Below are 50,789 nucleotides of genomic sequence, written 5' to 3'. Positions count from 1 at the left end.
GTTAACGCAGAATGGCCACCCATCTCTGGGTGGCCATTCCGTAAAGGGAGTCCGGCGGTGTCCTACTCTCCCACAGGGTCCCCCCTGCAGTACCATCGGCGCTGTGAGGCTTAGCTTCCGGGTTCGGAATGTGACCGGGCGTTTCCCTCACGCTATGGCCGCCGAAACACTATTGACGTTTCAGTCATACACACAACACAAGATGTTGTGTGGTTCCCGACCATACGTCGAGAACCACAAAGTGGACGCAAGCACCAAGAACGGTGTGTTATCAAGTCATCGGCTTATTAGTACCAGTCAGCTGCACACGTTACCGTGCTTCCACATCTGGCCTATCAACCCAGTAGTCTGGCTGGGAGCCTCTCCACCCGAAGGTGATGGAAGTCTCATCTTGAGGCCGGCTTCCCGCTTAGATGCTTTCAGCGGTTATCCATCCCGAACGTAGCTAACCAGCGGTGCTCCTGGCGGAACAACTGGCACACCAGAGGTTCGTCCAACCCGGTCCTCTCGTACTAGGGTCAGATCCTCTCAAACTTCCTACGCGCGCAGCGGATAGGGACCGAACTGTCTCACGACGTTCTAAACCCAGCTCGCGTACCGCTTTAATGGGCGAACAGCCCAACCCTTGGGACCTACTCCAGCCCCAGGATGCGACGAGCCGACATCGAGGTGCCAAACCATGCCGTCGATATGGACTCTTGGGCAAGATCAGCCTGTTATCCCCGAGGTACCTTTTATCCGTTGAGCGACAGCGCTTCCACAAGCCACTGCCGGATCACTAGTCCCGACTTTCGTCCCTGCTCGACCTGTCAGTCTCACAGTCAAGCTCCCTTGTGCACTTACACTCGACACCTGATTGCCAACCAGGTTGAGGGAACCTTTGGGCGCCTCCGTTACTCTTTGGGAGGCAACCGCCCCAGTTAAACTACCCACCAGGCACTGTCCCTGAACCGGATCACGGTTCGAAGTTAGATATCCAGAGTGACCAGAGTGGTATTTCAACAATGACTCCACATGAACTGGCGTCCACGCTTCAAAGTCTCCCACCTATCCTACACAAGCCACACCGAACACCAATACCAAGCTGTAGTAAAGGTCACGGGGTCTTTCCGTCCTGCTGCGCGTAACGAGCATCTTTACTCGTAATGCAATTTCGCCGAGTTCGCGGTTGAGACAGTTGGGAAGTCGTTACGCCATTCGTGCAGGTCGGAACTTACCCGACAAGGAATTTCGCTACCTTAGGATGGTTATAGTTACCACCGCCGTTTACTGGGGCTTAAATTCTGAGCTTCGCCGAAGCTAACCCGTCCTCTTAACCTTCCAGCACCGGGCAGGCGTCAGTCCGTATACATCGTCTTGCGACTTGGCACGGACCTGTGTTTTTAGTAAACAGTCGCTACCCACTAGTCTCTGCGGCCACCACACCCTTTCGGAGTAAATCCTAATAAGTGGATGGCCCCCCTTCTCCCGAAGTTACGGGGGCATTTTGCCGAGTTCCTTAACCACGATTCTCTCGATCTCCTTGGTATTCTCTACCTGACCACCTGAGTCGGTTTGGGGTACGGGCAGCTAGAACCTCGCGTCGATGCTTTTCTCGGCAGCATAGGATCACCCACTTTTCATCCGCATCGTGTCTCAGCCTGCATGAACGGCGGATTTGCCTACCGTTCGGCCTACGCACTTGCACCAGGACAACCATCGCCTGGCTTGGGCTACCTTCCTGCGTCACACCTGTTAATACGCTAGCCGCACCAGCATGGGGTCGCGCGCTCCCCAGCACGGTGCCACCCGAAGGTGACGATGCACTGGTTTGGGCGCTTAGCACCACTGGATTAGCTTGGGCGGTTCTTCGCCGGTACGGGAATATCAACCCGTTGTCCATCGACTACGCCTGTCGGCCTCGCCTTAGGTCCCGACTTACCCAGGGAAGATTAGCTTGACCCTGGAACCCTTGGTCTTCCGGAGGACGTGTTTCTCACACGTCTTTCGCTACTCATGCCTGCATTCTCACTCGTGTAGCGTCCACGGCTGGTTCACACCGCCGCTTCACTCGCCACACGACGCTCTCCTACCCATCAACACGGCTGGACCACGAAGGCCTACCAATAATGTCAATGCCACAACTTCGGTGGCGTGCTTGAGCCCCGTTACATTGTCGGCGCGGAATCACTTGACCAGTGAGCTATTACGCACTCTTTCAAGGGTGGCTGCTTCTAAGCCAACCTCCTGGTTGTCTGAGCAACTCCACATCCTTTCCCACTTAGCACGCGCTTAGGGACCTTAGTTGGTGGTCTGGGTTGTTTCCCTCTCGACTATGAAGCTTATCCCCCACAGTCTCACTGCTGCGCTCTCACTTACCGGCATTCGGAGTTTGGCTGACGTCAGTAACCTTGTAGGGCCCATCGGCCATCCAGTAGCTCTACCTCCGGCAAGAAACACGCAACGCTGCACCTAAATGCATTTCGGAGAGAACCAGCTATCACGAAGTTTGATTGGCCTTTCACCCCTATCCACAGCTCATCCCCTCAGTTTTCAACCTAAGTGGGTTCGGCCCTCCACGACGTCTTACCGTCGCTTCAGCCTGGCCATGGATAGATCACTTCGCTTCGGGTCTAGGACATGCGACTAAAACGCCCTATTCAGACTCGCTTTCGCTACGGCTACCCCACACGGGTTAACCTCGCCACATATCACTAACTCGCAGGCTCATTCTTCAAAAGGCACGCTGTCACACCTACCAGGGGTGCTCCAACGGTTTGTAAGCAAACGGTTTCAGGTACTATTTCACTCCCCTCCCGGGGTACTTTTCACCTTTCCCTCACGGTACTTGTCCGCTATCGGTCATCTGGGAGTATTTAGGCTTATCAGGTGGTCCTGACAGATTCACACGGGATTTCTCGGGCCCCGTGCTACTTGGGATACACACCACGCCAGAACACGCATTTCGACTACGGGGTTGGCACCCTCTATGACCGGCCTTTCAAGACCGTTCGTCTATACGCTTCTGTCACGTCGATCCTTCGGCAGAAAAATCAGGTATGTCCCACAACCCCGAGCATGCAACGCCTGCCGGCTATCACACACACCCGGTTTAGCCTGATCCGGTTTCGCTCGCCACTACTAACGGAATCGCGGTTGCTTTCTCTTCCTGTGGGTACTGAGATGTTTCACTTCCCCACGTTCCCTCTACCCGCCCTATATATTCAGGCGGGAGTCACTAGGTCGGCACGCCGCCCAGCGGGGTTTCCCCATTCGGACATCCTCGGATCAAAACTCGCTTATCAGTTCCCCGAGGCTTATCGCAGATTGCTACGTCCTTCTTCGGCTCCAGATGCCAAGGCATCCACCGTTTGCTCTTAAAGACTTGAAATCACATGAGTTCATCAAGAATCGAAAAATTCGAAATTGACTAATGATCTTTAAGATCATCAAAACGACACAACCCCAAAGGGCCATGTCGAAGATGCTCGCGTCCACTGTGTAGTTCTCAAAGTACGGGCGGCACCCCTCCCCACCTCCCACAAAGGAAGACAGCAAGAGGCCCAGAGGAACGGACTCACATCCGGTCCCTCAGGACCCAACAGCGTGCAGACACCCCGCTCACCCATCCCCCCTTTCCCACCGCGAACGGCGTACTCAGAGAAACAAACTGCGCTGATGCCATGTCAAACGTTCCACCCATGAGCCCCAGCGAACCACATTCGGATTCGACCTGGGTTCTGGACACCCGAAAGTGTCAGATGCTCCTTAGAAAGGAGGTGATCCAGCCGCACCTTCCGGTACGGCTACCTTGTTACGACTTAGTCCTAATTACCGATCCCACCTTCGACGGCTCCCTCCACAAGGGTTAGGCCACCGGCTTCAGGTGTTACCGACTTTCATGACTTGACGGGCGGTGTGTACAAGACCCGGGAACGTATTCACCGCAGCGTTGCTGATCTGCGATTACTAGCGACTCCGACTTCATGAGGTCGAGTTGCAGACCTCAATCCGAACTGGGACCGGCTTTTTGGGATTCGCTCCACCTCACGGTATTGCAGCCCTTTGTACCGGCCATTGTAGCATGCGTGAAGCCCAAGACATAAGGGGCATGATGATTTGACGTCATCCCCACCTTCCTCCGAGTTGACCCCGGCAGTATCCCATGAGTTCCCACCATAACGTGCTGGCAACATAGAACGAGGGTTGCGCTCGTTGCGGGACTTAACCCAACATCTCACGACACGAGCTGACGACAACCATGCACCACCTGTTCACGAGTGTCCAAAGAGTTGACCATTTCTGGCCCGTTCTCGTGTATGTCAAGCCTTGGTAAGGTTCTTCGCGTTGCATCGAATTAATCCGCATGCTCCGCCGCTTGTGCGGGTCCCCGTCAATTCCTTTGAGTTTTAGCCTTGCGGCCGTACTCCCCAGGCGGGGAACTTAATGCGTTAGCTGCGTCACGGAATCCGTGGAAAGGACCCCACAACTAGTTCCCAACGTTTACGGGGTGGACTACCAGGGTATCTAAGCCTGTTTGCTCCCCACCCTTTCGCTCCTCAGCGTCAGTTACGGCCCAGAGATCTGCCTTCGCCATCGGTGTTCCTCCTGATATCTGCGCATTCCACCGCTACACCAGGAATTCCAATCTCCCCTACCGCACTCTAGTCTGCCCGTACCCACTGCAGGCCCGAGGTTGAGCCTCGGGATTTCACAGCAGACGCGACAGACCGCCTACGAGCTCTTTACGCCCAATAATTCCGGATAACGCTTGCGCCCTACGTATTACCGCGGCTGCTGGCACGTAGTTAGCCGGCGCTTTTTCTGCAGGTACCGTCACTCACGCTTCTTCCCTGCTAAAAGAGGTTTACAACCCGAAGGCCGTCATCCCTCACGCGGCGTTGCTGCATCAGGCTTCCGCCCATTGTGCAATATTCCCCACTGCTGCCTCCCGTAGGAGTCTGGGCCGTGTCTCAGTCCCAGTGTGGCCGGTCACCCTCTCAGGCCGGCTACCCGTCGACGCCTTGGTGAGCCATTACCTCACCAACAAGCTGATAGGCCGCGAGCCCATCCTCCACCAAAAAATCTTTCCAAACACTAACCATGCGGTTGCGTCTCATATCCAGTATTAGACGCCGTTTCCAGCGCTTATCCCAGAGTGAAGGGCAGGTTGCTCACGTGTTACTCACCCGTTCGCCACTAATCCCCCAAAGCAAGCTAAGGGTTCATCGTTCGACTTGCATGTGTTAAGCACGCCGCCAGCGTTCATCCTGAGCCAGGATCAAACTCTCCGTAAAGAAAAAATGCATACAACCCCGGGAAAACGAGGCCGCAGCGAGTTCGAAACTGACCAAAGAGACAAAATCAACTGACTTCATCCAATGCCACCCAAAAAGAGTGGTCTTCGATCCAAAGGAATCTCCCCCAGCCGAAGCCGAGGCGAGGTTACTTGGCATTTGACAAGTGCACGCTGTTGAGTTCTCAAGGAACGGATGCTCCTGCGTTCAGGCCTCTCAGCCTTCCCTTCAGGGCAACTTCTCTATCTTATCCGTCTCGCTCAGGCTGTCAAACCGACGCACCGTGAGGCCAGACCGGAATCACTGCCCCTCGCGGGGCAACTTCTCTAGCATAGCCCTCCCGGCAGGTCTGTCAAATCGACGATCCTAGCGGACGGCTGCCCTTCCAGGACGATTCCTGTCCTCCGAGGAGGTGGGCGGGTGTTCGCTGCTTGAGGGAGCCAGGCCTTCCGGCCTTCCGCTCGACCCTTTGGGGCGAACGGGTAAGAATCTACGCGGATCCGGGAGTCCCCGGCAAATCGGGGCCCTCGACCGGGCGTGTCGCACGCGCTCCGCGCATCGGGTCGTGGGCGGCCCTGTCCGGCCGGGCCACGACGACGCACAGGACCAGGGTGAGCACCGCCCAGACCGCACACGCAGGCGGAAGCACTCGATACGCCAGATGGCGGACGGTGAAGTCGGCATCGGGCGGCCCGTAGATCACGGTCCCGATGACCCAGGCGATCACGAGCAGCGCAGGAAGCGCCAGCATCCACCCCGCACGGATCGGCCGTGTCGCCCGCCGCGACAACGGACGTGGAGGACGGCCACGCAGCCAGAGCACCCCTCCGACCGCGAGGACCGTGAGCCCCAGCGCGCCTGTGCCGTACTGCAGCCACCTGTATCCGGGCAGCGGCCCCCACAGCGCGCCGAGCGCCGGGACGAGCAGCGACCCGAACCGCCCCTCGTGGGTGAACGCGTCCCACACGATATGGCTGACGACGCCCACCGCGAGGGCGAGTGCAAGCCAGCACGCGCTTCCGGCTGTGGGAATCGCGGTACGCAGGACGCTCCGTCCCCGCTCGTCCCATCGGTCCGGCAGACGCGTCGCGAGCCAAGCCGGCGCAAGGGCACGGACCGCGGGACGGAGCAGCAGCCACCAGACGAGCAGCAGCCCGAAAGCGACGATCATCGTCGCCGGCAGCATCAGCAGGTCGTGTGAGGCCCCGTAGAGCGGGCCGTTCAGGCGGAGGAACAGCGGAAGGTCCGGCGTCATCGCGCCGACGGCGACCGCGGCCGGCACGACCCTGGTCCGCGCGAACGGAAGTGCCACCGCCGCATGGCTGACCGTGAACGGCATTGCCTCCTCCGATCCCCGGCCGGCCGGATCAGCTCACCGGCAGGATCCCGGCCAGCGTCTTCTTGCCGCGCCGCAGCACAGAGACACCGCCCGGAAGGCTGAGGGAGATGGTCGTCGCCTCGTCTTCGACACGGACCCCGTCGAGCGACACGCCTCCCTGGCCGATCGCCCGCCGCGCCTCGGACAGGCTCGAGACCAGCCCCGTCTTGACGAGAGCGTCGACCACGAGGCCGCCCGCCGCCAGCCGGGCGTTCGGCAGCTCCTCGAGCGCGCTCCGCAGCGTCTCGGGGTCCAGCACGGACAGATCGCCCTGGCCGAACAGCGCCTCGGAGGCGGCGATCACCGCCGCTGTCGCCTCCGCTCCGTGCACAGTCGTGCAGACCTCCTGCGCGAGTCGCCTCTGCGCCGCCCGCCGGAACGGCTCCGCCTCGACGAGGGCCGCATACTCCTCGATCTCCGCGCGGGTCAGGAAGGTGAACACCTTGAGCCGGTCGATCACGTCCGCGTCCGCCGTGCCGAGCCAGAACTGGTACATCCGGTAGGGGCTGCACATCTCGGGGTCGAGCCAGATGGCGTTGCCCTCGCTCTTGCCGAACTTGGTCCCGTCGCTGTTGGTGATCAGCGGCGTGCCGATCGCATGCACCGAGACACCCTCGACGCGATGGATGAGGTCGGTGCCGCTGGTGAGGTTGCCCCACTGGTCGGACCCGCCGGTCTGAAGCACACAGCCGTACTGCCGGTAGAGCTCGAGGTAGTCGAGGCTCTGCAGGATCTGGTAGCTGAACTCGGTGTAGCTGATCCCCGCGTCGGAGTTCAGGCGCGCCGCGACGGCGTCCTTCTTCAGCATCGTGCCGACACGGAAGTGCTTGCCGACCTCGCGGAGGAAGTCGATCGCGCTCAGCGGCGCCGTCCAGTCGAGGTTGTTCACGATCCGCGCGGCGTTCTCTCCCTCGAAGCTGAGGAAGCGCTCGACCTGCCCGCGGAGGCGACCTACCCATTCGGCGACGGTCTCGGGCGTGTTCAGCGTGCGCTCCGCCGTCGGCCGAGGATCGCCGATGAGGCCGGTCGACCCGCCGACGAGGCCGAGCGGTCGATGCCCGGCCAGCTGCAGCCGGCGCATCGTGAGCAGCTGCACCAGATTGCCGAGGTGCAGGCTGGGGGCGGTGGGGTCGAACCCGCAGTAATACGTGATCGCCGGCCCCGCGAGAAGGGCGCGCAGCGCCTCCTGGTCGGTCGACACGTGGACGAGTCCGCGCCAGACCAGCTCGTCCCACACGTTCTCGAACGTGGGATCGATCGCCGGCTCCGCGGTCGTCAGCTCAGGGTTGGACACGCTTTCCAGGCTATCAGCGGCGAAGGAACGCGCCGTGGCCGGTGGACGACCGCTCAGGGCACCGCCCACCGGAGCAGGAACGCGCCGCCGAGGGCGACGACCCAGCTGACGAGGCTCCCGACCAGGAAGTACTCCGCCCTCGTCCCTCCTGCGCCGTCGCGGGAGATCTCGGGGAAGCGAACGATCCCCTTCGCCGCGAGCATCGCCGCGAGCAGGGCATAGGCGCCGGCCAGAGTCAGGACGAGGACGAGGACGCGCTCGAGCGGGCCGATCAGCCGGCCGCCGCGAAACGGAGCGACAGGCTCGGTGACGACAGGCACGTCGACGGGCTCGTCCCGGTCTGCGCCGGCCGGTGTCGCGCCGGCGGCTGCTCCCTGCCCGACGACCTCGGGCCCCACGACCTCGGACCCTGCCGCCTCGGGACTCGCCTGCGCATCCCGAGGATCCGCCGGAGCGCTCGCCCCCGGGCGCTCCGGCGTCTGCTCGCCGAGAAGGGCGGCGCGCACGACGACGTTGCCGGTCTCGAGCATGACCGCGAAGACACCGAGGGCGAGGATCGTGAGATCGAACGAGACCTGGCCCACGAGGGCGCTCGGACGCCAGCCCGCGCCGAAGACGCCGGCCTCCGCCCGCGCGGGCAGCAGGGCGACCGCGATGAGGGAGAAGACCGTGAGGATCACCGCGGGCCAGAAGGACAGCCGAGGCCTCCCACCCGCCGGCAGCAGCCAGGCCCAGGCGGCGGCGAGGACGATCCCGGTCAGCGCGGGGAGCACGGCGTCGCCGAGGATGCCGACGACGAGCACCGAGATCGCGGCGACAGTCATCCCGATCCCGCGCGCGGCCCCGCGCAGGAACTGCCGCAGGATGTCGACGGCGCCGATGCCGAGGAGGGCGAACGCGGTGACGATCATCGTCCGGCTCCCTCTCGCAACGTCTCGAAGCCGGCGACGATCGCGGCCGCCCCTGCGCCGTGCAGCGCCTGTGAGACCGCGGGCTGGCTGATCCCCTCGGCGGAGGCGAGCACGGACTGCGTTCGTCCCAGGCAGCGTCCGTAGGTGAGCCGGCGCGCACGCTCGGTCATCCCCGCGACGATCTCGTCCCGGGCGAGGACGTAGGCATTGGCGAGGCCGATGGCGGTGCGCATGCCCTCATCCTCCTCCGGGGCACCGACGATCCAGGTGCGTGCGGACGGCACGGCGCGCACCTGGCGGGCCTGGACGGTCTCGATCGCTGTCCGGGCCGCCCACCAGGCCGAACCGTCCAGCAGCGGCGTGTGGCCGGTCTCGATCTCCCTGATCTCTCCGACGCCGATCCCGAAGCGCAGGTCGTGCCCTTCGGGTAGGAGGAGCTGCACGAGCAGGAGAGAGGCCAGGGCGTCGTCGAGACAGGTGTATCGCGCCTGGAACTCGTCTCCCACGGTGGGGCGCAGCCTCTCGAACGCGAGCGGAAGATCCGCCTCCGCCTGTGCGACGGCGCGGTCGAACTCCGCCTGCGCGGCAGCACGGTCCCGCATTCGACGGGAGCCGACGATATCGGCGATCACGGCGATCTGCATGACATAAGCATATCGCTTATAGCTCGAAAAAATAAGGGAAAGGCTTATCTTGCCGAGTTATCAGTGCGAGAGGACGTCACCGGCCTGCGGAACGTGAGGACGGCACGGTCGCGCGCCCGTTCCTCGACGAGTCCGCCCACCTCAAGCACCCGTCGCATCCGCCGGGAGAGCGGAGGAAGATCGGGAGAGCGACCCTGGGGAGGCCGCGCCATCCCGACGATGAGGGAGAGATCCAGCTCAGGAGCCTTCGCCTCGATCCGGGCGAACTCGCTCCCCGATCTCCAGCGCAGCAGCTCCAGGTCTCGCACGGCGATGTCGTGCACGGCTCCGTCGACGTCGAACCGCAGTCGATCCCGGACGAAGCGCACCGCACAGGGGACCGTCCTCCGCCGGAGCACCGCCCCGAACAGGAGATAGGCGGGCAGGACGAACAAGAGGCCGAGGAAGAGGAGCGCCAGGCGGGGGCCGTACAGCAGCACGGTGCCACCGGTCGCCACGAGGAAGATCAGCACGGCCGCCGTCGTCGCCCCGACGATCAGCCCGATCGTCGTCGAATACGTGCGCACGCGGAAGGGGACGGCGGTGAAGCGCACCACGGCGCCCTCCCCGTCGCCCTCCCAGTCCGGTCCCGGTGGCCGTCTGCTCTCGTCCCGCCACCGGATCAGCGACGTGAAGCGCGCGAGGAGCGTGAGCCAGATCCAGCCGGCGGCGGGGACGAGTCCCATCCGCACCTCGTAGAGGAGCGCCCGCACGGCGTCCGACGCGGGCGCCAGGAGGCCGGCGTGCACCTCGCCCGACAGATACAGCAGGAGACCGGCGGCGACGGCGCCGGCGACATGCATGACGGTCGCCGTGGCGAGCGTCGCGATCCGCGTCGTCGCCGAGACGAAGGCGACCCCGACGAGAAAGCCGGAGACGAGGACGAGGAGGAACGGGAGGAAGTCCGACCCCTTTCCCCCGACATACCAGGGGGCCGCGGCGAGCGCGAGCACGCCGGCCCAGAGGAGAGGAGCGCCGATCAGACGACGCCACCGGGACGTGCGCGCCTCCGGCTCCGCGCCGTCGGGGTCGGCGTCGGTCTCCGCGACGGGGTCGGCGGTCATTCCGGTCATCCTAGCCGGAGGACGCCGAAGGGCGGGGCGGACCGGCATCCGGCCCACCCCGCCCCCGCGCTCTCCCGGCCGCCGATCAGGCGTCGACCAGGATCGCCGCCTGCGAGATCTCGTGATCGACGGCGATACTGACTGCCTTCTTACCGGCGGGGAGGACGACGGCGGCGGGGGTCGACAGATAGGTGTCCGCCCCGTTGCCGTCGCTCAGGCCGCCTTCGACCGTGCTGCCCGTGTAGAAGACCTTCCCGGAGGCGGTCAGGAACATGGTCCGAGGGTAGGCGTGGTCCGCCCCGTTCCTGGACGACTGGACGTCCACGATCTCCTCGTCCACGAGCACGCGAGCCCACTGGCTCTTGTCCGCGCTGTCGCCGACGCCGAGCTGGCCACCGGCGTTGCGGCCCGCCGCGTAGACGTTCCCGTCGCTCGCCTTCACGAAGAGGCGCAACGGCCCGGCCCAGATCTTCACAGGGGTCGCGCCGTTCGGAAGGTCCATCAGCGGCGTGACCCACGGCACCGTCGTGGCTCCCGTCCCCGGCAGCTGGCCGTAGAGGTTCTCCCCGGATCCGTAGAGCTTTCCGTCCTGGCCGATGTAGAACGTGTTGCGCTCATCGGCGACCATCTGATCCGCCTTGAAGACCGCACCGTCCGCGGTCTTCGCGACGCCGTAGCCCTCGGTCGAGTTCGCATAGGAGGTCAGGTACACATCGGTCTTGCCGGGGCCGATCCCCGCCGCGTTGAAGGTGTTGCGACCCGCGCTGTAGACGGTGCCGTCCTTCATCAGGTAGACGTACCGCCACCAGTTCGCGGTGTTCACCTCCTTGACCGCACCAGCGCCGCCGGGCAGCGCCTGTCCGACCTGGACATAGGAGTTGTACTGCGACACGGTGGTGCCGTTGTCGTTCGTCCCGAGAGCGAACAGGTCGACCTGCTCCGGGCCCCCGTGCTCGCCGGTCGCCCACCAGGTGCCGTCCGCCGCCTGCGCGAACATCGTGCAGTCGATGCCACGGCTGCCGACCAGACGGGCCATGCCCTGCACCGGTGCGCCCGATCCGTAGTACACGGCCTGCTTCGGGAACACGGCGTTCGCGGCGCTCCCCGTCTGGGGGGTGCCGTTGCCCAGCTGCCCCTCCAGCCCTGCGCCGGTCGACCACAGGGTGCCGTCGGACTTCAGAGCCGTGAACGACCCCCACGCACCGGCGACGGAGGTCGCCCCGGAGAAGAGAGTCGCGGCGTCGGCCTTCCACGGCACCATCGTGGTCGTCGGCGAGACGCCGTTGCCCTGCGCGTGCTCCCCCGACGCGTTGCGACCCCATCCCCAGATGTTGCCGGCGGGCTGGCAGATCGTGAGAGCACCGGCGTTCGAGGTCACCGCACGCCCGTCGGCGGTCTGCACCTGGGCGACGACGTCGACCGTTCCCGCCGTCCCCGCGGTGAAGCCGGTGAACTGCACCTTCCCCGCCGCGTCCGTCGTCCCCTGCACGACGACAGACGAACCCGGATAGCTCTGTCCCCCGTGAACGACCGAACCGCCGTCCGCGCTCGTGAAGACGAGGACCACCGTCGCCCCTGCCACGACGCCTGTCGTGTCGGACACCGTCACCGTCACCGCCGGATCCACCAACGCCGTCCCCGGAGCCACACAGCCGCCCGGGGCCGCCAGGTCGGCACGCAGCGGACCCGACGCCGCCGCAGACGGCACCGCCGCCGCCGTCGCGATCACCGGGATCGACCACGCCGCGCCCTTCACGACGGTCCGGCGCGACATCCCGTCCCGCCGCGGCGTCCGCTCTGTCCCGAGGCCTTCGGTACTCGTTTCCCCCATAAAACTTCCTCCTGTGGTTTCGTTCGGCAAGCCACGACACTCCTCGCGACGCGGGAGGCGGGCTCATCCATTGAGACAGGAGCGAGGCCGCTCACGACGCCCCTCGCGGCCCTTCGCCTACAGAACGACGACTGTGCCCTTACATTCACGTCGTCGCGGTGATGGCACGCGTCCCCGACCGTCTCTCAGGGGTCAGACTCATGCCGCCCCCGATCATCGGGCGGCGTCCCCCACCGCCCGCCTACCACCTGGACAGATGCCCCAGAGAACCGAGACACGTTCCCGCCCCCACGGGAAGCGGTATTCGCTGACCTCGCTCGGATGGGATTCCCGCACGAGGATCGACCGGTCCTCCGTCGAGCTGAGCCGAGGGGCCACCTGGACCGTGGCGCGGGTCTGGTCCACCGCCGGCCACCTCCACGGGACCCGCCTCCGATCCACGACGCATCGGATCCTGCTGGGCGTCGACGGGGAGGCGGAGGTCGTCGTCGACGGCGTCCCGCTCGTCCTCGCCCCGCGAGAGCTGCTCGTGATCCCTCCTCCGGCGACGGTCGAGACGAGGAGCCGGACGCTCTGGGCCCGCTGCGAGTGGCACGTGGACTCCACAGCGCTCGACGGCCTCCACCTCGCACGCCACAGCAGGACGACGCTCGCGCTCCTGCCCAGGGACTACGCCCTGCTCACGACGATGACTAACGTGATCAGCACCGCACCGGCCTTCGGCACGTCACCAGGATCACGGATCCTCCTCGACGCCCTCTCGTCGACCGTTGCCGCCGCGATCCTCGACGCGACGGACACGCCCACCTCCCTCTCGCCGGGCCAGGCGGACCTCGTCGCGCGGGCGATCACGCTCATCGAGCAGCGCCACACCGATCCGACTTTCACGATCACGCGGCTCGCCCAGGAGATGTCCCTCACCAGGGAGCATCTCCACCACCTCTTCGCCCGCACCGAGTCGCCCCCGCGCCAAGTCCTCGAGGCACGACGGACCAGGACCGCCCGGTCGCTGCTGAGCCTCGCGCCGGAGCGGGGGAAGGGCACTCTCGAGGAGATCGCGATCGCGTCGGGGTTCACCACCGTGCGCACCATGAAGGCCGCGCTCGCTCGCCAAGGAGACCCGTACGACCGTTCCCCGTCACGGAGACATCCTTAAGGGAAACCCCGCAAAGACCTCTCTCCCGAATGCCGCTCAGCCCGGGACGGGCTCGCTCATCCGCACGTGCTGGCCCAGCGCCGACGGATAGTCCAGCCCCTCGGGCAGCCCGATCCCGACCTGGGACGGCGCCTGGATGTCGCCGTCCGCACCGACGATCCGCTCCCGTTCGACCATCGAGGTCGTGACCAAGGACTCGTACCAGGTGGTGTTGGGGATCGCCATCGCCAGGTGCTCGTGCGGGATGCCGGGACCGTGGATCTCCGCGTTCACCTGGAAGGAGTCCGCCAGATGGGCCACCCGCATGGCGCCGGTGATCCCGCCCTTGAGCTCGGTGCTGGTCCGCACCGCGGTCGCGCACCCGGCGACGATGAAGTCTGCGATGTTCATGTGGGCGCCGTCCGAGGTCTCCCCGACGAGGAGCGGGACCCGCACGCTCTCACCCAACCGCTGGTACGAGTGGATGCTGAACTCCCGCATCGGCTCCTCGTACCAGAGGTAGCCGGCCTCCTCCAGGGCGCGGCCGACGTAGATCGCGTCGGCGAGGCCGAACCCCGCCGAGCCGTCGAACATCAGGGGGACCTCCGGCCCGACGTGCTCACGGACCGCGAGCGAGAGCTCCGCGTCTCTGCGGGCGTCCCCCCACGCATGCAGCTTGACGGCCCGGTAGCCGAGCGCCAGCGACTGGTCGATCACGTCGAGGTACTCCGAGACGGATCCGAATGTGCTTGTCGACGCATAGGCGGGGAGTCGTGTGCGGTAGCCACCGAGGTATTGCCAGAGCGAAAGCCCGGCCCGCTTCGCCGCCAGATCCCACAGCGCGTTGTCGATCACGCCGAGGGTGTAGATCGGGAACTCCTCCACGCGGTCCAGCTCCCACATCCGATGCCATGCGTACTCGCGGTTCATCGGGTCGACGCCGACGAGATCATCGCGGATGCGGCGGTCGATGAGATCGCGGGTGATGACGCCGTTGCGGGAGAAGGCCACGCCCTCCGAGCCGTCCGACGCGACGACCCGGACGACCGCCGACACCCGGTCGGGGGGCGAGCCCGGAAGCCCGGTCCGCCAGCGGAACGGGATCTCGGGGGCCGGCTGGTCCACGAGGAAGCACTCGACATGCGTGATCTTCATCCTCTGTCCTTCTCGATTCGGTGGGATCGGGGGCCTCGACGGGGCAGCGGCGCTCATCGGCCCTGCTCCGCCGTCCATGACCAGAAGCCGCCGCCGTCGAGGTCCAAGGACACGTCCTCGGCCTCGGGCGGCAGGTGGAGGGCGACGCACGTCGCCTGCTCGGCGGAGACGCGGACGGAGCGGAGCGTGCCGTCCTGCCACGCCACGTCGACCTCCAGCCCGCCGTGGCAGCGGATGCCTCGTGCCTCACCGCTCGCCCAGCGGGCGGGCAGGGCGGGCAGCACCATCACGTGCCCCGGGCGGGACTGGACGACCATCTCCGCAAGCACCGCGGCGATCCCGAGGTTCGCCTCGATCTGGAACACCGCTTCCGGGGCCGGCGCATGGTCGAAGGCGGGGAACACGTGCAGCAGCGACTCCGGCGCGATCCCTGTGCCGATCACCGACTCCAGGCTCGACAGCGCCCGGTCGCCCTCGCCCAGACGCGCCCACAGCGCGGCGGCCCACACCCGCGACCACCCGCCGAACCCGACGGACTCATACTCGACGTGGCAGACCTGATCGGCGAGCGTCCGCGCGGCGGCCTCGACGACCTCGGGCCGCTCGCCCCATTCGCCGTCGCCGGGGTAGAGGGAGTAGAGCGCGGAGAGGTGCCGGTGCCCGAGCTCCAGCGGCTCGCGGGGAGCCTGCCACTCCGCGATCCGCCCGTCCACGATCTCGACCGGGGCCAGCCGGTCCCGCTGTGATCTCCAACGGACCGCCTCGGGACCATCGCCTTCGCCGCGCTGTCCGGCGAGGTCGAGCAGGGCGTCGTAGGTGGCGCGGGCGAGGGAGAGGTCGATCGTCGACGCGGTCCCGATCCAGCCGTGCCGGCGATGGTCTGGGTCGACGGCGCGACGACGCGGCCGTTCAACGCCCGGGAGCAGGTAGGCGTTCTCCGGCGTCGAGGACGGCGACGGACGCAGCATGCCGTCGGAGCCGGGGACGAGCCAGGTGTCCAGGAGGTCGCCGCAGCCGCGGAGGAGCGCGAACAGCCCGTCCCGATCCGCGCGCAGCGGGTATCGGGAGGCGAGCTGATAGGCCTGCACCGTCAGCCACAGGCCCGCGGCGGGGAAGAGGCCGACCTCGAACATCGTCGTCGGCGCGGTGTTGAACCATATGTCGGTGTTGTGGTGCACCACCCAGGCCGAGCCGCCCGCGCCGTAGAGGAGCTGCGCTGTCCGCCGGCCCGCCTGCGCGAGGTGTTCGAGGAGCCGCATCAGGCCGTCGAGCGCCTCCGGGACGTTCAGCGGGCCGGCGGCCCAGAGACTCATCTGAAGGTTGATGTTGGTCGTCCAGTTGCTCGACCACGCCGGCTCGGTGTCCTCGTTCCACACCCCCTGAAGGGTGGGCGGGAACAGGCCCCCCACGGTGCTGGCGATGAGCAGGTATCGACCGTGGTCGGCCATGAGGCGGACGAGGTCGTCGTCCACCCCTCCCGCACGCAGGCCGTGCACCCGCAGATCCGTGGGCTCCGACTTCAGGACCGCGTCGACGACGCGTCCCCGCGGCCTGAGCGCGATCGACGACCGATCGAAGACGGCACGGTGCTCCTCCGCGGCCGTGTCGGCAAGGGCCATGGACGGGTGGGCTCTCATCTCCTGAAGCCGCCGGGAGACCGTCTCCTCCGGGTCCGAGCCGTCGAAGTCGGTCGCGACGGCGATCCCGACCGCCCACTCGGCGCCGCGGACGGAGACGGCACGATCGAGCTCGTCGCGCTCCCCGAGCAGGACGGTCATGCCGACCGCGAACCGGAGACGCCGGCCGTCATAGCCCTCGAGCCGGTAACTGTCGGCGACCGATTGCCGGCTGCGCGGCACCTCCCGCCACTGGCCGGTGGCGATCCAGCCGCCGGTGCCGACGTCGAGGCGATCGAGGAAGGGCGACTCGAAGCCGATCACCGTGTGCTCGGGCAGCGCGGACCGCTGGCGCACGACGAGGCCGGACGGGTGCCGGCTCGCGACCACCGAGCGCGTCGAGGCTCCGCCCTGGTCCCTCGTCCACTCGAAGGACGCGATCCCGGTCCGCAGGTCGAGCGCCCGCGACGAGCCGTCCGCGGCGCCGTCCGAGCGAAGCCGTACGTTCCCCACCGGCTGGAACGCCGCGCCCCTCTCGGGGACGCCCAACAGAAGGGAGGCCGCCTCCTGCGCGCCGAGGACGTCTCCTTCGGCCAGCCGTTCGCGGACCGAAGCCAGCGCCCCTTCTGCGGCGGCGAAGTCGCGCGCCACGGGGCCGGGCGACCAGAAGGTCTCATCGTTGAGCGCGATGACCTGGTCCCAGGGAGCGCCGTGGATCATGGCGCCGGCGGCGCCGTTCCCCACCGGGATCCCGGCGAGCCACGATGCTCCGGCACGCTCGAACCGCAGTACCGTAGGGTTAAGTGTCGTATCCATTGCGCCTTTGCCTTGAAGATGGTGGCCTCACACTACCTCAAGAAGCATACTTATCAACAGCGGTACCGTCGAGCACCCCACGCCGAGCCACCGCAGGAAGGAGAGGGTCGGATGGCCAACGAGAGCGGATACCGGCCGGGCTATGAGATCGCGGCGGAGCGCATCCTGGAGATGATCATCGAGCAGGAGCTGCGCGTCGGCGACCGCCTCCCCACCGAGATGGAGATCGCCGAGCACTTCGGGCTGAGCAGAAGCGTCACCAGAGAGGCGATCAAGATGCTCGTCGCGATGGGCAGGATCTCGGCCCAGCGCGGACGAGGGCTCTTCGTCGGGGCAGGGACGCCCAGCCATCAGCAGAGCATGCTCGCCGGGAACCAGTTCGTCCCCGGCCGTATGGAGCACGTCGATCAGCTGCTCCGCTTCCGCTCCGTCCAGGAGGAGTTCGCCGCCCGAGAGGCGGCGGAGAAGGCCACTCCCCCCGACCTCAAGGCCCTCGAGCAGGCCCTCGGCGACGGGAGGGAGGCCGCCCTCGCCGGCGACATCAAGGCCTGGGACGACTCGGACAGCCGGTTCCACCTGGGCATCGCCAAGGCGAGCGGGAACCTGTTCATCCTTTCGGCTCTGGAGACCGTGCGCCAGTTGCAGGGGCAGGTCGTCGTCCTCGCCCTGCACGGGGGCACCGGCGGCAGCTTGGAGCAGGCGCAGCGCGACCACGAGGAGATCCTCGCCGCGATCAAGAGCGGTGACTCCGAGCTCGCCGCGACACGCGCCAACGCGCACCTCCGGCACACGATCGACGGGTACCGCGGCGAGATCGAGCATCTCCTCGCCACAGCACGCGCGTAAAAAGAAGCCTACTCATTTCGGCCGAGGGCGTGTTAGAGTACTGCTCATTCCGGAGACGCCCTGCTTCGGAAGCCCATTGCACGGACAGAGAGGTCGCATGCACATGTACCCCAGCAGCCCCCGAAAGCTGGGCGCCCACATCGCGGGAGCGGTTCTCGCGGGCGCACTGGCGATCACCGCCCTCGCCGGATGTTCGTCCCCCTCCTCGCCAGGAGCGAGCGGGACGTCGGACGAGCTCCTCGTCTGGGTTGACGCCACGCGTCAGCCCGCCGCCGAGGCCTACGCGAAGAGCCACTCGGACGAGAAGATCACCATCGTCACCGTCGACGGCTCGAAGCTCGAGTCCAAGCTGGCGCTCGCCGCGCGCGACGCGAAGAACGCCCCGGACGTCGTCTTCACGCCGAACGGTCAGGCGATCGAGTTCGCCACCGAGCTCGGCTTCTCGGCCGACCTGACCGACAAGGTCTCCGACACCGTCAAGGACGGCTTCGGCGCCACGCTCTCCGCCTGCTCGCAAGACGGGAAGCTCTACTGCCTGCCGCAGGACGTGTCGACGCAGATGCTCTGGTACAACCAGAAGCTCTTCGCCCAGTTCGGATACGAGATCCCGGCCACCTGGAGCGACTACGCCGCCCTCGCCGCCCGCGTCGCCACGGAGCACCCCGGCTACGTGGTGGGCTCGTGCGGCGACGGGTTCTGCCCGAACGTCTACTATCGAGGCTCGGACTGCGTCGGCTACGACGTGGACGGCAAGGACGTCTCGATCACTCTCGCGACCGACAAGAACTGCACACGCGTCACCGAGATGCTCAACCCGCTCGTCGCGGGCAAGTCCGTGGCCACGCTGAGCCCCTTCGACCCCGACATGGCCACGCTCGGCGCCGAGAGCAAAGTGCTCATGCTCCCCGGGTTCGTCTGGTACGGCTCGGTCCTCTTCAAGGACACCTTCAAGAACCAGGACGGCGAGATCGCCGCGGCCCCGTTGCCCACCTGGCCCGACGGGAAGAAGGGCACCGGAGCCGCGGTCGGCGGTCAGTGGGTCGTCAACTCCAAGACGGCCAGCACCGACCGAGCGGTGAAGCTCATCGAATGGATGACCACCGACGACGCCACCCTGGCCCAGGCCGCCACGTTCCCCGCCTACGAGCCGGCGGCCGCGAGCTGGGTGAAGACAGCGGTGTCGAGCGGCTTCTACGCGTCGGACCCGACCGACACGTTCCTCGCCGCCCGCTCGGACGTGTCGGGAGACCTGTACGCGCCTGCGTTCAACATCCTCGACCCGTTCACGAACGCCGTCGCGCCGAAGCTGAAGGAGGGTGCGAGCCTCGAGTCCCTCATCCCCGCCTGGCAGCCGGCCGTTCAGCAGGCGGCGACCGACGCGGGCTACACGGCGACGATCGCCGAGTAGACCGGCACCCCCGACCGTGGGGCCACCCGACGAGGGTGGCCCCACAAGGAGCATCGATGACGACACTGCGCCCCGCGGTCCCCTCCCCCCGGACCGCCCGCCCTCTCCGCCCCCGGCGACGGACCGGCAGCGGCCTCGCCTGGGGCCTGCTGTCGCCCTATCTCGTGCTTCTCCTCGCCTTCGCGATCGTGCCCACGCTCAGCGCGCTGTGGGCGAGCCTCGGCGGCGGCGCGGACCTGGGCCTTGCGACCATGGCGCGCGCATTCGGCAACATCAGCTTCCTGCCGGCGCTCATCAACGTCGCCAGCTTCATCGCCGTCTTCCTCCCCGCGCTTCTCGTCATCGCGACGGCCGTCGCACTCCTCCTCCACGCCAAGGCCGGCCGTTCGGTCAGCGTCTTCAAGCTCGTGTACTATCTGCCCGGCGTCGTGGTGGGCGCCCCGCTCGTCCTGCTCTGGCTCTTCATGCTCGCCCCGCAGCTGAGCCCCTTCCAAGGCGCGCTCAACGCTCTCGGCTTCGAGACGGCGTCCCAGGTCTTCACCTCCGCGAACATGCCGTTGATCTTCGCCATCATGGCCATCTACTCGAGCGTCGGGGGCTGGATCGTCGTCCTGTGCAGCTCTCTCGACGCGATCGACACCGAGATCCTCGAGGCCGCGCGCATCGACGGCGCGGGCGCCTGGCACACCGCCTGGCACATCAAGCTGCCCCTCGTCTCCCGCTACATCGCCTTCATCGGGATCCTGAGCTTCGCCGGCGCGACCCAGCTCGTCGCCGAGCCCACCCTCGTCGGCACGGCCCTCCCGGGGACGGTCAGCTCCAACTGGTCTCTGAACCAACTCACCTTCTCCTACGCCTTCGCCCAGAACGACGCCGCGGCCGCCAGCGTCTACGCCGTGTTCCTCGTCGCAGTGGGTGTGGGCGCGGCCCTGTTCCTCATCTACGGGCTGCGCAGCTACGCAGAGACGGAGGAGAAGTGATGGTCGCCGTCGCTCAGGGATCCCCCAGGCCCCAGGTCGCGCGCCGGGCGCTCGCCCGACGCGGACGGCCCGCCCCCGTCGGCGGCTGGGTCCGGATCCTCGTCCTCTCCCTCATCGCAGTGCTCTTCGTCGTCCCGCTCCTCTGGCTGCTGCTCGCGCCGTCCAAGACCGAGGCTCAGCTGACGACCATGCCCCCGCTGTCGTTCGGCTCCTTCGAGAACTTCGCGACCGCGTGGAAAAACCTGATGTCCTTCAACGACGCCCAGGTCCTGGTGTGGCTCGCGAACTCGGTCGGCTACGCCGCAGGCGGAGTCGTCCTGGCGGTCGTCGCGGCCATCCCCGCGGGCTACGCTCTGGCGATCTATCGCTTCCGCGGTCGCCACCTCGTGCTGGTGCTCACCCTGGTCGGGATGATCCTGCCCACGGCGGCGACGGTGGTGCCCATCTATCAGGAGCTGGCCCTCGTGGGGCTGACGAACACCGTCTGGGCCGTCATCCTCCCCTCGGCGTTCTTCCCGTTCGGCGTCTACCTCGCCTATCTGCACTTCCAGACGGCGCTCCCGCACGAGCTCATCGAGGCCGCGCGGATGGACGGCGCCCGCGACCTCCGCATCTTCCTGTCTCTGGGAGTCCCGCTCGCCCGGCCGGCGATCGCGCTGGTCGCCTTCTTCGCGTTCGTGGCGAACTGGAACAACTACTTCCTCCCCTACGTGATGCTCGTGGACGACGGCCTCTATCCGTTGCAGCTCGGGATCTCGGCCCTGCTGGACTCCGCCCCGGTGATCAACTCCTCGAACCAGAGCAACCTGCCCATCCACAAGCCCGAGGCCGCGCTGGCAGCGCTCCTCTCGATCGTCCCGATCGCGGTCTTCTTCGCCTCGTTCCAGCGCACGATCGGGGCCGGCATGCTGAGCGGCGCCGTGAAGGGATGACCCCGGCGGAGCGTGAGTAGCATTAACCGGTTCGCGGGAATGACCTCGTCACCCCTCCCAAGCGACAGAAGACGACCTCGACGGTTGAAATCTCGCGCCTCTGAGGGCTTCTGCGTCTACCACGAGCCACCGGCCGGCGGCACAGGGTTCGAAAATAAAACATGTTAATACTAGCGAAGTACCCCATGGATATGCTTCACTGACTCTCGTCGTGATCCTCAAGGGCGAGACGAACGACTCTCCCGCACGACGTTCCGGACGATTCGCCGGCACTGCTGCGGGCGAGCCCCGGGTTCCCGATCTCGAGACTCGATGCGGAGATGAGATGGAAACGATGCGGAAGACCCCCCTCCCCCAGAGAAGACGGCACGTCGCCGGAATCGCGACGATCGCCGTCACGGCGCTCGCGACCGCGCTGCTCACCGCCACACCCGCCACGGCGGCGGTGCAGGCGACGATCTACGTCGCCCCGACCGGCTCGGACAGCGCCGCGGGCACCATCGGCGACCCGCTCGCGACGCTCGCGGGCGCGAAGGCCGCGGTGGCGACCATGAACTCGTCGATGACCGGTGACATCGACGTCGTGTTCCGCGGCGGCACCTACCCCGTCACCTCGACGGTCGCCTTCGGCTCGAGCGACTCCGGCACCAACGGCCACACCGTGAACTACCGGGCGTACTCGGGTGAGATCCCGGTCTTCGACGGCGGCGACCACATCCCCGGCAGCGCCTGGTCGCCGTACAGCGGCAACGTCTGGGTGGCCGACTACAGCCGATCGACGAAGCTTCGCACGCTCTACGTGAACGGCGAACGGGCCACTCTCGCCCGGTCGTCTGGCACTCAGGCCACCGTGGGCGGCTTCGGGACGCACGCGGTCACCGCCAACGGCACCTGGGCGCTGGACAGCGGGTCCACCTTCGCGGGTGTGACTCTGAACGCGAGTGGACTCCCCGGAAGCTACGCCCGCGCGGGAGACATGGAGATCGTCAACCAGTCCGGTTTCTCCTTCCACGTGGTGGGAGTGGACTCGATCGCCGCCTCCGGCGGCAACCAGAACGTCACCCTGCAGCAGCCCATGGGATCTATCGCGCTCACGACGCCGGTGCCCTGGGGCTCGCCGTTCCTGAACACCGCAGACCTGAGCCAGAACCACTTCTACCTCCAGAACGCGTTCGAGCTCCTCGATCAGCCGGGCGAGTTCTACTTCGACCGGACCGCCGGAAAGCTGTACTACCACAAGCCGGCGAGCGTCACGCTGTCCACGGCGGACGTCGTGGCCCCCCGCGCCGAGCAGGTCGTGACGATCGCCGGCACCTCCACCACCGACCGCGCCCACGACATCTCGTTCTCGGGGCTCACCTTCACGAACACGCACTGGTCGCTGATCGACGTGCAGGGAAGCGTCGGGGCCACCACCGTGCAGTCCAACGCGCTGTACTCGAGGTTCTGGTCGTCCGGCGACTGGCACAGCGCCCAGTCCGGAGGCACGAGCGGGTACGCGAACACGACGATGATGCCCTCGGCCGTCCGGGTCGACAACGCCCAGCGCATCGCGTTCAGCGGCAACACCTTCACCCACCTCGGCTCGGGAGCCGTCACGTACGGGAACGACGTCGTCGACTCCTCCGTCACCGGATCCGTCTTCCGCGACATCAGCGGCGCCGCGATCACCGTCGGCGATCCCCGCCACACCTACGTCGGGGACGGCGACATGCCAGCCGGGGTCGAGGGCGTGCCGACCAACGTCCTGATCAAGAACAACTCGATCGACCGCGTCGCGGCGGAGTTCCTCCAGACCGTTCCGATCACGGCGTACTACGCCACCGGGCTCACCATCGACCACAACGAGGTGACCAACGCCCCGTACACCGGCATCAGCGTCGGCTGGGGCTTCAACTCCTACTATGCAAACGCGACGCCCGCCACCCGGAGCACGTCCTCCAGCGACAACACGATCAGCAACAACATCATCGCCGGCACCATGACGAAGCTCCACGACGGCGGCGCGATCTACACGGTGGGGGCGCAGCCGAACTCGACGGTCCTGGACAATCTCATCGAGAACACCGGCGGCGCCTCCTACGGCAACCCGATCTATACCGACCAGTCCTCGTCCGGCTTCACGATCGCCGGCAACGTGGTCGACAAGTACAACGGGACCTGGTGGTACGTGTGGGGGACCTATGCGTACGTCTCAGGGGTGACCGTCGACGCGAACACGGTGAACACCGCGGGTCTGACCGAGGCGACACTGCTGACCGCCGGCCTGACCGCCACCACGAGCACGCTGACCAACAGCTACACCGGCTGGACGAGCAGGGCGCAGTCCACCGTCCAGACCGCCGGGCTCGAGCCCGCCTACCGCCCCCTGCGCGCGGCGAACAGCGGGATCTTCACGCGGGGGACCGTGGAAGGCGAGTCCGGAGTGCGAGGAGGACGGGCGATCATCAGCCCCGACTCCGCGGCCTCGGGCGGTCAGGTGGTCGCCCAGCTCGACCTGGTGGGCGACAACGTCTCCTACCCCAACATCGGCTGGGCCGACACCGTGACCATCCGCTATGCGGCGCCCCACAACGGCACCATCGGCGTCTACGTCAACGGGGTCAGGAAGGCCTCCCTGAGCTTCGGCTCCACCGGCGCGTGGTTCGGCAGCTACGGCACGGCGTCGGTGAAGGTGCCCATCAACGGCGGCGACGTCGTCATGCTGAAGAACGACCCCGGCGACAAGGGGCTGAACCTCGACACGATCACGTTCACGGCCACGCCCACCCCCAACGTCGAGCCCGAGACGGCCGGGTCCTTCGTTGGGCGCGGCTATGCCTGCACGGTCGGGCCGACCATGTTCAACGGGGCCGGCGTCTGCCAGCTCGACCTCGTGGGCGACGGCGTCTCGGTGACGAGCCCGATCGCGGCCAGCTCCTTCTCGCTGCGATACGCCTCGCCCAACGCCGGAGCGCTGTCGGTGTACGTCAACGGCGCCAAGGTCGGACGCGTCTTCTTCTCGAGCACCGGTGGATGGTTCAGCGGCTGGGCGCGCGTGTCCTTCGGCACCCCGATCCCGAGCGGGGCGACCGTCCTGCTCAAGAACGACCCGGGAGACGCCGGCCTCAACCTCGACAGCATCCGCTTCACGCCGTGACGATGATGCTCCCCGCCCTCCCCCGCATCCTCCCCGGCGCACGCGCCGGGGAGGATGTCCCCCTGTCGACGCTCGCCGAGGCGATGAGGGGAGCCCTCTCGACCGAGGTCTGTCTGCTGGGGCTGAGGATCCGCCGGCTTCCGCGGTGGACGGCGGCGCAGTACGGCGACGACCGGCTCCTCGACGTGGTGTCGCGGCACGGCTCCGGGGTGCGGCTGGAGCTCGAGACGGCGGCGTCCTGGATCGAGCTGGACTGCCGGTGGGACGTGCTGCGGGTAGAGAACGCCGCCTTGCCGCATCCGGTCGTCGTCGTCGAGGCCGAGGGCGCTCCCCCCGTCACCGTCCCCCTCGAGCCCGGATTCGGCGTCGACCTCCTCGGTACCCGGGGCGAGATCACCCACGAGCCCGGCGAGGAGACCCGGATGCGGCTCGACCTGCCCGGCGCGCCCGGCAGGCGGGCGGTGACGGTGTGGCTTCCCCCGGCCGCACGGGCGGTGATCGCCCATGCCCGATCCGATGCCCCGCTCGTCGCCCGTGCGCGCACGAGCCGGCGATGGGTCCACTACGGCAGCTCGATCAGCCACTGCCTCGACGCGCACGACCCGCGAGACGTGTGGCCGGTCGCGGTCGCCCGCCGGCTCGGCGTGGATCTGGTCAACCTCGGCCTGGCCGGCGAAGCCCACCTCGACCCGTTCGTCGCCCGCGCGATCCGGGACGCGGCGCCGGATGTGATCACGCTCAAGGTCGGCATCAACATCGTCGGCGACTCCACCATGAAGGCCCGGACCCTGCGCGCCGCGATGCACGGCTTCCTCGACACCCTCCGCGAGGGTCTCCCGGCCACGCCCATCACGGTGATCTCGCCCGTCTTCTGTCCTGACCTGGAGGCCGCCTCCTCTGCGCCGGGCCCGCGCGAGGATGGGATCCCCGCCCGCGATGACCGGCTCACGATACCGGCCGCACGCGCAGTCCTCCGCGAGGTGGTCGCCGTCCGGTCGGCCGACGACGGGCATCTCGCGTACCTCGACGGCACCCGGCTGCTCGACGCCGCCGACGCCGACCTCTTCCCGGACCGCATCCATCCCAGCCCCGCCGGCTACCGGAGGATGGCAGAGCGGTTCCTCCACGCCAACCACCTGCCCGGCTTCGTCGTCCCCCCGCGTCCGAGGTCCCGGCCTCTCGCCCGCGTCGGCTGATCCCCCCGTCAGCGCCGACCGGAGCATCTCGGTGGTAGGGAGCGAAGGCCCCGCGATCCCCTTTTTCCCAGGATCGCGGGGCCTTCGTGATGCGGGAGGCGTGCCGGCTTCATCACCATGTCGCCTGACGAGAAAGGGGTGGGGAGGAACCGGTCCGGTTCCTCCCCACCCCTGGGGTCCGCCTTAGGGAAAAGGCGGGTTAGCTGCAGGCCACGTCGCCGGAGACGATGTAACCCACGCCGTTTCCGTTGCTACCGGCAAGGTCGGTCGCGCCGGAGGGGAGCGTCAGTTTCGTCCAGACGCCGTTCCGTAGCGTCCACACATCGCCATTGCTCAACCGCACCGCGATCTGGTCGTTCCCATTGACGTCGGTCTCCACGATGTCGTCCATCGAGAACCCGGTGGGGGTGACGTCGACCACCCCCGTCACGGTCGGCCTCGTGCTGGTGGCCGACAATTTGACGAACACCATCCGGCCGTCGGTGGCCCGTGCCAGAACCCCGGTGGCGCCGGTGCCATCGATGGTCGTCGTCACACGGCTGATGAACGAGTCGAGCGGGGGGAGACCCGCGACGTTCACCTGTTGCAGACCGATACTAGGATTGGACGAGTCACCGACCCAGAGCGAACCGTCCGCGTCGAGCACCAACGTCGGATAGACACCGTTGATACTGCCGTGGTTGATCACATCCGTGGGGTTCAGCGGACCAGGGGAGTACGGGGTGAACGAGGGCGGAGTGGTGAGGCCACCGGAGGTCTGGCTGTACACCTTTCCATCGGCGATCACCGTAAAGCTGTTACCCTGGATCGCGTCGCTTTCACGACGGCTGAGTTCGGTCACCGTCGGGAACGGCGCTCCCGTATTGGTCGTGACGGGCATGAACGGGTACTCGTGGCTCTTCGTGGCATACAGCTTGCCGTCAGCCGTGACCCCGTAGAGGAATCCGCCCGTAGAGAAGATCTCCGTGAACTTGACGGGGGAAGAGATCTGAGTGGCAGGCTGTCCCTCGTAGGAGCGGTAGACATCACCATCCGCGGTCAGGCCGATCTGCGTGTAACTGCCGCTGGTGAAGTTGGTGGAGATCAAGGAGACGATCGGCGGAGCATCTACCTTGTTCCACGTCGGCGTACCCCCGACCCCGATGGGCGACGAGTGATACCACCCTCCGTCCGCAGTGCGCACGCTGAGGGTGCCACCGTTGTTGGATACGCGCACCTCAACCGGGTTGGGCACCGTACCGTTCGGATCCGAGTTCACGGGGTCGGTGATACCACTGGTATAGCTGTGGAAGATGCGTCCGCCGACAGCGGCGACAGTGGCGACGGCCTGGGCGGGACTGGTCGGGGTCGGAGCGAGGCCCTGCCCGGTGATGGTGAAGGTGCCGCCCTGACCTGTTCCCTTGACGGTCAGCGTCGCGCGTCCGTTGGCGTCGGTGGTGACGACCTTATCCGCTGTGGTGCCGTCGTCCCAGGTGAGCCCCGCGGGCAGAGACACGGTCACGGGCCCGCTCACCGGAGCGCCCTGCGCGTCCTTCAGCAGCAGTTCCAGCGGCGCCGTTCCACACGCGGTCAACGCCGACGTCAACGTCGCCGTCAGCGTGAACGCCACGGACGCCGACGCGAACGGCACCGCCGTAACCGCGGCGATCACCGGGATCGACCACGCCGCACCCTTCACGATTGTCCGACGCCGCACACCTCCCGACACGATCCCGTCCACCCCAGACGACCCCACAGACTCTTCCGACTGATTCACGGTCACTCCCGCCATCTCTTTCTCACCCCGCCACGGGGGTTTGGATACACGACACGACATGACGCCACGCCAGAAGCACAAGCACTGGACGCCCTGCCGTCTCTCTCTCCCATACGGCGACAAACCCACCCCCGTGTTGTCCACGCAGAGCAAACCGGTCCGGTAATCCCGGAGATCGGGGCCCAAATATCGGAGACGAGCGTTATCGCGACGGACATGGCGCTCACGACGGTGAAGAAACGGCGCCTCCATGGATGCACGGCCGCTGATGCGGCGGGGACGGATCTTCGTCGGTTGCAAAATATGTAGACCGGTCTATTATTAGGTCCATGACCTCCAAGGGCGACCGGACCAAGGCACGACTCGCAGAGTCGATGCTCGAGCTCATCCAGACCAGCGGCTACAGCGGCACGGGCCTGAACGGGGTGACCGAGCACGCTGCAGCCCCGAAGGGATCGATCTACTTCCACTTCCCCGACGGGAAGGAGGGTCTGGGCGTCGCGGCCGTGGAGCTCGCGGCGACGCAGTTCACGGCGCTGATCGTCCAGGCCTCGGCCTCGTCGAACGGCGCGGCCGAGGTCGCCAGGACCGCGATCGAGGCCCTGGCGACCGTCGTGAGCGAGAGCGACTACCGGCTGGGCTGCCCGGTCTCGGTCGTGACGCTGGAGATGGGCGCAGAGAGCCAGCGGCTGCGACAGGCGTGCGCCACGGCCTTCGAATCGTGGATCGTCCCGACGGCCGCGCTCCTCGAGGCCGACGGCCTCGCCGCCGAGGAGGCCCGGTCGCTGGCGACCGTCGTCGTGTCGACGATCGAGGGCGCCGTTATCCTCTCTCGCGCCATGAGGAGCACCGAGCCCCTGAGCTCGGCCGCCGACGTCGTGTCGCAGCTCATCGCGCAGCGCCGCCGGATCACGGAGGAGACGCGATGACGCCGCACGCGAGCCCACGCCACGCGCTGGTCTTCGGGGCCTCGGGGCTGATCGGACGCCGCCTCATCCTGGCCCTCGCCGAGGCAGGCGCGGAAGTCACGGCGGCCGTGCGGACCGCCGAGTCCGGAGCGCGCGTGGAGCGATGGCTCCGAGACCACGGCCTGACGCGGAGCATCGACACGACGATCGTCGACTTCGACGCGTCCGAGATCGTCGCGGGCGGCGCCTCGGCGCTCCCCTTCGTCACCGAGATCCACAACTGCGCCGGCACCTACCGATTCGGCATGACCGCCCACGAGGCGCGCCGCGCGAACGTCGGCATCGTCGAGAGGCTGCTCGACCTCGCCGAGGGGCTTCCCCGGCTGCAGCGCGTCGTCCACATCTCGGGCTACCGCGTCGGCGGGCAGGATCCCGCGACCGTTCCGTGGCCGGACGACCGCCGCACCGCGCTCTACCGGGAGCTCGGGGCCTACGAGGCGTCGAAGGTGGAGTCCGACGCCGTCTTCCAGGCCCTGGCCGCCGAGCGCGGGATCCCCTGGACCATCGTCAACCCGGCCAGCGTGATCGGCGACAGCGCCACGGGCGAGTCTGACCAGGGCGTCGGGCTGGCCAGCACGATCGAGCAGATCTGGGACGGCACGGCGGCGGCGCTGCCCAGCGGCGAGGCGACGTTCCTCCCGGTCGTCACCGTCGACCATCTGGCCGCCTTCATGGCGGCGGCGGCGGTCGATCCGGCCGCCGTGGGCCAGGCCTATTGGGTCCTCGACGACGACACCCCGCCGCTCGCGGAACTGCTCGCCCACGTGGGCCGGCACCTCGGCGCACGGGTCCCCCGGGTGCGGGTGCCGGCCGGCGTGATCAAGCGGCTCCCGCCGTGGATCACCCGGGCCGATCCCGAGACCCTCACCTTCATGTCCGCCGACCGCTATCCGACGGCGTCGGCCGTCGAGCTCGCCGGCAGGCACGGGATCCCGATGCCCGACGTGCGGGTGTCGCTCGAACGGTGGGCCGATCACCTGGCGGCGCATCGGTTCGGCGCCACCACGACCGGCGAGCGTCGGTGCGTCGAGGCCGGCGGCCTGCGGACGTTCGAGCTGGGCACACCCGGCTCCCGTCGCGTGATCCTCCCCGGCCTGCCGGTCAACGCCGACACGTGGGCCAACGTGGCCGCGGGCGCCGGCGCGCGCGCCGTCGACCTGCCCGGGCTCGGCCTCAGCGGAGGGACGGGTGTTCAGGACTGGGAGCGGTGGCTGCCCGGGGTGCTCGGCGAGGAGCCCGTCGAACTCGTCGGCCATTCCCTCGGCGCGGCTGCGGCCGTCGTCGCCGCCGACCGGTTCCCCGAGCGGGTGGAGTCCCTCACGCTGGTCGCGCCGTTCTTCCTCCAGCCCCCGGCAGGCGTCGCGACCAGGCTGCGCCCGCTCGTACGCGCCGCCCTGCGACGCGCCGCCCTGCGACGCACCGACCCGGTCCGCCTGTCGCGCCGGCTGACCGGGGCCGAAGCGAGCGCGGCGGCTCTCGAGTCCAGTGTCAGCGATCTCAAGCGAGGTCGCGCCAGGAACGCGGCCGAGCAGCTCGCCCGCGCCGGATCGGCGCCGTGGCGCGCCGAGCTCCGGGACGCGCTCGGGAGGTTCGGCGGCCCGGTCCGCATCATCACGGGAAGCGACGACCCCCTCGCCGCGGACGCGATGGGGCACCTCGAAGCGCTCCCGAACGTCGAGCTGATCACGGTGCCGGGCGCCGGACACCATCCGCAGCTGACCCACGGCGACACCCTCATCGCCCTGCTCACGAAGGACGGGGCCTCTCGCGACGTCGCGGTCGAGGCCGAGTCAGCGCGCTGACATCCGGCGGATGGTGCCGGCATAGTCGTCGAGCACCTCGAAGATCCCTCGATGCTGCCAGACGCGGCCCCGGGCCCTGCCCGTGGTCTCGGTGAGCACCCCCCGTTTGACGAGAGCATCCAGCGCGCGAAGCGTGGCCATCTCGCCGAGGCCGAGACTTCCCACGAGGTATCTCGTGGTCACCGCGGGCTGACCGATGAGCGTCGGGAGGATCTTCCATGCGGCGGCATCCGAGCGCAGATCCTTCATCCTCGCTCGGGACTCTTCGAGCTGCGCGGCGAGGTCGTCAACGAGCTTGGTTCCCGTTATCGCGGCGATCCGGCTCGCTTGGGCGAACTGTCGGACGATCGGTCCCGCATCGCCGTCCCGGAAGGCCCCGAGCGCCGCGAAGTAGCGGTCGACGTCGACAAGGAGCCCCGCCGAGATCGGCACCGCCGTCGATCCGACGACGCCCTTGTTGCGGAGGATCGACTGCGCCAGCGCCCGGCCCGTTCGGCCGTTTCCGTCGGGAAACGGGTGGATGGTCTCGAACTGGGCATGTGCGAGGGCGACCTGGAGGAGCACCGGAAGGTCCTGGCGTTCCATGAAGCGCACGAGGTCCATGACCGCATCGAGGACGCGGTCATGGTGCGGTGCGACGAAGTCCGCTGTCCGCGGACCGGCGTCACCGCCGCCGATCCACACCTGCTCAGCGCGAAAGCGGCCGGCGTCCTCCTCGGCAAATCCAGGCTGATGGATCATGAGCGCCCTGTGCATCGCGAGAATCGAGTCCACGCTGATGTCGTCGGCCAGCCGGAGAGCCGCCTCCATGGCACGGACGTTACCGATGACGGTGAGAGCGTTGGCCTTCGCGCCTTCGTCGATCTCGGCGAGAGCGAGCTGCCTCGCCGAGGTCGTCAGCTGCTCGATCTGAGAGCTCGACGCCGATTCCGTGCGCAGCAGGATCGCCGTCATCGGCCCCAGCGCCGGGTTGTCCGTGCCGAGCGTGCGCTGTGCGTGTGTGTCGAACTCGACGAGCTGGCGAGTCGCGTCCTCGATGTCAGCCGAGTCTTCTCCCGAGATACGGGGAGCCCAGGCGGCGATCTGTGCCGGAACGGCTGCCTCATAAGGTCCGGTCTGCCGCGCGACCTCGGCACGCGAATACCTCTCCGGCGCGCGCGGTCTCCAGTCCAGGGTCTCGGACAAGACCGGCTCGACCGGGATCCGGGCATCGTCACGTGCAGGCACGCCCACATCTTACCAACATTTAATCGATTAAGTGTTGGTAAGAGCGCCTACAATCCACGGCTTCGCGCCGGTGAGAGCCCCCCGCCCGCCCGCGCCTTCCGAGCGCGAGACTGCATCTCCGTCACGAGACCGTAGAGGAAATCCAAGGTCTCGTGACGCAGATGCAGTCTCGCCGTGGGGGCACAGCTTTCCTCGTCGTGAGGGCCCCGGGGAGTGCTCCTGGCCGCTCGCGTCCGCTACCGGCCGGTGTCGTCCGGCGGTGGGAAGGCGGAGTACTCGTCGGCCGACCTCGCGACCGGAGGGGTGCTGACCCGGCCCAGATACAGGTCGTTGACGGGCTCGCCGACACCCTCCAGCTCCTCCCGTTCACGGGACCCTCCGGAGAGGACCGCACGCACCAGGAGACCCAGGGCGATGACCGCCACAGGCTCCCACGTGAGCGCCATACCGATCCCCGTGCCCCGCGCCGTCCAGTCGAAGACCCTGGCGAGCGTGTACGCCAGCAGACCCGCCGCGACCAGGGCGATCGCGACGACGACCAGCGCCCGCCTCCACAGATCTCGCCTCACCGTCCACCCCTCGCCGCATCGGGACAGGTCCGAGACCCACTATCCCGCTGCGGAGACCTCCCCGCACGCGCCTGTCTTCTCATTTCGTGTCGGGCATCGTGCAGGTCGTGAGGAAGTCGATCAGCCAGGTTCCATCGTCGGTGCGGAACAGCTTGTCGAGCGCGACGTTCAACTCAGCGGGCGGGTGGCGTCGCCGGCGAACGGGTCGCGGACGGTCCGGTCACCCTGGTGACGCGCCCGGTTCTCTGATATTCGTCCACCTCGCGCAGCGTCGCGGAGATTCGTTCGGCCACCGCGTCGATGTCCGTCGTCCACGCCACGACTGGACCGGGGTCGGGGGCATGGCCGAAGTAGACCCGCGCGGCGGCGACACCGGACAATGCACCCCGACGGCGCCCGAGGGCGCTGTGAGCGATCTCACCGATCCGCTGCTGAGAGAGCCCGGCTTTCGGTGCGAAGAAGCGGGTGCCCTTGCGATACTGCGGCGCAGAGTAGCGACCGGCCAGCTGCAGCAGTCGCCAGCCGATCGAACCGTGCTCGGTACTCGCCTTCCCTGACTGAGGGCCAGCCGCGTGTAGGCCGAACGGTCCGCTTCTCTTATCCCCCTGCGCACGCGACACCTGAACCGCCCGCCAGAGTGGGGCAGATGTGGGCAGATCGCACGCACCAAAGAAGAAAACCCCTGTTGATCCAGGGGTTTTCTGTGGCGGTGACGGTGGGATTTGAACCCACGGTAGGGGGTTACCCTACACAACTTTTCGAGAGTTGCACCTTCGGCCGCTCGGACACGTCACCGCCGAAGAGTTTACGCGACCACAGCCCCCAGCGCGAATCGGGGCGCGAACCGGGACCGCGTAGACCGACGGCACGGATCGGGGCGGCACGGGCAAGGCACGGACGGCGGCGCGCATCGGGAGCGGCAGCCCGGCCGCCGTCACCACGCGGCGGCGACCTCGGCGTGCGTGCGGAGGATGCCCTCGGTCGTGCCGGCGGGCGCGTGCCCGATCCCGCACTCGGTCGCGACGCCGAAGGCCCGGACGTGCGGGGCCGCCGCACGGATCCGGCGCAGGGCGCCGTCCACGCCGTCCTCGCGGTGCACGAGCCCGAGGTAGAGCTCGGTCTGCGGGTCGATCCGGAGGTCGTCGAGCGGGGCGAAGAAGGCGTCGTCGTCGCGGTCGATCGGCACCGGGAGGTGCAGCCAGGTCAGCCGGCGCGCCGCGGACGCGACGACCGCGTTCGCGTAGCGCACGAGCACGCCCGCGTCGGCCGGCTCGATGAAGTGCCTCTCCCCGGCGTCGCCGTAGCAGAGATGCACGCCGGCCTCCACATCCGCGGGCACGACGTCGATGAGCGCGGCCAGCCGCCGGACGAGGCCGTCGAACGGGTCGCCGGGCCACCACGCCTCCATCACGCGCCCGTAGCCGGCGGCGCGCTCGATGATCCCCAGCTCGCTGGCGACGTCCCACTGGATCGCGAGGTCGTCGTGCGGGATCGCGGCGAGGATCCCGTCGAGCTCGCGACGCATCGCCGCCGTGTAGACGGGGTCGATGGCCTCCCGGTCGTCGCCGGAGAAGTACGACGAGACCACGGCGAGCGGCGTGGGCAGCGAGACCTGGAACCGGACGCCCGGCGCGATCGTCCCCTCCGCGCGCAGCCGGCGGAAGACGGCGTAGGACTCCTCGGCGGCCGCCGCGTAGCCGAGCGCCGGGAGCACGATGCCCGCCGGGTCGACCCCGTCGGCGAGGCGCAGCGGTCGGGCGTCGATCCCCGCGCCGAACGGGATGGGCTCGGCGCCGACCCGCTCGATCCCCTCGGCCTGACCGAGCACGTCCGGCTGGAACATGATCCAGTGGAACCTCTTGCCGACCTCGCCGTCGGGGATGCGGCGCAGCCGCGGGCCGAGGATCTCTGCGGCGGTGCGCATGGCCGTCTCGGCGTCGTCGAAGTTCACGCTGCCCACGAGAAGGACGCCCTGGGGGTGGGTCATGCCCTCAGCGTAGCGATCCGGATTATGCACGGCAGCCACCCCTTCGAACGGCGTCCACCGGTTGTTAGGATGACCTAAGTACATGGACGATCTCCGTACATGGACGTTCTCTGCACCTTGGACGGAGGGAGCCGTCGTGTCCTATATCCGATCGCACGCGCTCGACGAGACCGGCTATGTCGTGCTGGACCGCCACGACCAAGCCGCCGATCCCGCGGAGTGGCTCGACCTCGAGTACATCCCGTGGCGCTCCTCGGGCATCACCCGGTTCGCGCCCCTCACCAGCTATTCCGGCGAGATCGAGTGCAACGGCTTCTGGAACCACACACCCCCGCGCGCCGACAAGGACGGCGTCTGGGTCTCGAGCCAGGCGCGCGTCGCGCCGGCTCTCGTGCGCCGGGCCGAGGAGCCGGGTGCGAACATCGGCCGCTGTCGGGTGATCGAGCTGCAGCCGAACACCTACGCCGACGCGATATACAACCTCCATCAGGACGACAACAACCGCCTCAACGAGGAGGGCACCGGGTGGGTCGTCCGCGGCTTCCTCAACCTCTCCGACGACCCCGACTCGCTGCTGATCCTGCGCTCCGACCGCTTCGACCCCGCCACCGAGGTCCGCCTCCCGCTGCCCGCGGGCTCGCGGATCGTCGTGGACACGCAGCGGTTCTGGCACGCCGTGTGGCACCGGGGCCAGGCGCCCCGCTACGCGCTCATCACATCGTGGACCTCGGGCCCCGAGCTCGACGCCTACATCGCCGCGAACCATGGCGACCCGCAGCCGGCCTCGGTGCCGCTGGACACGGCGCTCGTCGAGGACGCTCAGCGCGAGCTGCACCGCCGCATCGAGGAGCGCCGCAAGATCTTCGAGGCCCAGGGGATCACGATGGAACCGCCGGAGCCGCTCTGGCCCTGACCGCGCACGGTCCGACCGGCGTCGGTTCCGTTTGTCGGGCCAAAGCACTCCTGTCGGATCAGACCTGAGAATCAGGCCGACAGAGTTCAATCGGCCCGACAATGTCTTTCTCCTCCCCGCACGACAGACCCAACCACGGCACCCGCCCAACCGGCTCGGCACGGCTCGGCTCGGCACAATCCGGCTCAGCCTGGCCCGACTCGGCCCGGCACGGCTCAGCCTGACGCAACCCGGCTCGGCTCGGCCGGGGCGTGGACCGACTCTGCACCCGACGGCGCAGAATGTCGGGCCAAAGCGCCTCTGTCGGGCCAGCGGGTTGAATCGGGCCGACAGAATTCCTGCAGGCCGACAAACTTTCGTGAGCGGAGGACGGACACCGCCTCGGGCCGCAGCCTCGACACAGCCCCGCGGCCTCGACACAGCCCCACAGCCTCGGCTCAGAGACCTCAGACCGTGCGGCCGGCCCCCAGCCGCACCTCACGGTCGACGGTGCCCGCGGGCGGCGCGACGTGGGAGATGAGCACGACCGCCTGCCCCTCCGCCGCGCCCAGGAGATCCTGCAGCAGCGCATCGGACGTCGCCGGATCCACACCGGCGGTCGGCTCGTCGAGGACGAGCACCGGGAAGCCGCGCAGGAGCGCGCGGGCGAGCGCGATCCGCTGCGCCTGCCCGCCGGAGACCAGCGCGCCCCGCTCCCCCACGCGCGCGTCGAGACCGCCCCGCTCCCGCGTCCAGGCGCCGAGGCCCACACGATCGAGCACGGCCATCAGCTCCGCGTCAGTCGCGGTCTCCCGCGCGAACAGGAGGTTCTGCCGGATGTCCTCGTCGAACAGCTGCGGCGACTGCTCGCAGAGTCCCACGATCCGTCGGAGCCCCGGTCCGGGGAGCCGGCCAGCGTCCACGCCGCCGAGCCCGTACTCGCCGTCGAAGCGCAGGAAGCCGACGAGCACGGCCGCGAGCGTCGACTTGCCCGCGCCGCTGGCCCCGGTGATCAGCACGCGCTCACCTGGACGCACGTCCAGGTCCACGCCGTCGAGGGCCGAACGGTCCGCGTCCGGCCAGGACGCCCGCAGCCCGCGCAGACGGATGCCGGGGCGCGCCGCGGGGACGAGCGTCGCGTCGCCCTCGTCTCCGCGCACCACGGCCGGCACCTCCGCGGGGAGCACGTCGCGGATGCGCTGCGCGCTCGCCCGGACGCTGCGCCAGGCCGAGGCGGCCTGGGGAACGGCGCCGAAGACGTCGAACACCGCCATCGGCAACAGGACGGCCACGGCGAACCACGGGGCGTCTGCCGCGCCTCCCGGGAGACCGGGCGCGGCGACTGCGAGCGCCGCGATCGACGCCGCCCCCGCGGCGACCGACACGACCGCGGACGAGAGCGACTGCGCGAGCGCGGCCCGGGTGACCGCTCGGCGCAGCGCCGCGTCCGCCGCGCGCACGCGCTCCCTGGCCCGGCCCTCGACGCCGTAGGCGAGCAGCACGTCCATGCTCGCGAGCTGGTCGGTCAGAGCCCCGGCGAGCGTCGCGCGCCGGGTGGAGATCTCCCGCTCGGCACGGTCGCCGAGGATCCCGCCGACCACGACCGCCACGACCACGGCGGCGAGCAGGCAGACGGCCAGGGTCAGCGCCGCGGCCGGCGAGACGATCGCCGTCACCCCGACCGCGGCGACGGCGATCACGACGCCGGTCAGCAGCGGCTGCACGACGCGCAGCGGGAGGTTCTGCAGGTTCTCCACGTCGTCGACCAGGGCCGAGAGCACCGCGCCGCGGTCGGTCCGGCCGAGGCCGGCGGGCGAGAAGGGGATCAGCCGGCGGACGATCCCGGCGCGCAGGTCGGCGAGGCGACGGAGCGCCGCATCGTGCCCGGTGAGCCGTTCCAGATAGCGGAACACCGCGCGGGAGACGGCGAAGAAGCGCACGCCCACGACCGCGACCGAGAGCGGCACGAGGGAGTCGACGAGCGAGGCGCTGACGATGAGCCATGCGCTCACCAGCAGGAGGCAGACCGCCGCGGCGGCGGAGAGGATCCCGGAGAGGAGAGCCGGGGCGAAACGCCCGCCGGCCGGCATCGCGGCGCGCAGGAGGCCCCGCACGGAGGTGTCGAACGACGGAGCCTCGGGCGCGGGTCCGGACGCGGCGGGCGATCCGGGCGCGGCGGGTGGCTCAGACTCCCCTGCGGATCCCGGCGCAGACGCGGACCCGGCGGCCAGCGCGGGATCGACGGACGCGGCGACCCCGGACGCCGGCGGAGAGGAAGTCCCCGCCGCGCCGACCTCTGCCACGGGCACGGCGCCGCCCCGCGACCCGAGGGACTCGGACCCGACCGCTCCGGCTCCGCCCTCTCCCCCTCCGGCGGCCGACGCGACCTCGACGACGACGTCGGCGACGACGTGGGCCGTGCGCCGGTGCGAGACGAGCAGCACGATCGCGCCCGCGTCCGCGCAGGAGCGCAGCGACCTCCACAGCGCCGCCTCGGTCTCGCCGTCGAGCGCGCTCGACGGCTCGTCCAGTGCGAGCACGCGCGCCCCCGCCCCGAGGCGGTACAGCGCCCTCGCCACGGCGACGCGCTGTGCCTGCCCGCCCGAGAGGCCCGCGCCCTGGACGCCGAGCTCCTGGTCCGGATCCAGGTCCGGCGCCCCGGCCGCGGCGAGCGCGGCGCGGACCCGGGCCGGATCGGGCGTCTCGTCCCCGAGCGCGACGTTGCCCGCGATCGTGTCGCGGACGAGGCCGGGCCGCTGGCCGGACCAGGCGAGCCAGGGCGTGGGATCGCCTGACCGCACGTCCGCCCCGTCGAGGCGGATCCGTCCCTCGAACGCCGTCGCTCCGCGCAGGGCCGCGAGGAGACTCGACTTCCCCGCCCCGCTCGGCCCCTCGATCAGCACGACCTGCCCGGGTCGTGCCGTGAAGGAGACGGGAGGAAGGCCACGCGCCGAGACGGCGTCGAAAACGAGTCCTGCTCCGACCTCCGTCGGCCCCGCTCCCCTCTGCTCCGGCCCCGTCCCCGGGGCTCTTGCCTCGGTCGCATCCGCGGCCTCCGCCGCGTCCTCGTCCAGCACCGCGAACACGTCCTCGGTCGCCGCGACCCCCTCGGCGGCGGCGTGGAACTGCACGCCCACCTGCCGCAGCGGGAGGAAGGCCTCGGGCGCCAGGAGAAGGACGAACAGCCCCGGGCCCAGCGCCATGTCGCCGGCGAGCAGCCGAAACCCCACCGCGACCGCGATGATCGCCACCGCGAGCGACGACAGCAGCTCGAGCGCGAACCCGGAGAGGAACGAGTAGCGGAGCACGCGCATCGTCTCGCGCCGGTACTGCTCGGCCGTCTCGTGCATCCGGGCCGCCGCCCGGTGCTCTCGGCCGAACAGGCGCAGCGTCGCGAGCCCCTGGACCGTGTCGGCGAACCGGGCGGCGAGCTGCTGCAGGACCCGGAGCTGCCGCCGCTGAACCGCGCGCGTGGCGATCCCGATGAGGATGAGGAAGAGGGGGATGAGCGGGAGCGTCGCCGTGGCGGTGACCCCGCTCGGCCAGTCCTGCCACCACATCGCGAGCACGATGAGCGGCGTCGCGATCGCCGTGAGGACCAGCTGCGGGACGTACCGGGCGAAGTACGGGTCGAGGGCGTCGAGCCCGTGGCCCGCCGTCACGGCGAGCGCCGCCTGGTTCCGCCGCCCCAGCCATTCCGGCCCCCGCCGCCCGATCGCGTCGAGCAGCGCCGAGCGCAGCTGTGCCCCGGTCTGCGCGGCCGCGCGCGACCCCCAGGCCTCGGCGGCCCACAGCAGCAGCCCGCGGGCGAGCACGATCCCGGCCAGCCCGCCGAGGCTCGCCGGGCTCACCGCGCGTCCCTCGGCGACGGCCGTGACCGTCTCGGCGAGGAGCCAGGCGAACCCGATCGTGACGGCCGTCTGCGCAAGGGCGATGAGCGCGGACGCGCCGAGGTAGAGCCGGGCGGCGGGGGCGTACCGGAGGAGGCGGGGGTCGACGGGCTTCATTCGGCGGCTGTGCTCCTCATCTCCCGACTCCGACGGCCTCCCGGCCGGGGCGACCCGGAGGCACCGCCCGGCCCTCGCAGGTCTCCCGACCCCGGAGGCTCAGCCCCGTCATGCGTGCGCCGGAGCGGCCTCGATCGACGATCTCCTGACCCGCTTGCGAAAGACCCAGTACGTCCACGACTGATAGGCGAGGACGAGCGGCAACGCCACCAGGGCGGTCCAGCTCATGATCTGCAGCGTATACGGCGTGCTGGACGCGTTCGCGACGGTCAGGCTGTACGCCGGATCGATCGACGAGGGAAGCACGTGGGGGAAGAGGGCGCAGAACAGCATCGCCACCGCGGCGAGGACCGTGACCATCCCGCCGAGGAACGCCCACCCCTCGCGCCCTCGGATCGCGAACACGACCGACGCGAGGAGAGCGAACGCCGCGACCGCACCCGCGGCGACCACCGCGACGAAGAGCGAGGGACGTCCCGCGGCGATCGCGATGGTCCAGACCACGGTGCCTGCGGCGACCAGCACGGTCGGGATCGCGACCCGCTGCGCCAGGCGCCGCGCGTCCTCGCGGACCTGCCCGTCTGTCTTGAGGCCGATGAAGTACAGGCCGTGCAGGAAGAAGAGCAGGAGCGTCGTGACGCCCACGAGCAGGCCGTAGGGGTTCAGCAGCGTGAAGAGCGAGCCGCGGAACACGTGGCCCTCGTCCAGCGGAACACCCTGCACGATGTTGCCGAAGGCGACGCCCCAGAGGAACGCTGGCACGGCCGAGCCGATCACGATCATCGCGTCGAAGCGGCCCTTCCATCGGGAGTCCGGCCGCTGGTGCCGGTACTCGAAGGAGACCCCGCGCAGGATCAGCGCGAGCAGGATCAGCAGCAGCGGCAGGTAGAAGCCGCTGAAGAGCGAGGCGTACCACTCCGGGAAGGAGGCGAACAGGCAGGCGCCCGCGACGATCACCCAGGTCTCGTTGAGGTCCCAGACCGGGCCGATCGTGTTGATCACCTGACGCCGCGACACGTCGTCCTTGCCGAGGAAGGGCAGCGACATCCCCACGCCGAAGTCGAAGCCGTCGAGGACGAAATACCCGACGAAGAGGAACGCGACGATCCAGAACCAGAGGACTGCGAGGTCCATGTCTTCCCTCCTTAGTAGACCACCGACGAGACGCCGGTCGTCTTCTCGGCCCCGGACTCGTCGGGCTGCTCACTGGTGTCGGGGCCCTTCTGGGCCGCGCGGATGATGAGGCCGATCTCGACCACGGCCAGCGAGGCGTAGATGACGGTGAAGGCGATCAGCGAGATCAGCACGTCCACCCCGTTCACGCCCGGCGAGACGCCGTCGCGCGTGGTCATGAGGCTGAAGACGATCCACGGCTGCCGGCCCATCTCGGTGAAGACCCAGCCGACGATGTTGGCGCCGAGGGCCAGCGGGTACGACCAGATCGCGATCTTCCACATCCAGGGCGCCGGCTCCGTCTTGGCGCTCTTGCGAGTGACCCACAGGCCCACCAGGGCGATGAACGCGTGGAGCATGCCCAGGCCGATCATCCACCGGAAGGCCCAGTAGGTGATCCAGATGATCGGGGTGAAGTCGGTGAGGCCGGTGTCGGCGAACCTCTGCGCATACTCGGCGTTCAGGTCGTTGATGCCGTGGACGCAGCCGTCGATCGTGTGGTTCGACAGCAGCGAGAGCAGATACGGGACGCGGATCGAGAAGAGGTCGGTCTTGCCGTCAGGGGTGCCAAGGGTGAAGAGGCTGAACGCCGCGTCCTTGCCGCACACCGTGTTATAGGTCGCCTCCGCCGCCGCCATCTTCATCGGCTGCGTGGCGTACATCGCCAGGCCCAGCTGGTCTCCGGAGAGCACGACGCCTGCGGCCGAGACGAGCATGGCCCACAGGCCGAACCGCAGCGAGATCCGCATGGTCGCGGTGTGCTGTCCACGGTAGAGGTGCCAGGCCGAGACCGAGATCACCACTCCCGCGGCGAACATGAACGCGCCGAACAGGGTGTGCGGGAACGCCGTCAGCGCCACGGGGTTGGTGAGCAGCGCCCAGAAGTCCACGAGCTCGGCGCGATCGGTGGCCGGGTTGTACTCGTAGCCGACCGGGTTCTGCATGAACGCGTTCGCGGCGATGATGAAGTACGCCGAGAGGATCGACCCGATCGCGACGCCCCAGATCGTCAGCAGGTGCACCTTCTGCGGGAGCTTGTCCCATCCGAAGATCCACAGACCGATGAAGGTCGCCTCCAGGAAGAACGCGAGCAGCCCCTCGAAGGCGAGCGGGGCGCCGAAGACATCGCCGACGAAGCGGGAGTAGTCCGACCAGTTCATGCCGAACTGGAACTCCTGCACGATCCCGGTCACCACGCCCATCGCGAAGTTGATCAGGAAGATCTTGCTGAAGAACCGGGTCAGGTGCAGGTACTCGACCTTGGCCGTGCGCACCCAGGCGGTCTGGAAGATCGCGGTGACGGTCGCCATGCCGATCGTGAGCGGCACGAACAGGTAGTGGTAGATCGTGGTGAGCCCGAACTGCCATCGAGACAGGACGAGCGGATCAAGCCATTCCATGCGCGACTCCTTCTCCTCGCTCCTTCGTCACGCGGGGCTCGTGACCCCACGACCGCCACCGACGCGGACCATTACGCAGCGGGGACCGCGGCCCGCCCCTCGCACTCTCCGACGCCGTCAGGACGGGCTGGCAGCCCGTCGGGAGACACGATGTCCAGCGGTGCGGTGGCCAGCTGCACCGTGCACTCCTCCGGGCGCGCGGCCTCGCGCACGCCGACCGCCGTCAGAGGTCCTTTGGCCTCCGTGAGCACGCCCTGCATCAGCCCGAGGTGCACCTGGCACAGCACCGGGCGGTGGACGGGCCGGGAGGCGGCGTGAGGACAGGGCGAGAGCTCGATCGTGAGCTCCCGCTCGTCGAGCACCGGCTCGAAGCCGCTCTCCTCCAGGTGCTCCACCAGGGCGTCGAGCTGGTAGGTGGCCTCGCGCCCCAGCGCGGACTCCCCCGTCCGCAGGAGGCGGCGCATGAGGTCGCCGCGGCGGGCGGCGGCCGAGACCTTCTCGCGCGCGACCGGGCTCGACGCGTCCGGCGCTCCTGTCGCGGCCGTGTAGAGCGTGCGCGGACGTCCCCGCGTGGTACGGCGCTCGATCGACGGGATCACATAACCGCCCTCGATCAGACGCTGAAGGTGCTCGCGCACCGTGTTGGCGTGCAGGCCCGTCGCCTCGCAGAGCTCACCGATCGTGCGATGGGATCGCGACTGCACCAGGTGCAGGATGCGCACCCGGGAGAAGCTCGAGAGCGGCCCGCAGACCGCTGCACTGTTGGGCATGTCTTCATTATCTCCGGGCGCCGACACGCCGACGAGGCCCTGAGCCGTGAATAATGCGCCCGACGATAGGGGTTCCGGATCGTCACGATCGCGCTTCCGGATGCACCGCTCCCGGCGCGTCGGCGCCCACCCCCTCTTCAGGTGTCGGCGCACACCGTTACCCTGATCCCCATGGCCACCCGACGCGTCTCCGCTGCATACGTCTGCACCGAATGCGGGTGGACGACGGCGAAGTGGGCGGGTCGCTGCGGCGAGTGCCAGCAGTGGGGCACCGTCGCCGAGCAGAGCGCGCCGACCGGCCTCGTGCGTCAGGTGACGCCGGTCGCCCCTCAGACGGGCCGCGGCGCACGCTCGATCACCTCGCTCACCTCGCAGGAGTCGCCGCGGCGTCCGAGTGGCGTCGCCGAGTTCGACCGCGTGCTCGGCGGGGGGATCGTCCCCGGCGCCGCGATCCTCCTGAGCGGAGAGCCCGGGGTCGGCAAGTCCACGCTGCTGCTGGAGGTCGCCGCCGCAAGCGCGAAGGCCGGCAGGCGCGTGCTGTACGCCAGCGCCGAGGAGTCCGCCGCCCAGGTGCGCCTGCGCGCCGAGCGCACCGGTGCCCTGCACGACGAGCTGTACTTGGCGAGCGAGACCGATCTCGCCACGATCCTCGGCCACGTCGACGAGGTCGGTCCGGAGCTCGTGATCGTGGACTCTGTGCAGACCGTCGCCTCCTCGCTCTCCGAGGGCGCGGCGGGGCAGCCGAGCCAGGTCCGCGAGGTGGCCTCGACGCTCATCCGGATCGCCAAGGAGCGCGGCCTCCCGATCATCGTCGTCGGCCATGTCACCAAGGACGGCCAGGTGGCAGGCCCGCGGGTGCTGGAGCACCTCGTCGACGTCGTCTGTCACTTCGAGGGCGACCGGCAGACCTCGCTCCGGTTCGTCCGTGCGCTGAAGAACCGGTTTGGGCCGACCGACGAGGTGGGCTGCTTCGAGATGACGGGGACGGGCATCGTCGAGGTCCCCGACCCCAGCACGCTGTTCCTGTCCCGCGGTCGCCCGGAGCCCGGAACCTGCGTGGCCATCGCATTGGAAGGCCGTCGCGCCCTCCCCGTCGAGGTGCAGGCGCTCACGATCCCCACCGCGGCGCCGAACCCTCGCCGGGTGGTGAACGGGCTCGACTCGTCGCGCGTGGCGATGGTGCTGGCCGTCCTCGAGCGCAGGGCCGGGGTGAAGACGAGCGATCAGGACGTCTACGTCTCGACCGTCGGCGGCGTGCGGTTCACGGAACCTGCCGCCGACCTCGCGATCGCGATCGCCGTCGCCGGCTCCCTCACGAACGCCGCGGTGCCACGGACTCTCGCCGCCGTCGGCGAGCTGAGTCTCGCGGGCGAGGTGCGCCCGGTGACCCAGGCGGCGCAGAGGCGCGCTGAGGCGAAGCGCCTCGGCTACGCCCACGTGGTGGACGATCGCTCTGGCACGCTGCGCGGCGCGATCGGCGACGTGCGGGCGCATTCCTCCACCCGCCGCCGGGAGGACGAGATCCCCGTCTTCTGAACTCGCGTCCCTCTGCCCCGCGCCGACCGCTTCGCCGGGTCACGACGCGTCAGAACTCGGCGTCGAGCGCCTTCCGCAGCTCCGCGGGCGACGCCTGCATCGGGTGCGGCCCCGCGATGTCGAGAAAGACGGTCGTGATCTCCTCCCCATGCGCGGCGAGGAAGGATCGCAGCCAGTGCGCGGAGTAGATGCCGACGCCCGGCGGGAGATTGGCGGGCTTGTTCTTCGCATCGCTGAAGAGGAGGAGCGCGACCTCCCCTGTGGCGGGGTCGCGATAGGTCCACACCTCGCCGCCGTCGAGCGGGTTGTCCCGTGCGCCGGGACGGATCAGCGGGACGACCGTGGTGCCGTTGCGGAGCGCGAGGGCGACCGCCGCCATGTCCTGCTTCTCGAGAGCGAGGGCGAGCGCCTCCGAACGGAACTCCTCGGGAGCGGGCGCCTTCTTCTTCGCCTTCTTCGCGGCCATCCGTCCAGCCTAGGCGACGACACCGCTCCACCAGAGACGAGGCGGGCCCTCTCGAGTCCACCATTGGGGACTGGGTTACTCGAGAGGGCCCTCAGGGTTCCGGGATGGTTGTCGAAGCGCTGGGGACGCAAGATCTCGACGCCACTGGGGATGGGGCCCATCCAGAACGGAACCTCGTCCATGGTATCCCAGAACTCGGGCGGGTGTCGCCGTGCGCACGCTCCCGTGTCGCCTCTCGCCGCCCTGCACGGCACGGACCGGCGAGGTCAGTTCAGGATGAAAGAGGAGCTTCCTGCGCTGTCGAACCCGCCGATCGAGACGGTGAGGTGATAGGTCGCGCCCCCGCCGGGCGCCTTCGGCCGGTCTCCGGAGCCGCAGGTGTCCACGCTGGATCGTGTGCGATCCCAGGCGACGGGAGCGGCGCTGGTCACCGTCGCCCCGGCCTTCAAGGTGTTGATCGTGTCGCTGGGGTTCTGCTGGCAGTCGGTCGAGCGCCACCAGACGTCCGACCCGCTGGAGACCGTGAACTTCTGCGTCGTCGTGCCGACGTTGAGCGTGCAGTCCTTGGCGCTCTTGTTGGTGAGCGAGATCGAGAGCTGTGGCAGGGCGTCCCCGCCGTACGTCTCCGCATCCGTGACGGCCTTGACCTCGACGTCCTGGGCCGTGCACGCCGCCGTCTCCGCCGGCGGCGTGGGCTCTCCCTCGGCCGACGGCGACGCGGAGGGAGACGGGCTCGCCGACGGCGACGCGCTCGGCGAGGGGGATGAGACGGAAGGCGCGCTGGGCGACGGCGTGGATGCATCGCCCTCCGCCCAGGAACGGGCGATCAGAGACCACACGAGCACGACGAGGAGCGCGAGCACCACGGTGATCGTGCCGAAGAAGACGATCCGACGCCGCCGGTAGACCGCGGCGGACTGGCGAGGGCTCATGCGAACAGGCTACGTGGCCCGATCCGTCCGGCCACGACGACGCCCCGGGTTCCGGGACGACGACCGCGCAGGGCCGTCAGATCTCCTTGAGCATGCGCGTGTTGCCCAGGGTGTTCGGCTTGACGTGCGCGAGATCGAGGAACTCCGCCACGCCCTCGTCGCCGCTGCGCAGGAGCTGCGCGTACACATCGGGATCGACGACCTGCTCCCCGATCGGGGAGAACCCGCGACGGGTGAAGAAGTCCACCTCGAAGGTGAGGCAGAACAGCCGGGTGAGGCCGAGCTCACGGGCGTTCTCCTCCAGACGTTCCACGATCGCGCGGCCGACGCCGTGATGCAGCCAGTCCTCACGGACCAGGAGCGTACGGACCTCGCCGATGTCCTCCCACATGACGTGCAGCGCGCCGCAGCCGATCAGCTCGCCTTCGCTCTCGGCGACCACGAACTCCTGCGCGGCCCCGTAGAGCACCGCGAGGTCCTTGCCGAGCAGGATGCGTCGTTCGACCAGGGGCTCCAGCAGGGTGGAGATCGACCGGATGTCGGCCGCCCGCGCCGGGCGCACCACGTACTCGCTCACGCCTCCAGCCTAGGACCGCGCACCGCCCCTCCCCTGCTCCCGCGCCATGTCGGCCACGAGCGGACACGACGAAGGGGGCGGATGCCGCAGCACCCGCCCCCTCCCGGAACGCCGGGGTCACTCTCCGCTGGCGACCGCCAGGTCGGGGGTGGCCGAGATGTCGCCGCCGGTGTTGATCCCGACCGAGACCTTCTCGCCGCGCGGACCGTGCTCGAACCGGAACTCGCCGTCGGCGTAGTCCACCTTCACGTGGTCGCCCGCGTTGAGCTCGCCGTGGAGGATCTTCTCCGAGAGACGGTCCTCCACCTCGTGCTGCATCGCCCGGCGCAGCGGCCGTGCGCCCAGCGACGGGTCGAAGCCCACCTCGATCAGACGCTCCTTGGCCGCCTGCGAGAGCTCGATCGTCATGTCGCGGTCGAGCAGACGGTCGGCCAGGCGTTTCGTGAACAGGTCCACGATCTGCACGAGCTCGTCCTTGCTCAGCTGCGGGAAGACGATGATGTCGTCGACGCGGTTGAGGAACTCGGGCTTGAAGTGGCGCTTGAGCTCCTCGTTGACCTTGCCCTTCATCCGGTCGTAGCTGGTGGAGTTGTCGCCCTCCGCCTGGAAGCCGACCGGCCCGCCCGCGATGTCACGCGCACCGAGGTTGGTGGTCATGATGATCACGGTGTTCTTGAAGTCCACGATCCGGCCCTGACCGTCGGTCAGACGGCCCTCCTCGAGGATCTGCAGGAGCGAGTTGAAGATGTCGGGGTGAGCCTTCTCGATCTCGTCGAAGAGCACGACCGAGAACGGCTTGCGGCGCACCTTCTCGGTGAGCTGGCCGCCCTCCTCGAAGCCGACGAACCCGGGAGGGGCGCCGAACAGCCGCGACACGGTGTGCTTCTCACCGAACTCCGACATGTCGAGCGAGATGAGCGCGGCCTCGTCGTCGAAGAGGAACTCCGCGAGCGCCTTGGCGAGCTCGGTCTTGCCGACGCCGGTCGGGCCGGCGAAGATGAACGAGCCCGACGGGCGCTTCGGGTCCTTCAGGCCCGCACGCTGACGACGGATCGTCTTGGACAGGGCCGCGATCGCCTCTTCCTGGCCGATGACGCGCTGGTGCAGCGCCTTCTCCATGAACACCAGGCGGCTGGACTCCTCTTCGGTGAGCTTGAACACCGGGATGCCCGTGGCCTGGGCCAGGACCTCGGCGATCAGGCCCTCGTCGACGACGGCCTGGGTGGCCACGTCGCCCGAACGCCACTGCTTCTCCAGACGCAGCCGCTCGGCGAGCAGCTCCTTCTCCTGGTCGCGCAGCGAGGCGGCCTTCTCGAAGTCCTGCTCCTCGGAGGCCTGCTCCTTCTCCTCGCGGACCTTGGCGATCCGCTCGTCGAACTCACGCAGCTCCGGCGGAGAGGACAGGATCGACAGACGCAGGCGCGCACCGGCCTCGTCGATCAGGTCGATCGCCTTGTCGGGGAGGAAGCGGTCGCTCACGTAGCGGTCGGCGAGGTTCGCCGCCGCGACGATCGCACCGTCGGTGATCTGCACCTTGTGGTGCGCCTCGTACCGGTCGCGCAGCCCCTTGAGGATGTTGATCGCGTGCGGGAGGCTCGGCTCGTTCACCTGGATCGGCTGGAACCGGCGCTCCAGTGCGGCGTCCTTCTCGAAGTGCTTGCGGTACTCGTCGAGCGTGGTCGCGCCGATCGTCTGCAGCTCGCCGCGGGCGAGCAGCGGCTTGAGGATCGAGGCGGCGTCGATCGCGCCCTCGGCGGCGCCCGCACCCACGAGGGTGTGGATCTCGTCGATGAAGACGATGATGTCGCCGCGCGTGCGGATCTCCTTGGTGACCTTCTTCAGGCGCTCCTCGAAGTCGCCGCGGTAGCGGGAGCCGGCGATGAGGGAGCCGAGGTCGAGCGAGTAGAGCTGCTTGTCCTTGAGCGTCTCGGGCACGTCGCCCTTGACGATCGCCTGGGCGAGGCCCTCCACGACGGCGGTCTTGCCGACGCCGGGCTCACCGATGAGGACGGGGTTGTTCTTGGATCGGCGGGAGAGGATCTGCATGACCCGCTCGATCTCCTTCTCGCGCCCGATGACGGGGTCGAGCTTGTTGTCGCGAGCAGCCTGGGTGAGGTTGCGACCGAACTGGTCGAGCACCTGCGAGCCGCCCTGGGCGCCCTGCTGGCTGTTGTCGTGCGCCGCGCCCGAGACGGCCGCCGGCTCGCGCCCCGGCGAGCCGGACAGCATCTGGATGACCTGCTGGCGCACCTTGTTGAGGTCGGCGCCGAGCTTGACGAGCACCTGCGCGGCGACGCCCTCGCCCTCACGGATGAGGCCGAGGAGGATGTGCTCGGTGCCGATGTAGTTGTGGCCGAGCTGAAGCGCCTCGCGCAGGCTCAGCTCCAGGACCTTCTTGGCGCGCGGGGTGAAGGGGATGTGGCCGGTCGGCTGCTGCTGTCCCTGCCCGATGATGTCCTGCACCTGCTCGCGGACGGCGTCGAGGGAGATGCCCAGCGACTCCAGCGCCTTGGCAGCGGCTCCCTCGCCCTCGTGGATGAGGCCGAGGAGGATGTGCTCGGTGCCGATGTAGTTGTGGTTGAGCATCTTCGCCTCTTCCTGGGCGAGGACGACCACACGACGGGCTCGGTCGGTGAATCTCTCGAACATGTCACTCCTTGTTCGTTGCCCGTGGACGGGCGATGCATCCCTTCGGATGCCGGTACATCGAGAGTAACGACCGGGCGCGAGCGGCATGCCCGTGTTCGCCGTCGGCATAGCGGCGGCCCGTCCGTCATCCTTCGTCACATCTCCTCCTGGAATACCGGCGGATCCCTAACGTTGACTTCCGTGGCGCCGCCCCCGCGCCCGTCCCCGATCCTCTTTGGAGTCCCATGAGCACCGCCACGCCCGCCGCCGGCCGCGAGAAGGCCCCTGACACGCGCGGCCCGGTCCGCAAGCTGCTGACCTCCTTCGGCTTCCAGATCATCGCCGCGCTCGTCCTCGGCGTCGCCGTCGGCCTCCTCGGCGTGCAGCTCGGTGCGAGCGGCCAGAGCCCGACACCCCTCTCGGACACCCTGGACCGGATCGGCAGCTCCTACGTCACACTCCTGCGCGCGGCCGTGGTGCCGCTGATCTTCACCGCGATCGTGGCCAGCATCTCGAACCTCCGCCGCGTGCAGAACGCCGCACGCCTGGCCGGGCAGACGCTCCTCTGGTTCGCGATCACCGCGTTCATCGCGGTGACGATCGGCATCGCGCTCGGCGTGGTCCTCCAGCCCGGCGCCCGCGCCGGCGAGGGGCTGACACCCAGCGCCCCGTACACGGTGGGCTCGTGGTGGAACTTCCTCCTCGGCCTCATCCCGCAGAACTTCCTCGGCCTCACCGTGAGCACCTCCGCGGGCGCCGCCGAGGGCACCTTCAGCTCGTCCGTGGGCTTCAACGTCCTCCAGGTGATCGTGGTGGCCACGGTCGTCGGCATCGCCGCGCTCAAGGCCGGGCGCAAGGCCGAGCCCTTCCTCGCCTTCACCGAGTCGCTGCTCAAGGTCATCCAGCGCGTGCTCTGGTGGATCATCCGGATCGCCCCGATCGGCACCTTCGGCCTGATCGGCTCGGCCGTGATCAAGTACGGCTGGGGCAAGCTCTCCTCGCTGGCCTGGTTCGCCGGCGCCGTCTATCTGGGTCTCGCGCTCGTGCTCTTCGTCGTCTACCCGATCCTCGTGAGATCTCACGGCCTGTCGGTCAAGCAGTACTTCACCGGCGTCTGGCCGGCCGTGCAGCTCGGCTTCGTCAGCCGTTCGTCGATCGGCACGCTGCCGCTGACCGAGCGGGTGACCGAGCGGAACCTCGGCGTGCCTCGTGCCTACGCCTCGTTCGCCGTGCCCTTCGGCGCCACCACGAAGATGGACGGCTGCGCGGCGATCTACCCCGCCATCGCCGCGATCTTCGTCGCGCAGTTCTTCGGCATCGAGCTCAACCTCGTGCAGTACCTGCTCATCGTGATCGTGTCGGTGGTCGGCTCCGCCGCGACCGCGGGGACGACGGGCGCGACGGTCATGCTCACCCTGACCCTCTCCACGCTGGGCCTGCCGCTCGAGGGCGTCGGCCTGCTCCTGGCGATCGACCCGATCCTCGACATGGGCCGCACAGCGGTGAACGTCGCAGGACAGGCTCTCGTGCCGGCGATCGTCGCCAAGCGCGAGGGGATCCTGGACGAGGAGCTGTACAACGCCCCGCGCAACGGCCTTCCCTTCGCCGAGGACCTCGACGAGGGTCCCGCCGGCGCCGCGCCGGGCTCGGCTTCCGACGGCGGCCCGTCCGGAGACTCGCCTTCCGGAGACGCGCCCACGGGAGACTCCCCGGCCGGCTCCCCTGTCTCGCCGGAGCCCGTCGCCACGCGCTGAGACTCCTCCCCCTGGCACCTCGCCCCATCCGGCGCCCGATGCCCCGGTCCTCTCGGACCGGGGCATCGTCGTCTGCAGGCGAACCGGAGGCCCGGCCACCCCGCCCGGATGCGCGCCTGCTCGCCCGGACGCCTGCCCGCCCGGATGGCTGAGATCTCACCACCCGGCTGACCCGTTCTGCGCGGACGGTCAGCCATCCGGAGAGGGCTCAGCCATCCGGGGACTCAGAGCCGTCCCGAACACCTGCCGCGCGACGACGCGAGCGTCCCTCGCCCCGGCCTCCGGCCGCCCCGCCGGAGGCGAGTCAGCGGTCGCCGCGCGTCTCCAGCCGGGTGTCCAGGGCGAGCTCCTCCGCGTCCATCGCGACGATGAGCTCGCGCATGACCTCCTCGTTCAGCGCCCCGGCATCGCGCTCCTGGAGCAGGACGTCGCGGCGCACACGCAGCCATCCCTTCGACAGGTCCACCAGCTCCTCGCGCGACGGACGGGACGCCTTCTCCTCCTCGGCCTGGGCCTGATCGGTGTCGCGCTCCACCCGCGTGATGCGCTGCGCGAACCGGTCGAACCGATCCAGCGCTCCGGCCCCGTGCCGCTGCTCCCACTCGTCGCGCTTGCCCGTCAGGTACTCCTTGCCGGCCTCACGGGTGCGTGCCCGCACCTGCGCGAGCTGGGCGGCGTCCTCCGC

34 protein-coding genes, 1 tRNA gene and 3 rRNA genes (1 of these 38 cut by a window edge) are annotated in these 50,789 nt (G+C 68.6%); 12 read left to right on the top strand and 26 right to left on the bottom strand.

From position 1 onward, the window contains the following. Window positions 1–49: 49 nt before the first annotated feature. The 9 genes from rrf to ACP15J_RS12420 all read right to left on the bottom strand — a co-directional run bounded on the left by rrf (window position 50) and on the right by ACP15J_RS12420 (window position 12,437). Window positions 50–166 (bottom strand): 5S ribosomal RNA (rrf, locus tag ACP15J_RS12460). 101 nt (window positions 167–267) lie between these two features. Continuing rightward, window positions 268–3,370 (bottom strand): 23S ribosomal RNA (locus ACP15J_RS12455). Between the two features lie 381 nt (window positions 3,371–3,751). Beyond that, window positions 3,752–5,276 (bottom strand): 16S ribosomal RNA (locus ACP15J_RS12450). The 16S, 23S and 5S rRNA genes sit together here, the layout of an rRNA operon. A gap of 490 nt (window positions 5,277–5,766) precedes the next feature. Then, window positions 5,767–6,615, bottom strand: a complete 849-nt coding sequence (locus tag ACP15J_RS12445) for a DUF4184 family protein (protein WP_424937313.1) — start codon at window positions 6,613–6,615, stop codon at window positions 5,767–5,769. A 28-nt stretch (window positions 6,616–6,643) separates the two neighbouring features. Next, the gene (gene tyrS, locus ACP15J_RS12440; RefSeq protein ID WP_424937312.1) at window positions 6,644–7,948 is read right to left on the bottom strand and encodes a tyrosine--tRNA ligase; all 1,305 of its coding nucleotides are present in this window, start codon (window positions 7,946–7,948) and stop codon (window positions 6,644–6,646) included. 53 nt (window positions 7,949–8,001) lie between these two features. Continuing rightward, window positions 8,002–8,859 (bottom strand): hypothetical protein, encoded by an 858-nt coding sequence (locus ACP15J_RS12435; protein ID WP_424937311.1) that lies wholly within the window; start codon window positions 8,857–8,859, stop codon window positions 8,002–8,004. Continuing rightward, complete coding sequence (locus ACP15J_RS12430) at window positions 8,856–9,503, bottom strand: SatD family protein (RefSeq protein WP_424937310.1); 648 nt, start codon at window positions 9,501–9,503, stop codon at window positions 8,856–8,858. Before ACP15J_RS12430 ends, ACP15J_RS12435 begins: the two co-directional genes overlap by 4 nt. Window positions 9,504–9,547: 44 nt before the next feature. Further along, window positions 9,548–10,606 (bottom strand): hypothetical protein, encoded by a 1,059-nt coding sequence (locus tag ACP15J_RS12425; RefSeq protein ID WP_424937309.1) that lies wholly within the window; start codon window positions 10,604–10,606, stop codon window positions 9,548–9,550. 85 nt (window positions 10,607–10,691) lie between these two features. Continuing rightward, window positions 10,692–12,437 carry a hypothetical protein gene (locus ACP15J_RS12420; protein WP_424937308.1) on the bottom strand — a complete coding sequence of 582 codons (1,746 nt, stop codon included), beginning with the start codon at window positions 12,435–12,437 and terminating at the stop codon, window positions 10,692–10,694. A 256-nt stretch (window positions 12,438–12,693) separates the two neighbouring features. Here ACP15J_RS12420 and ACP15J_RS12415 point away from each other — a divergent pair, with 256 nt between their 5' ends. Next, window positions 12,694–13,593: a hypothetical protein gene (locus tag ACP15J_RS12415; RefSeq protein ID WP_424937307.1), complete on the top strand. Its 900-nt coding sequence runs from the start codon at window positions 12,694–12,696 to the stop codon at window positions 13,591–13,593. Window positions 13,594–13,629: 36 nt separating this feature from the next. Here ACP15J_RS12415 and ACP15J_RS12410 read toward each other — a convergent pair whose 3' ends face one another. After that, the gene (locus tag ACP15J_RS12410) at window positions 13,630–14,727 is read right to left on the bottom strand and encodes an enolase C-terminal domain-like protein (RefSeq protein ID WP_424937306.1); all 1,098 of its coding nucleotides are present in this window, start codon (window positions 14,725–14,727) and stop codon (window positions 13,630–13,632) included. Between the two features lie 53 nt (window positions 14,728–14,780). Beyond that, window positions 14,781–17,159 (bottom strand): glycosyl hydrolase family 95 catalytic domain-containing protein, encoded by a 2,379-nt coding sequence (locus tag ACP15J_RS12405; RefSeq protein ID WP_424937305.1) that lies wholly within the window; start codon window positions 17,157–17,159, stop codon window positions 14,781–14,783. A 111-nt stretch (window positions 17,160–17,270) separates the two neighbouring features. Between ACP15J_RS12405 and ACP15J_RS12400 the strand changes: the two genes are divergently transcribed. From ACP15J_RS12400 to ACP15J_RS12375, 6 genes are all read left to right on the top strand, one after another. Next, the gene (locus ACP15J_RS12400) at window positions 17,271–18,005 is read left to right on the top strand and encodes a FadR/GntR family transcriptional regulator (RefSeq protein ID WP_424937304.1); all 735 of its coding nucleotides are present in this window, start codon (window positions 17,271–17,273) and stop codon (window positions 18,003–18,005) included. Between the two features lie 97 nt (window positions 18,006–18,102). Next, window positions 18,103–19,413, top strand: coding sequence for an ABC transporter substrate-binding protein (locus tag ACP15J_RS12395; protein WP_424937303.1), 1,311 nt, complete (start codon window positions 18,103–18,105; stop codon window positions 19,411–19,413). 56 nt (window positions 19,414–19,469) lie between these two features. Further along, window positions 19,470–20,393, top strand: a complete 924-nt coding sequence (locus ACP15J_RS12390) for a carbohydrate ABC transporter permease (protein ID WP_424937302.1) — start codon at window positions 19,470–19,472, stop codon at window positions 20,391–20,393. Beyond that, window positions 20,393–21,325: a carbohydrate ABC transporter permease gene (locus ACP15J_RS12385; protein ID WP_424937301.1), complete on the top strand. Its 933-nt coding sequence runs from the start codon at window positions 20,393–20,395 to the stop codon at window positions 21,323–21,325. Before ACP15J_RS12390 ends, ACP15J_RS12385 begins: the two co-directional genes overlap by 1 nt. Window positions 21,326–21,659: 334 nt before the next feature. Further along, on the top strand, window positions 21,660–24,464 hold the full coding sequence (locus ACP15J_RS12380) for a right-handed parallel beta-helix repeat-containing protein (protein WP_424937300.1): 2,805 nt from the start codon (window positions 21,660–21,662) through the stop codon (window positions 24,462–24,464). Window positions 24,465–24,466: 2 nt separating this feature from the next. After that, on the top strand, window positions 24,467–25,660 hold the full coding sequence (locus tag ACP15J_RS12375) for a GDSL-type esterase/lipase family protein (protein WP_424937316.1): 1,194 nt from the start codon (window positions 24,467–24,469) through the stop codon (window positions 25,658–25,660). A gap of 199 nt (window positions 25,661–25,859) precedes the next feature. On the opposite strand, the gene ACP15J_RS12370 is transcribed toward ACP15J_RS12375, so the two are convergent. Then, a complete protein-coding gene (locus ACP15J_RS12370) occupies window positions 25,860–27,356 on the bottom strand; it encodes a hypothetical protein (protein ID WP_424937299.1) in 1,497 nt (498 codons plus the stop codon). A gap of 389 nt (window positions 27,357–27,745) precedes the next feature. Between ACP15J_RS12370 and ACP15J_RS12365 the strand changes: the two genes are divergently transcribed. Further along, on the top strand, window positions 27,746–28,345 hold the full coding sequence (locus ACP15J_RS12365) for a TetR/AcrR family transcriptional regulator (protein WP_424937298.1): 600 nt from the start codon (window positions 27,746–27,748) through the stop codon (window positions 28,343–28,345). After that, the gene (locus ACP15J_RS12360; protein WP_424937297.1) at window positions 28,342–30,186 is read left to right on the top strand and encodes an alpha/beta fold hydrolase; all 1,845 of its coding nucleotides are present in this window, start codon (window positions 28,342–28,344) and stop codon (window positions 30,184–30,186) included. The genes ACP15J_RS12365 and ACP15J_RS12360 overlap by 4 nt, the downstream gene beginning before the upstream one ends. On the opposite strand, the gene ACP15J_RS12355 is transcribed toward ACP15J_RS12360, so the two are convergent. The 5 genes from ACP15J_RS12355 to ACP15J_RS12335 form a co-directional block, all read right to left on the bottom strand. After that, a complete protein-coding gene (locus ACP15J_RS12355; protein WP_424937296.1) occupies window positions 30,175–31,413 on the bottom strand; it encodes a Fic family protein in 1,239 nt (412 codons plus the stop codon). The two genes, ACP15J_RS12360 and ACP15J_RS12355, sit on opposite strands and share 12 nt — an antisense overlap. A 236-nt stretch (window positions 31,414–31,649) precedes the next feature. Beyond that, the gene (locus ACP15J_RS12350; protein ID WP_424937295.1) at window positions 31,650–31,982 is read right to left on the bottom strand and encodes a hypothetical protein; all 333 of its coding nucleotides are present in this window, start codon (window positions 31,980–31,982) and stop codon (window positions 31,650–31,652) included. Window positions 31,983–32,155: 173 nt separating this feature from the next. After that, on the bottom strand, window positions 32,156–32,602 hold the full coding sequence (locus ACP15J_RS12345) for a hypothetical protein (protein ID WP_424937294.1): 447 nt from the start codon (window positions 32,600–32,602) through the stop codon (window positions 32,156–32,158). A gap of 84 nt (window positions 32,603–32,686) precedes the next feature. Beyond that, window positions 32,687–32,777, bottom strand: a tRNA-Ser gene (locus ACP15J_RS12340). 139 nt (window positions 32,778–32,916) lie between these two features. After that, window positions 32,917–33,969: a hypothetical protein gene (locus tag ACP15J_RS12335; protein WP_424937293.1), complete on the bottom strand. Its 1,053-nt coding sequence runs from the start codon at window positions 33,967–33,969 to the stop codon at window positions 32,917–32,919. A 136-nt stretch (window positions 33,970–34,105) separates the two neighbouring features. Here ACP15J_RS12335 and ACP15J_RS12330 point away from each other — a divergent pair, with 136 nt between their 5' ends. Beyond that, window positions 34,106–34,882 (top strand): hypothetical protein, encoded by a 777-nt coding sequence (locus tag ACP15J_RS12330; RefSeq protein WP_424937292.1) that lies wholly within the window; start codon window positions 34,106–34,108, stop codon window positions 34,880–34,882. A 446-nt stretch (window positions 34,883–35,328) separates the two neighbouring features. Here the strand turns inward: ACP15J_RS12330 and cydD are convergent, their stop codons facing one another. The 4 genes from cydD to ACP15J_RS12310 form a co-directional block, all read right to left on the bottom strand. After that, the gene (gene cydD, locus ACP15J_RS12325) at window positions 35,329–38,868 is read right to left on the bottom strand and encodes a thiol reductant ABC exporter subunit CydD (RefSeq protein ID WP_424937291.1); all 3,540 of its coding nucleotides are present in this window, start codon (window positions 38,866–38,868) and stop codon (window positions 35,329–35,331) included. A 108-nt stretch (window positions 38,869–38,976) separates the two neighbouring features. Further along, the gene (gene cydB, locus ACP15J_RS12320; RefSeq protein ID WP_424937290.1) at window positions 38,977–40,002 is read right to left on the bottom strand and encodes a cytochrome d ubiquinol oxidase subunit II; all 1,026 of its coding nucleotides are present in this window, start codon (window positions 40,000–40,002) and stop codon (window positions 38,977–38,979) included. An 11-nt stretch (window positions 40,003–40,013) separates the two neighbouring features. Beyond that, a complete protein-coding gene (locus ACP15J_RS12315; protein ID WP_424937289.1) occupies window positions 40,014–41,441 on the bottom strand; it encodes a cytochrome ubiquinol oxidase subunit I in 1,428 nt (475 codons plus the stop codon). A 71-nt stretch (window positions 41,442–41,512) separates the two neighbouring features. Beyond that, a complete protein-coding gene (locus ACP15J_RS12310; RefSeq protein WP_424937288.1) occupies window positions 41,513–42,211 on the bottom strand; it encodes an ArsR family transcriptional regulator in 699 nt (232 codons plus the stop codon). A gap of 171 nt (window positions 42,212–42,382) precedes the next feature. Between ACP15J_RS12310 and radA the strand changes: the two genes are divergently transcribed. Further along, window positions 42,383–43,747, top strand: a complete 1,365-nt coding sequence (radA, locus tag ACP15J_RS12305) for a DNA repair protein RadA (protein WP_424937287.1) — start codon at window positions 42,383–42,385, stop codon at window positions 43,745–43,747. A gap of 49 nt (window positions 43,748–43,796) precedes the next feature. Here radA and ACP15J_RS12300 read toward each other — a convergent pair whose 3' ends face one another. From ACP15J_RS12300 to ACP15J_RS12285, 4 genes are all read right to left on the bottom strand, one after another. Then, window positions 43,797–44,213 (bottom strand): hypothetical protein, encoded by a 417-nt coding sequence (locus ACP15J_RS12300; RefSeq protein WP_424937286.1) that lies wholly within the window; start codon window positions 44,211–44,213, stop codon window positions 43,797–43,799. A gap of 266 nt (window positions 44,214–44,479) precedes the next feature. After that, the gene (locus tag ACP15J_RS12295) at window positions 44,480–45,145 is read right to left on the bottom strand and encodes a hypothetical protein (protein ID WP_424937285.1); all 666 of its coding nucleotides are present in this window, start codon (window positions 45,143–45,145) and stop codon (window positions 44,480–44,482) included. Between the two features lie 76 nt (window positions 45,146–45,221). After that, window positions 45,222–45,722: an amino-acid N-acetyltransferase gene (locus ACP15J_RS12290; RefSeq protein WP_424937284.1), complete on the bottom strand. Its 501-nt coding sequence runs from the start codon at window positions 45,720–45,722 to the stop codon at window positions 45,222–45,224. Window positions 45,723–45,839: 117 nt separating this feature from the next. Then, a complete protein-coding gene (locus ACP15J_RS12285) occupies window positions 45,840–48,371 on the bottom strand; it encodes an ATP-dependent Clp protease ATP-binding subunit (RefSeq protein ID WP_424937283.1) in 2,532 nt (843 codons plus the stop codon). Between the two features lie 224 nt (window positions 48,372–48,595). On the opposite strand from ACP15J_RS12285, the gene ACP15J_RS12280 reads away from it, so the two are divergent. Then, window positions 48,596–50,104: a dicarboxylate/amino acid:cation symporter gene (locus ACP15J_RS12280; protein ID WP_424937282.1), complete on the top strand. Its 1,509-nt coding sequence runs from the start codon at window positions 48,596–48,598 to the stop codon at window positions 50,102–50,104. Window positions 50,105–50,408: 304 nt separating this feature from the next. On the opposite strand, the gene ACP15J_RS12275 is transcribed toward ACP15J_RS12280, so the two are convergent. Further along, window positions 50,409–50,789, bottom strand: partial view of a cation:proton antiporter gene (locus ACP15J_RS12275; protein ID WP_424937281.1) — the 3' end only. It continues 1,359 nt past the right edge of the window; only the last 381 of its 1,740 coding nucleotides appear in the window; its start codon lies beyond the right edge, outside the window — the gene reads right to left on this strand; the stop codon is at window positions 50,409–50,411.

It is taken from the genome of Microbacterium sp. S308A+, assembly GCF_049800815.1.
GTDB lineage: Bacteria > Actinomycetota > Actinomycetes > Actinomycetales > Microbacteriaceae > Microbacterium.
The sequence above is the reverse complement of the archived record's forward strand: the minus strand, read 5'-3'. Positions and strand labels throughout refer to the sequence as shown.

Bases quoted from the DNA above. Each gene is read 5' to 3' on its own strand.
- ACP15J_RS12445 (WP_424937313.1), bottom strand. From the start codon at position 6,615: ATGCCGTTCACGGTCAGCCATGCGGCGGTGGCACTTCCGTTCGCGCGG.
- ACP15J_RS12435 (WP_424937311.1), bottom strand. From the start codon at position 8,859: ATGATCGTCACCGCGTTCGCCCTCCTCGGCATCGGCGCCGTCGACATC.
- ACP15J_RS12430 (WP_424937310.1), bottom strand. From the start codon at position 9,503: ATGCAGATCGCCGTGATCGCCGATATCGTCGGCTCCCGTCGAATGCGG.
- ACP15J_RS12425 (WP_424937309.1), bottom strand. From the start codon at position 10,606: ATGACCGCCGACCCCGTCGCGGAGACCGACGCCGACCCCGACGGCGCG.
- ACP15J_RS12420 (WP_424937308.1), bottom strand. From the start codon at position 12,437: ATGGGGGAAACGAGTACCGAAGGCCTCGGGACAGAGCGGACGCCGCGG.
- ACP15J_RS12415 (WP_424937307.1), top strand. From the start codon at position 12,694: ATGCCCCAGAGAACCGAGACACGTTCCCGCCCCCACGGGAAGCGGTAT.
- ACP15J_RS12410 (WP_424937306.1), bottom strand. From the start codon at position 14,727: ATGAAGATCACGCATGTCGAGTGCTTCCTCGTGGACCAGCCGGCCCCC.
- ACP15J_RS12405 (WP_424937305.1), bottom strand. From the start codon at position 17,159: ATGGATACGACACTTAACCCTACGGTACTGCGGTTCGAGCGTGCCGGA.
- ACP15J_RS12400 (WP_424937304.1), top strand. From the start codon at position 17,271: ATGGCCAACGAGAGCGGATACCGGCCGGGCTATGAGATCGCGGCGGAG.
- ACP15J_RS12395 (WP_424937303.1), top strand. From the start codon at position 18,103: ATGCACATGTACCCCAGCAGCCCCCGAAAGCTGGGCGCCCACATCGCG.
- ACP15J_RS12390 (WP_424937302.1), top strand. From the start codon at position 19,470: ATGACGACACTGCGCCCCGCGGTCCCCTCCCCCCGGACCGCCCGCCCT.
- ACP15J_RS12385 (WP_424937301.1), top strand. From the start codon at position 20,393: ATGGTCGCCGTCGCTCAGGGATCCCCCAGGCCCCAGGTCGCGCGCCGG.
- ACP15J_RS12380 (WP_424937300.1), top strand. From the start codon at position 21,660: ATGCGGAAGACCCCCCTCCCCCAGAGAAGACGGCACGTCGCCGGAATC.
- ACP15J_RS12375 (WP_424937316.1), top strand. From the start codon at position 24,467: ATGATGCTCCCCGCCCTCCCCCGCATCCTCCCCGGCGCACGCGCCGGG.
- ACP15J_RS12365 (WP_424937298.1), top strand. From the start codon at position 27,746: ATGACCTCCAAGGGCGACCGGACCAAGGCACGACTCGCAGAGTCGATG.
- ACP15J_RS12360 (WP_424937297.1), top strand. From the start codon at position 28,342: ATGACGCCGCACGCGAGCCCACGCCACGCGCTGGTCTTCGGGGCCTCG.
- ACP15J_RS12335 (WP_424937293.1), bottom strand. From the start codon at position 33,969: ATGACCCACCCCCAGGGCGTCCTTCTCGTGGGCAGCGTGAACTTCGAC.
- cydD (WP_424937291.1), bottom strand. From the start codon at position 38,868: ATGAAGCCCGTCGACCCCCGCCTCCTCCGGTACGCCCCCGCCGCCCGG.
- cydB (WP_424937290.1), bottom strand. From the start codon at position 40,002: ATGGACCTCGCAGTCCTCTGGTTCTGGATCGTCGCGTTCCTCTTCGTC.
- ACP15J_RS12315 (WP_424937289.1), bottom strand. From the start codon at position 41,441: ATGGAATGGCTTGATCCGCTCGTCCTGTCTCGATGGCAGTTCGGGCTC.
- ACP15J_RS12310 (WP_424937288.1), bottom strand. From the start codon at position 42,211: ATGCCCAACAGTGCAGCGGTCTGCGGGCCGCTCTCGAGCTTCTCCCGG.
- radA (WP_424937287.1), top strand. From the start codon at position 42,383: ATGGCCACCCGACGCGTCTCCGCTGCATACGTCTGCACCGAATGCGGG.
- ACP15J_RS12300 (WP_424937286.1), bottom strand. From the start codon at position 44,213: ATGGCCGCGAAGAAGGCGAAGAAGAAGGCGCCCGCTCCCGAGGAGTTC.
- ACP15J_RS12295 (WP_424937285.1), bottom strand. From the start codon at position 45,145: ATGAGCCCTCGCCAGTCCGCCGCGGTCTACCGGCGGCGTCGGATCGTC.
- ACP15J_RS12285 (WP_424937283.1), bottom strand. From the start codon at position 48,371: ATGTTCGAGAGATTCACCGACCGAGCCCGTCGTGTGGTCGTCCTCGCC.
- ACP15J_RS12280 (WP_424937282.1), top strand. From the start codon at position 48,596: ATGAGCACCGCCACGCCCGCCGCCGGCCGCGAGAAGGCCCCTGACACG.